Source organism: Brevibacillus centrosporus (genome assembly GCF_003710815.1).
GTDB lineage: Bacteria > Bacillota > Bacilli > Brevibacillales > Brevibacillaceae > Brevibacillus > Brevibacillus centrosporus.
The window spans coordinates 1-57,671 of the sequence record NZ_RHHP01000010.1 but is presented as its reverse complement, the minus strand read 5'-3'; the positions used below and the strand labels follow the sequence as shown (position 1 = coordinate 57,671).

Genomic DNA, 57,671 nt, shown 5'->3' with positions numbered 1-57,671 from the left:
TTGATTTCTACTCTTTGTACGAATACCGTCTTGGGGGACGCTCCTTCTGCGATGGCAGCTTGAATGGCTTCCTCTTTCGCGATCTGAATCGTTTTATCCCGATCTTCTTCATCTACCCAATAAATACGATCGACTGCTCCGCTCACCTGTGCGATACAGGCACCAATCGCACTAACATTTTCAAACTCGGCTGGATGAAGTACATCTGACCATGGATACTTGAACGAAGGGAAAATGCGATCGCTCCCATCCCCCACAAAAACGATAGGGAGAGGTTCGAAGCGAGGCTGAAACCTTTGAATCGCGTGGTAGATCGCATCCAGATTGTTGTCGTCTGCAGTACGATCCTCGCTTATGGTGAGATTCGTAACGTCTGACATTTGCAGACTGACGGGAACACCGGCCATTTTCATGTTACGGCGTTTTTCTTTTGGAAATCCGCGTTCCAATGCCCCGATGCTCGCTTTCGATTGGCAAATATCGACAATTACACAATCGTTTAAACCTGTGAGCAGCGAAGCTCCACGAAAGCTGTTGGAAATGCGTGAACCACAGGTACGAATCGGATATTGCAAGGCAGACTCATAGCCTAAGAGAGAACCATCGTTCTGAGTAAAGTAGATCTTCGCGTGGAGCCCGTTTTGATGCATCAGGTCTTGGAGCCCTTCGACGGAACGCAGAATCGTCTTCGATAAAGCAGCATTGAAAATACTGGAGTTTTCCCGCTCCAAAAAACCGATACTGCCGAGCATATGCGATTTGGTAACGGTACAATCATCCCCCACGATCTCGCGAATCCATTGCTCGACGATATTTTCATGCGCAGGGTTCACAAGTGAAAAGGCGCCTGTGATCGCAAATGAATTGATGCCTTCCTCACGAATCGTTTCCAGAAAGGTTTCCAGATCGTGCCTTGCCGGTTGCAGGGAGGAACGGCCGTCCATCTCATGTCCCCCGTATAACTGAAAAGGAATGACTTCGATCGCTTTTTGAATCAAATCGGATGCTCCGTACAGTGGCGGGATGGTGTTTTTCGCTTGCCCTATGCGGATGGAGCAGACTTTGGAGAGGCGCTCCCCTTTTTCTACTAGATTGGCAAAGTAATCGGTTCCAATAATCACTTCACCTATGCTCGTGCAGCTCTTGTCAGGAGCCGTAATTTCTTTTATGACTTCGGAAAGCCCGGCTAACAAGTCTTTCTGGGTAGGTGACTTAGCCACATGCAGGATCGCTCCATCACGGTTCATGACAATGCCCGTCGTTGTTTTGCTATTGATATCAATCCCAAGCCGCAGCACGATGTATGCCATTCCCCTCATCTGAGATTAGTTGTTCGACCGGTACATAATGGTCCATCAGGCCAAAATTCCAAGGGCCAACCACATCCAGCATTTTCGGATGGCGAACGAGTATGGGACAAGGGATCGCTACCACCCATACCTTCATTTGCAGCTCCAGCTCATCAATCATCACGGGAAGTCCCGAGTCTGCATCCAGGATACAAAGAATATCGGGCACGGTCGTGATGACTCGCTCGCCCTGCTTTGCTAGCAAGTATTCATTGAAAAACTGAACCTCAATTTGCTCGCTGTGATGATAGCCCGTGCCTTCCACGATGGTCTCCCCGCGCAGCATCCCGTCCTTCAAATAGCGCTGGACGTCCACAATTTTTCCTTCGATGAGCTTGAAGGGCTTACCGTAAATGGAGTTTTGCAAAACACGCGACAGATGGAGAAATACACGGTGCACATCCGCTCCGGCGGCCATAATACCTTCTCCCAGCCTTTTGCACAATAAGAATGTGTGTGGAATGACCACTTCTTGCAGCGCTTTGGCTTGCATCGGAAAGGAAGCTGCTGCTACCGCTCCGCCCATGGCAGGCAAAGCATTACGAGCCATTTTCTCCACTTCCAGGGTGGATTCATGGAGAATCCGTACGCACTGACCGTTGTCGGCGCAAAGGATAAAGGGGCTCGCCTGTACGCCAAAAGCATGAAACGTCGTCATCTGCAATTCTGGAAAGGCTCTTCCCATCCCATCACAATCAACGAGTGGAAGGTTCGTTAAGGAAGCAGCCAAAATGGGCGTAATCGCATTGATTCCCCCGATTTCAAAAGGCACAATCACCTTGGCTGTAATCTGCTTCTCGTTTTCCAGAATGCGCAAAGCCGTCGTAAATTCTTGACCGGACAGGAACTTCTCATACCCGACCGTTTGGGAGCCCATCATCGACAGGGTAACCCCCCAATCCTCGTCCTGAAGCTCAAAGGGCGAGAGAAGTCGAACGGGTCCCCGATCCCGTATCTCCTGCTTGGCCATAATTTGGATAATAGAGGGATCCCCTCCGCCGCCGGAACCGAGAAACAAGGCACCACAGGCCAGAGAATCGACGTCCTTTTCCGTTAATATTTGACTCATGTCCACCCTCCCCCCTATGTGCTACACCAAGTGCTTTCGCTTTAGCTTATTTAAACGTCTGTACAACGTCGCAACACTGATTCCGAGATGCTCGGCTGCTTTTCGTTTTCCTTCTGTTGTTTTGCCAAATCGTTGGATCGCTTGAATAATCAGCTGCTCTTCCGTCTTTTCCAAGGAAGAAGCCGCAAAGGGCGGGGCTGGAGCAGCGGTTGCAGCCATGGTTTGCTCTTCTTCCAATACCCGATCACCTCGAATGGACGCAGGCAAGCTGCTGATCGTAACCAAATCCCCGATCTCCAGATTCACAATGTACTCCAGTGTGTTTTCCAGCTCACGGATATTCCCTGGCCATTGATATTCCAGCAAGCATTTCATTGCCGCTGTGGTAAAGCGCTTGGGCTCCTTGCCTAGCCGATCTCCGAACCATTTCATGTAAAACTGAATCAAATCGTACAAATCTTCTTTACGATTCCGCAAAGCCGGGACATAGAGCGGGATGACATGCAGGCGATAGAACAGGTCCTCACGAAATTGTCCGCTGACAATCATCGACTCTAGATCCTTATGAGTAGCAGCGATCAGTCTCGTGTCTACCGGAATACTCTCTGACCCTCCAATGCGCTCAATCCGCCGCTCTTGCAAAACGCGCAGCAGCTTCGCTTGGAGAAAGGGTGGCATATCTCCGATTTCATCCAGAAACAAGGTCCCGTTCAAAGCCAGTTCAAACCTCCCTGGCTTTCCTCCTTTTTTGGCTCCGGTAAAAGCGCCATCCTCATAGCCAAACAGTTCACTTTCCAATAGGGATTCCGGTATTGCCGCACAGTTGATGGCGACAAACGGCCCGTTGCTTCGGTTGCTCGCATGATGAATCGACTGTGCCAGCACTTCTTTTCCCGTGCCGCTCTCACCCCGGATTAATACGGTCGAATCGCTTTTTGCTATTTTTCGCGCCTGCTCCAGTAAGGCGATCATAGCTGGACTGTTTCCCCGAATATCCTCGAATGAATAGCGCGTGGCATATTTTCGGTTTTTTTCGAATTCGGTCTCGATGACTTGCTCCGTGAACTGAAGGATGGCCCCTTCGACCTGACGATTGACGAATAACGGGTGCAAGCGGCAAAGATAAGGAAAGTGCTTGCCGGCAGCGTCCTTGATTTTTACCGGATAATCTCGAAGGGGCTTGCCTCTCCGTACAAAATCCAGAAGCTTCGTCGATTCTACGAGATCCGTCAGCCTCTGATTCAGCAGAACGACCTGTGAACGGCGCCAGATGTGCTCAGCTGTTGGGTTGACGTGTATGACTTGTCCACTCTTCTCAACTACCAAAATAGGCAAGGAGATAAAAGACAGAAGCCCCTCAACTTCCTGTAAAAGCATTTTCCGTTCCTTTTCTGTCTGCTCCGCCATTTTCATCCCCCCTTCGCGCGCGTCCCTGTATGCGTGTTTAGACTATTATAGCCGATCTATTCGCGCTCCCCCAAAAAAACTTGCTTGATCGCCATTCGAAAGCTTGGCTGCCCCAAGCCTTGTGCGGTGCCTTGGCACGAAAGGGTTAAAAAACCTAGTCCAAAAATAAAAAAGAGCTGCACGTTGGTCATACGTACAACTCCTCTTATTCACTCTATGGCTTGCCTACTGCAAGACTTTCGCTTTATTCACAATATGAATGGCGTGACCGAGTACCGCTTCTGCCGCTTCCAACCATACCTCACTCAGTGTCGGGTGGGGATGAATCGTGAGGGCCAAATCCTCTACTCGTGCAGCAAGCTCTAAGGCGAGCACACCTTCTCCAATCAGATTGGAAGCATCCGCGCCTACCAGGTGCAGCCCTAGCAGCAGATGGCTCTGTTCATCCACAATGACTTCTGCAAATCCTTCTTTTTCATCCGTCGCCAAAGCACGCCCGTTGGCACGGTAGGGAAAGGCTGCCGTTTTGACGCGATAGCCTTGCTTCTCCGCCTCTTCCTTTGTCAATCCCACTCCCGCGATTTGCGGCTCCGTAAAAATTACATAAGGGACATACGGGGTGTCAAAGCTGCTTGGCAGCCCGGCAATGACCTCTGCCGCTACCACACCTTGCTTCGACGCTCGATGGGCCAAAGCTGGACCTGGCGTCACATCCCCGATCGCATAAATATGCGCCACGTTCGTACGCCCCGTGCTATCCACATGGATGTACCCTCGCTCGTCTGTCTGTACGCCTGCTTGTGACAGCCCGATCTCCCCTGTATTCGGCACACGCCCAATCGTAACGAGGACTTTTTCCACTGATACCTGCTCCCGTGTGTTCTGATGGGTCAAAATATTAAGGGTAACTTGAGCTTGCTCTACAGATACAGCCTCTACCTTCGTCCCAGTGCGGATCGTGATCCCCAGCTTTTTTGCTTGCTTTAATACCTCTTGGCTGAGACTGGCAACCGTCTGCGGCAAGACCTTGTCTGCCGCTTCCACAATGGTGACTTTTGCGCCCAGCTTGGCAAAAGCCATCCCGAGCTCCATCCCGATATACCCGCCGCCTATAATCCCCAGTGACTGAGGGACTTCCTGCAGATTCAAAGCATCCGTGGAGTCCAATATATGTACCCCATCCGGTTTCACGAATGGCGGCGTGAAAGGTCTGGAGCCTGTCGCGATAATCGCTTGGCGAAACTTGTATGTCTCGAAATCACCGCCGGTCTCGACTCCGATCCGGTCATTGGACAAAAACGTCGCTGAGCCTTTTACTACAGTGACGCCATTTGCTTGGCAAAGATGGTCCACACCATTTTTCAACTGATTTACGACCGATTCTTTCCACGTCTGCCAGGTGGACATCTGAAAAATGACGTCCCCTTTTGGCAGCTGAATTCCCAGCTTCTCCAAACTCGCCAGCTTGTGATATTCCCCTGCGCTGTGAATGAGCGCCTTGGAAGGAATACACCCTCGATTCAGGCACACTCCACCGAGCTGATCCTTTTCAATCAGGACCACTGATTTTCCCAGCTGACCGAGGCGAATGGCAGCAGCATATCCGCCAGGTCCTCCACCGATTACGACAACATCTGTCTCGACTGCAACCTCTCCGACTACCATCTATACCATCTCCACGAACAACAAATTCGGATCCTCCAGCAGCTCTTTGATGCGGTTCGTAAACCGGACTGCCGTAACTCCATCGATTAGGCGATGATCAAAGGACAGAGACAGGTTCATCATCCAGCGAATCACGCCCTCATCTTCGCGAACAACCCAGCGCTTCTCCATTTTGTGTAAAGCCATGATCGCGACTTCCGGGTGATTGATGATCGGAGTCGCTTGCAGGCCGCCGATCGGACCTACGTTGCTGATCGTAAAAGTACCGCCCGTAATCTGATCCAGCGAAAGCTTGCCGTCTCGTGCCAGCCGAGCAAGCTCGCTGATTTCGCGTGCGATCTGGAGGATGGATTTACGATCAGCATCCTTGATCACCGGTACGATCAGCCCGTCTGGTGTATCGGTAGCAATTCCAATATTGTAAAAATGCTTCAAAAGAACTTCATTCGACGCATCGTCTATGGAGGCATTAAACGTCGGGAACTCTTTTAAGGCGATCACTAGCGCTTTCACGAAAAACGGCAGGAACGTCAGCTTGATTTGGCGCTTGTTTGCATGAAGCTGCAAACGCTCGCGCAATTCGCGCAGCTGATCCATTTCGATTTCATCGACGGAGGTGACGTGCGGGATGGTCGTCACGGATTTCACCATATGCTCTGCGATTTTTTTGCGAATCCCTTTCAGTGGCAAGCGTTCTACCCGCATCTGTGATGAGGTCTCAGGCGCAGCGAAGGCAGTGGCCGCTACCTGCTCTTCCGCCTTTCGCACACTGGCCGACTTTGGTTCTGTTTTGGCTGGGACCAGCGAAATATCTGGCGTGCTTGGCTTGCTGCTTCCCTGTTGGAATTGGCGCAGATCTTCTTCCGTTACTCGTCCGATCGGTCCTGTGCCGATGACTCGCTCGATGTCTATTTTCATTTCGCGAGCCAACTGACGCACATACGGCGTTGCCAATGAACGTCGATTCTGAGTCGTTTGACTCGTTTGCGGGAGTGCGGGGCGCTTCTCTGCCGCCTTTTGGATTGGTTTTTCGGTTTCTTGAGCAGGGTCAGCTGGAGCACTCACTGCCGCTTCTCCCGTTCGGATCACTAAAAGAGTCGAGCCTACCTCTACGGTTTCTCCCTCCGCTACTTTAATTTCTTGGATGACTCCGCTAACGGGTGCAGACAGCTCTGCGTTTACTTTATCCGTCTGTACTTCGATTACAGGCTGATCCTGTGACACGGTATCGCCAGGACGGACCAGAATCTTCAGGATTTCACCTTCATGCATGCCTTCCCCCACATCGGGTAGCTTAAACTCTACCATTGCCCTCGCTCCTTCTTTCTAGTACGTAACCGTTTCCAAAATTCCGTTCATGACACGACTTGGCGTTGGCATGTAATCATCCTCGATGCTAAATTGCGGAACGGGTACATCAAAACCGGTTACCCGCTTCACAGGGGCTTTCAGGTAAATCAGTGCTTCATCGTTTATGACTGATATGATTTCGGCACCCACACCCATAGTCTTATGCGCTTCATGGACGACCATCGCACGCCCCGTCTTTTTCACGGAGGAGACGATCGTATCCCGATCCAGAGGGTAAATCGTGCGCAGATCTACCACTTCGCAGCTGATTCCCTGCTCTCTCTCGATCTGTTTCGCTGCGTCATCGGCTACGCGAAGCATCGCTCCCCAGGCGAAAATAGACAGGTCATTTCCTTCACGGACCACCTTTGCCTTGCCGATTGGCTCCCGGTACATTTCCTCTGGTACTTCTTCCTTAAAGGCGCGGTAAAGCTTTGTCGGTTCCAGAAAAATAACGGGATCCGGGTCTTCCATTGCCGCAATGAGCAGGCCTTTCGCGTCGTACGGATTGCTCGGGACTACGACCTTCAAGCCGGGTACGTGTGCGAAAAACGATTCCACGCTCTCTGCATGCAGCTCAGGCCCGCGAATGCCGGCTCCGTACGGTGTACGAACCACCAAAGGTACGTTGTAATGACCGCGCGTCCTGTAGCGCATCCGTGCCGCATGAGAGACGATCTGCTCGAAGCCTGGATAGATAAAGGCGAGGAACTGGATTTCGACTACGGGAATCATTCCATTCATGGCAAGCCCGATTGCCGCACCGATAATGCCCGATTCAGCTAGCGGTGTATCCACGACTCGATTCGGACCATATTTTTGAAGCAGGTTTTCAGTCGCCCGAAATACCCCACCGTTCACTCCAATGTCCTCACCGAGCAGCATGGTGCGAGAATCTTCTGCCATCTTTTGGTCCATCGCTTCTGTTATCGCCTGTATCATTGTCAGTTTTCGCTTCATGCTGGGATCCCTTCCTTTTTTACAGGCTGTGCGAGTTCTTTTTCTTGTTCAGCCGCCATCCAGGTAGGCTCCGCATAGACGTGCTTGAACATATCCTCTGGACGCGATTTCGGGTAGCTCTCCGCTTCAGCCAGTGCAGCATCGATCTTCTCCCCAAAGCTTGCAAGGCGCTCATTTTCCCACGCTTCTGTCCACAGTCCTTGCTTTTCCAAATAGACGCGCAGCCGCTGGATGGGATCGCGTTCACGTCTCCATTCTTCCGATACGTTTTCCTGGTCGCGGTATTTTTTCGGATCGTCTGCAGTCGTATGCGCTCCATAGCGGTATGTCACGGCCTCGATCAATGTCGGCCCTTCCCCGGCTTTGGCACGATCGATCGCCTGCCTAATCGTCATAAAGACTGCAAACACGTCGTTTCCATCCACGCGAACGCCAGGAATGTCATAAGCAGCTGCGCGTTGGGCAATCGTTTTCGACGCAGACTGCTGCGAGAAAGGAACGCTGATGGCATAGCCATTGTTTTGGCACAAGAAGATCGTCGGCGTTTTAAATACCCCAGCGAAGTTGAGTGCCTCATGGAAATCCCCTTCAGATGTCGCTCCGTCTCCAAAATAGGCCAAGCTGACCTTCTTTTCCCCTTTCAGCTTGCTCGCCCACGCTGTACCCACGGCATGGATCATTTGCGTTGCGATCGGCACACATTGCGGCATGATGTTCAAATGGCTAGGGCTGATACTGCCGTCCATATGTCCCATCCAATAAAGGAAAACACGGGCCATCGACTGACCATGCACGATGCTCGCCGCATGATCGCGATACGTTGGGAACAGCCAGTCTCCAGGGCTCAGCGCCATGGCACTGCCTACCTGTGAAGCTTCCTGTCCTTCAAAAGGTGCATAAGTACCCATCCGACCTTGACGCTGCAAGATAATTGATTTACGGTCAAACCTTCGAACGAGCAGCATATTTTCAAACATTTTCACCATCGTAGCTTGATCCAGTTGGCCATCGAGGTTTGTGGCGAGCTCCCCTTCTGGAGTCAATACCTGATATAATGTAGACATTCCAACATCCCTCTCTTTCTGATTCGCTTCGTTACGCTACTGTAGAGCAAATAACGTGCCAATCGAAAAAACGGCATTTTCGGCCACTAACGACGCATAGATGATCATTTTTGCATATGCATCTTTGCTCATGAATGCTCAATTCTGACTATTCCCACGAAAGACAGACTGGGTCCAAGGGGGCGACCATGTTTCGTACAAAGTTTTTTCATTCAAGCGATACCGAGGAGCTCGTCAAACTGATGACAACCGTTCTGCAAAGCTCGCATGATGGCCTTGCAATCTGCGACAGGAATGGCTATGTCCTTCTCTATAATGAAGCGTATTTGCAAATCACGGGTATACCGGCAGAGGTGTTGAATCAATACAGCTATTTCGAGCAAAAGGATTTACATATGGTGCCGGATTCCTCAGCTGTGCGGGCGATGAAGACGAAGCAAATGCACAGCGTTGTCATCGATTACGCAAACGGCCGAAAAGCGATCAATACAGCCACTCCGCTGCTGGATGAAAATCAGGAGCTGCTGTACGTTGTCGGAAACGTTCGCGACATTACGGAGCTTAACCAGCTGCAGCAGGAGCTTGAAGAGACACGTCAGATCAACACTGCCTTTCAGCAAGCTTTGGAACAAATCCGCAACGACATCGACTACGACGGACAGCTCATCTACCGCAGCAATCTCATGCTGCGAATCGTGGCACTTGCGGATCGTTTTGCCACGAACGATTCTCCCATCCTCCTGCTTGGGGAATCAGGTGTGGGAAAGGATGTGCTGGCAAACTACATTCATACGAAAAGCGGAAGAACGGGAGAATTCATCAAGATAAACTGTGGAGCGATCCCGGATCATCTGCTGGAATCTGAGTTGTTCGGGTATGAAAAAGGGGCGTTTACCGGTGCCAGTCATGCAAAAGAAGGTCTTTTTGAATTGGCGCACAGCGGCACCATCTTTCTCGATGAAATAGGTGATCTGCCCTATCCACTGCAGGTAAAGCTGCTTAACGTCCTGCAGGATGGGAAAATCCGGCGTTTGGGGGGAAAAACGTCCCGCGAGGTCAATATGCGAATCATCGCGGCCACCAACAGCGATCTGGAAACCATGGTCGAGCAAAAGCGGTTTCGCCAGGATCTTTTTTACAGGCTGAACGTCCTTTCTATTACCATACCCCCATTACGCGAGCGGCGTGAGGATATACCTGCCCTAATTTTTTACTTTTTGAAGCTGCTGGAGAAGAAATACCAGCAAGACATGCGCGTGGAGTCAGATGCGCTGGAAGCTCTGCTGGAATACGACTGGCCAGGAAATATTCGCGAGCTGAAAAACGTCGTAGAACGCTCCTACCACCTGAGCGAGCAAGGAAAAATATCACTGGAGCAGCTCCCTACCTCCATACGCAAGGTGCAGCATGCTGCGATCCCAGCCGAGCTGTCCACCATGGATCCTTCTCTGTCATTGAAGGAGGCTGTCGATCATTTTGAACGAGAATACATTCACCGCATTTTGCAAGAGACTAAGACCATGCAGGAATGTGCAGACCGTTTAGGCGTAAACATCTCTACGCTCGTACGCAAGAAACGGAGCTTGGGAATTAAATAGAGATTAGAAAACTTGGCTGCGCCAAGCCTTTTGCACCCAAAGGGTACAGGTCTCCGCCTTAGTACCCAAAGGGCACAAGTCTTGCTATCTCACTTCGTTCGAAGTCTCGCTATGTTGCACTTATACTAGATAAGAATCTTATCAATTCTTACTGTACAAAAAAACAGCTCGCATCCCAAAGGATCGAGCTGTTTTTTCCTGTTTTGGACGAAGCGTATTAGAGCGAGTTCACTTGCCCGCTTTCTGGAACGCGTTAAAAGTAAAGCCTTCGTACCCCCTCTCCGCGATACCTGTACATATCTGGCGGTAGTTTCCCACACCTCCGAGGTAGATGGGAAACCCAACCGGCTTATCTTTAATATTCGCGCCCGTATACCAGGATTCGGCCTTGGTAAACAGTGTCGCGCTGGCAACCTCCCAGCAGTGCTTGCTCCATGCTTCTTCTGCATCCTTCACGGCCTCTATACTCTCATAGCCTTGTTCACGAATATATTGAATGCAATCCGCGATCCACTCCACGTGCTGTTCGATGGATACAGGCATATTGCTCAGTACAGACGGGCTTTCCGGTCCGGTGATCATGAACATGTTGGGAAAGCCTGCGTTCCCCTTGGGCCCAAGCGGATTCATATACTTGCTGCCGCTCCTCCTCCGATACTTCCAGTGCCGAAACTCGGCTGCGTCTGTAAGGGAAACCCGCCGTAGATTCTCGCATCGACTGTTTCATCTCATGAAAGCGGTTTTTGGCATTTTGCACGTACGCTTCTTCCAATTCATGATTCTGTGCAGGCGAGCTATATTGCGCTGTTCTTTGAATAACGGTCAGGTGCAAGGCTTCTTCCGCAATCACAGGTATGGACTGGATTCCGCTTGAGCCAGTACCGATCACCCCTACACGCTTACCATGGAAATCTACTTTCTCATGCGGCCAATTTCCGGTGTGGAACCATTGTCCCTCAAAGGTTTCGAGTCCTTTCATTTTGGGAACGTTCGTTGCGGATAAGCAGCCCACAGCCGAAATAAAATAAGTAGCCATGACGGTTACCCCATCATTCGTTTGGATTCTCCACTTGCGCTCATCGTCATCGTAGTGCGCGGCAGTGACTCTTGTACGGAATTGAATATCTCTGCGCAGGTCGAATTTATCCGCAACGAAGTTCAAGTAACGCAAAATTTCCGGTTGTCCCGGATAGCGGGAAGACCAGGTCCATTCCTGATACAGCTCTTCGGAAAACGTATAGTTGTAGTAGATGCTCTCGGAGTCGCATCTCGCACCCGGGTAGCGATTCCAATACCAGACCCCGCCTACGCCTTCTCCTGACTCATAGAAACAAGCGGACAAACCAGCTTCGCGCAGCCTATGCAGCATGTACAGCCCGGAAAACCCCGCTCCGACAATGACAGCATCAAACGCAGGAAGCGGATTAGATTTTGTGTTGTGTTGCGTTGTCATCCAGCCTTCCCCCTCACAACGGAAATTTGAAAGCGCCCTACAGAACATCCCTGTCTCCCTATCGATATTTTCATTTTATTCTTATTTGTAAAGCGGAGAAATTACCTGTTTTCAGGCAGACAGACTCCCTCAAATCAGGGGGTTGCCCCCCCTTTCGCAGGCATAAAAAATAACCGCTTCTAGGGCGGTTATTCGGCAGATTTCATGGCTCACAGGCTAATCGGCGCCAAGGTTTTGCCTGTTTCCAGCAAGCTTTTCAGGTTGCTGAGAATGGCTGGCCATCCGTTGTTCAATCCCTCAAATGTGTCATCTCGGTCTACGATGTCTACGGATACGAGCTTCTCATGCTTCAATGTCAGCTTGACCGCAGAGTCCATCTGCTTCAGCTCAAAGGTCACTACAGTCGGCTCTTCCCGAACAGCTGTGTCTGCTGTATACGTCCAGGTAAACGACAACACCCGATGCGGCTCACACGTAAGGATCTTTCCATAATCAGAGACTTTTCCATCTCGGGAATAGGTGATTTCAGAACCGACCTTCCAGTCAGACTGAATTTTGCTTCCAAAGAAATACTTCTCCGTAAAGTCACTATTCGTCAGTGCTTCCCAGAGTTTCTCCGGTGTCGTCGCGATGTAGGTCACATAAACGAAGGTCGAATTATCCATGCGTGTCCTCCTCAAGCTTTCTTTTCAGTTCCACCAAAGCATCGATTCGCTGCCGCTCGTATTTCCCAATCCAACGGTCGTAGATTTCTGCGATGGGAGCGGCATTCAAGTAATGCCGTTTGTGCCTGCCTTGCCATTCCACTACGACAAGATGTGCCTCCTCCAAAATGACGAGATGCTTCGTGACCGATTGCCGCGTCATATCGAGATGATCGCACAGCTCACTGAGTGTTTGCCCGTTATTCTGATAGAGCAAGTCCAGAAGCTGCCTTCTTGTCGCATCCGCTAACGCTTTGAATACCTTGTCCATGTCTTGATTATACGCAACCAAATAGCTGCATGTCAATTCTCCTTCTGCCATGCAGACACAAAAAAAAGAACCCCACGTTCATTCTTGGAGTTCTCCAGCCTTTTCATCTTAATGACCCGAACCAGCGTGATCTACGTGCATGACGTGGCGGCGATTCAGGAATACAAAAACCACAGACAAGAGGACAAAGCACGCCCCTACAATAAACGGAACATGAGGGTTGAACCACTCTGCCAGCTTACCTGCCATCACAGGAGCAATCGCACCGCCGATAAATCGCAAGAAGCTATACGCAGCCGAAGCAGTCGAACGCTCGACTGGTGCTGCATTCATCACAGCGGTCGTAATCAGCGTATTGTTATTCCCCAGCAAAGCGCCGGAGAAAATGACTGACACAATCACGACAGCTGGTGTATTCGTCCATATTCCCATGGCGAGAAGGGTTAAGCCAAAAAGGCCGAGCATGACGGACATGGATTTGACTGTCCCAAACTTTCGCTGCAGGATGGGCGCCATGAAGACCGACGTGACGGCAAGCAAGACTCCCCATCCTAAAAAGACGTAACCCAGCCCATGCTCATCCAGTCCCATCACGAAAGGAGCGTACGCCATGAGAGTAAAAAACCCGATGTTGTATAAGCAAGCCGTCAACCCAAGCACGACGAGGGAACGATGCTTCATCGCACGGAATGGATCGCTCAACGAGGTCTTCTTTTTCGGAGCATTGGTTGTCACAGCTTCAGCCGGCATGAGGAAAATAAGGGCGATAAAAGCAATTACCATCAACGAAGCTACTCCAAAAAATGGACCTCTCCACGAGATCGCTCCCAGCTCTCCTCCCAGCAGTGGACCGACAGAAATACCAAGTCCGATTGCAGCTTCATACAGGATGATCGCCTTTGTCACACCTGATCGGGACAAAGAGACAATCGCCGTCAATGCGGTGGCTACGAAGAGTGCATTCCCAAGTCCCCATCCTCCACGCAATCCACCCAGTACCCAAATATGATTGGATACACCTCCGAGAAAGGAAAAAAGCGCGATGATGACAATCCCAGTAAGCAGCGTCTTTTTCACACCGATCCGGGAAGCAATCATCCCTGTGAACAGCATAGCTATCGCCATGACGGCATTATAGCTGGTAAAAAGCATACTGACTTCACTCGGGGTTGCATGCATCTTTTCCGCAATAGCCGGCAGAATCGGGTCAACCAGCCCAATGCCCATGAAGGCAATAATACCCGCAAAAAATACCGCCCAGACGGATCGAGGCTGCTGCAGTAGTCCAGCCTCGTACGCATCCGCACTGTTTGCCTTGGCTGCAGCATTTCCTGAACGTGACATCCTTATCTTCACTCCTGATTTGCCATCATGGCTGTGTATTTTGTTTTGGCGATTTCTACGCGCTCCTGCAAATCTACGAGTTCTAACCGGAACTGCCTGATCTTCTCCAGCTTTAGATCAATCATGCGAAGCTGTTTCTCCAGCGTTTCCTCCAGCTCGGCTACTTTTTCCAGCTTCTTCTGAATATCCTCTGTTTGCTTGGCTTCCACACGCTGGCTGTTGACACTATCGCTCATCTGGATAAACTCTACAAGCTCCGGCAATGAAAAGCCCAGCACATCCCGTGCGCTGATGATCTTCTTTAGCAGCTCAATATGCCGATCTGTATACATGCGATAGCCTCCGTCACTTCTCTCCGGTGGAAACAGCAAGCCGATTTCCTCATAGTAACGGATGGTGCGCTTCGTCAAGCCGCACTCTTTTGCAACTTCTTCGATTTTATAAAAGCTCATGACATCTCCCCTCAAGTCCTCCTGATTTATGAAATTAAATTATCACGCAAGTAACGTTTACGTCAACGTCAATATTTTGCGACATCACTTGCACGCAAGCTGGTGGGATCCATTTGTTGTCAAAAAACAAGGAGATGGGCGATGTTACTCGAATGGTTACATGGGAATGAAGTTTTCCCAAAGCCTGAGTTTTAGCGAGATTCCACGAAAATGAATGCGAGGTGCTACATGTTCGCTGGAATCATCAAGGACAAGCGAATTTTAATCGTATACCAAGCCTTTCCTACAGCACAAACCCGTGAGTCAGGGCTGTGGGCCGCAACTTTTCGTATAACAAAAAAATACCCTCGAGTTATCCCCGAGGGCCGTTGATAGAATTTCTTGTTACAACCTTGATGAATCGATCTGTAATTCACTCCAGTCAAAGGTAACAGGAAAGAATCCATCATTTTCCTTTCCCCCAACCTTCTGCTTCATAATGAACGTTACCATTGCTCGTTGTTGAAAATGCGTAATACGAATATTGTTCCCACCGGACCACCTTAGCAGTATCTCCTTTTAATCCAGTTACTTGTGGGATATCTTGGTAACTACCGGTAATAACGGTTGGATCAGCGTAGCTCTTATTTCCACAAGGGTTCGACAGCTACACGCATGATATCCGGAACGCGAATTTTTTCTTTCGTATTCTTATCAACAGCGACAAAAGTCACTTCTGCTTCCAACACCTCTGCCTCACGTTGATTCGTGATGGTCTGCTTCAGCACGAAGCTCGTATTTCCGACGTGGTGAACGCTGGTTTGAATGCGAAGCTGATCACCTAGAAAGCTTTCCTTTTTGTAGGAAGCGTTCAGATTCGCCATAAAAGAGCTGAAACCCAGGTTCGAAAAGGCTTCATACCACGGCATGCGTGCCTGCTCCAAAAATTCCAGGTACTTCACGTTGTTCACATGTCCTGCTTGGATGACGTCAGGTTGTACGTCCAGCTCATAAACAGTAGATTGCATGCGTTTCCCTCTCTTTCCTTATCGGGTTGGGATTTTGCTAGAGTCGGAAATAGACATCCCCATTCCCAGCCGCTGTCGCTTTCTGATCAATTGTAAGTCCATTTTTGTCTACGTGCAGTGCTACATCGAGCAGCCATCTGGTGAAGCTGGCCAGCTCCATATCCTTCATTTCCTCCAGAGAAAAAAAGCCTGCTTGGTCGACTTCCACTTCATCTGGTCGAGGTTCGCCTTCCACATAAGCCATTTCGAATGCAATGTATACATTATGAATGCTGCGTGGCTGGTCGCGGACCGCAACAATGCTTTTCACTTCTGCCTGTATGCCTGTCTCTTCCAAAACCTCACGCACGATTGTTTGTTCAATCGGCTCCAGCTGTTCAATATACCCACCCGGATTCGTCCACTTTCCTTTTCCCGGTTCCTGCGCTCTGCGTACGAGGAGCATTTTTTCGTCCTTAAACACGAGGGCTCCGACCCCAATACTGTAGTTTCCCCAGTGAACATTGCCACAAGCTGTGCAGACGCGACGTTCGACCCCATCTACTTCGCGGGTCTCCATCGGGTGTCCACATGACATACAGAAGTTAACAGCCATCTCTCTCATCCATCCCTTTTTCTTTCTATGATAAGAAAATGATAGCAGATCGTTCCCTAAGAAAGGAATGCCTGAACTGCCCGGGAAGCTAACAAAGAAAAAACCGATCCTCACCTGACAGCAGTGAAGGATCGGTTTTGATGCTTCGGAATGCTACTTTCCGACAGTAGCCGCGACTTGTTCTTCCGCTTTACGCTTTGGGGCTTTTTCGGAGTTTTTCTTTTGGCTCATCTCAAAAGCTGCCAAAATGGCTTCGCTGCGCTTCATTCCGGACTGAAGCAATTCTTCCAGCGTGAGAATGATTTGCTTGTAGTCTTTTGGAATGACTTTGACGAACTTTGTTACTGTCTGCTCCCATTGGTCGAGCAATCTTTGGGCATGCTTGCTGCCAGTATACGCGACATGCTTTTCCAGAAGCTGTTTCACTTCCTTCCTTTCGCGTTCCTCCTGCAGCTGTTCAAGCAGTACCATTTCCTGATTGCAGGAAGCGGCGAACACTTCTTTGTTTTCTACCAAAACATATGCCGTACCGCCTGACATCCCGGCTGCAAAGTTTTTCCCGACCTGGCCAAGCACGACGACACGTCCGCCTGTCATGTATTCCAAGCCATGATCGCCGACTCCTTCGACTACAGCTGTCATGCCGCTATTGCGTACGCAGAAGCGCTCTCCTGCCATACCGCCGATATAGGCTTCACCGGATGTCGCACCGTAGAACGCCACGTTCCCGATGATGATGTTCTTTTCGGGAGCAAAGGTCACTTTTTGCGAAGGGAACACTGCAATTTTCCCGCCGGACAATCCTTTGCCTACATAGTCGTTCGCATCGCCTTCCAGCTTCATCGTGATACCACGTGGGACAAAGGCACCAAAGCTTTGACCAGCAGACCCTTGGAAATTCAGCAGAATGGTATCCTCAGGCAAACCATGCTCGCCATAGCGTCTCGTCACTTCACTGCCCAGAATGGTTCCCACTACGCGATTTGTGTTGTTGATCGGCAGCTTGACTTCCACTTGGCGCTGCTTGGTCAGCGCTGGTTTGGTCAGATCAAGCAGATGCTTGCGGTCCATCGTGGCATCCAGCTTGTGATCTTGTGCACGCTGATGGAATCTGCCTGTATCGCCCTGTACCTCTGGCTGGAACAGAAGCAGAGACAAATCAATGTGCTTCGCTTTCCAGTGTTCTTTCGCTTTGTCGTTCATCGTCAGGAGATTGCTGCGGCCGATCATGTCCTCGAAAGAACGGAAGCCCAGCTGAGCCATGATTTCACGTACTTCACGGGCTACGAAGCGCATGAAGTTTACCGCATGCTGCGGATCTCCCTTGAATTTTTTGCGCAGATCCGGATTTTGGGTAGCAACTCCTACCGGGCAGGTATCCAAATGGCACACCCGCGCCATGACACAACCGATGGAAACAAGTGGTGCAGTCGCAAAGCCAAACTCCTCCGCACCGAGCAATGCCGCGATGACAACGTCACGACCTGTCATCATTTTGCCATCTGTCTCTACTACGACACGATCGCGAAGCTGGTTTAAGAGCAGCGTTTGATGGGTTTCGGCAAGTCCCAGCTCCCACGGCAATCCTGCGTGCTTGATACTGCTTTTAGGCGATGCACCCGTCCCGCCATCGTGTCCGCTGATGACGATCACATCCGCCAGACCTTTGGCAACACCTGCAGCAATTGTACCTACCCCTGCTTTGGAAACGAGCTTCACGCTGATCCGTGCTTTTGGATTCGCATTTTTCAAGTCGAAGATCAACTGTGCCAAATCTTCAATGGAATAGATATCGTGATGCGGCGGTGGAGAGATCAGCCCGACGCCCGGTGTAGATTTCCGTACTTCCGCGATCCACGGATAAACCTTGTTCCCTGGGAGCTGGCCGCCTTCACCTGGTTTCGCCCCTTGCGCCATTTTAATTTGAATCTCGCTGGCATTGACCAGATAGTGGCTGGATACGCCGAATCGCCCGGAAGCTACCTGTTTGATCGCACTGCGGCGCAGGTCGCCATTTTCGTCTGTAAGATAGCGCTGTGGATCCTCTCCGCCTTCCCCGCTGTTGCTTTTTGCACCCAGACGGTTCATTGCAATCGCCAGTGACTCATGCGCTTCCTTGCTGAGGGAACCGTAGGACATTGCCCCTGTTTTAAAGCGGTGAACGATGGAATCTACAGACTCTACTTCGTTTAAAGGCACAGGCTTTCTGTCCGATTTAAAATCTAACAGATGGCGCAGGAACGCAAATTGCTGTTCATTTGCCAGTTCCGAATACAGTTTGTATTGCTCATAGCTGCCTTCACGAACAGCCTTTTGCAGAGCGTGCACCGTCTTTGGATTAAAGAGGTGAAACTCGCCGTCACGACGGAATTGGAAATCGCTTCCTGCCTCCAACGTTTCCTCCGCATGCTCAGGCAAAAAGGCTTTTGCATGACGGATCAACGCTTCTTTTGCAATAATCTCCAGCGTGATTCCTCCGATTTTGGAGGCTGTACGTGTGAAGTATCGATCGATGACAGTCTGGTCAACGCCGACTGCTTCGAAAATTTGTGCACCACGGTAGCTTTGGACGGTGGAAATTCCCATTTTGGACATGACCTTCACGACGCCCTCAATGGCCGTTTGTAGGTAGATCCCCACTGCTTCTTCCGCAGTTACATCAGAGACCTTCTGCGCTTCGACCAGCTCAACCAAAGAATCAATGGCCACATACGGATTGATCGCATCTACACCATAACCGATCAGCATTGCAAACTGATGGACGTCACGCGGTTCTCCGGATTCGATGATCAAGCTTACTTGCGTCCGGGTACCTTGACTTACCAAGTGATGATGAAGGCCGCTGCCTGCCAGCAATGAGGGAATGGCAGCTAGCTCTGCGTTCATCCCACGGTCAGACAATACCAACAAGGTGTTACCCTCAGCCATCGCTTGCTGGGCAGAAGCAAACAACTCATCTAGAGCCTTCTCCAGCTCTTCCGCGCCACCGTTGGCCGGGAACAGAATCGGCAATCTCTTCGCTTGAAACTCTGCATGTGGATTGCTTACCAGCTGTGCCAGCTCTGCGTTCGACAACAGCGGGGAACGGAGGCGAATACGCCGGCTGTTGCTCTCATCTGGTGCCAGCAGATTTCCCTCTGCACCCAGATAGGATAAAGTAGAAGTGACACATGCCTCACGAAGCGCATCGATTGGTGGATTGGTTACCTGTGCAAAAGATTGCTTGAAGTAGTTGTACAGCAGCTGTGGGCGATCAGACAGGACAGCCAATGGTGTATCGATCCCCATCGAGCCGATCGGATCCTTTTTCTCGGCAACCATCGGCGTCAGAACTTTGGACAGCTCTTCCTGTGTATATCCAAAAGCTTTTTGAAGTGCCAGCAATGCCTCTTTCGTCAGATTGGCTGGAGAAACAGCTTTTGGCAGGTTTGCAAGCGATACCAGATTTTTGCTGACCCATTCTTCATAAGGCTGCTCGCTGGCAATCTTCTGCTTGATCTCTTCATCGGAGACAATTCTACCTTCCTCCAGATCGACGAGAAGCATTTTGCCTGGACTCAGACGTCCTTTTTGCACGATCTTTTCATCTGGAATTTCGAGAACCCCTACCTCCGATGAGAAAATAATAGTATCATCAGAGGTAATATAGTAACGAGCAGGACGCAGACCGTTGCGATCCAGAATCGCCCCGATTTGTTTTCCATCGGTAAAGGAAATCGCTGTTGGACCGTCCCATGGTTCCATCAAGCAGCTGTGATATTCATAGAACGCTTTTTTCGCAGCGTCGATATTTTTGTCTTGGTCCCATGGCTCAGGGATCAGCATCATGGCCACGTGCGGCAACGACCGACCGGCCAGGGAGAAAAATTCCACACAGTTATCGAGGATCGCAGAGTCACTGCCTTCTAGATCGATTACAGGCACGACTTTGTTCAGATCTTCTCCAAACGCTTCTGACTGGAACATTTGTTCACGCGCACGCATCCAGTTGATGTTTCCTTGGAGCGTATTGATCTCACCATTGTGGATCAAATAACGATTGGGATGAGCACGCTCCCATGTCGGAAACGTGTTTGTGCTAAAGCGGGAATGCACGACAGAAAATGGGGACGCGTAGCTTTCGTCTTGCAAATCACTATAAAACTGATCCAGTTGCTCTGGAGTCACTAAGCCTTTATAAACAATGGTTCGGCTGGACATGGAAGCTGCATAGAAGCCTTCTTTCGCGATCCGCTCCATCTGTTTTCTGATCATATACAATTTTCTTTCAAATGCGAGCTGTTCTTTGACCTGCGAGCTCGCGCTGATAAATACTTGGCGGACAAACGGCTGACTCGCCTTCGCTGTCTTTCCGATTTTAGTCGAATCGGTTGGAACCGTTCTCCATCCGAGCAGCTTTTGACCTTCTTTGATAATGATCTCTTCCAATTGTTTTTCGTACGTCTGGCGGAGAGTCTCGTCCATTGGGAGAAATAGCATGCCCACACCGTACTTGCCTTGGGCAGGAAGCTTGAAGCCTAGCTCTTCACATGACTTTTTGAAGAAGCTATGCGGAATGCCCGTCAAAATACCGGCGCCGTCGCCTGTTTCCGGATCGCTTCCCTGTCCACCGCGATGCTCCAAGTGACAGAGAATTTCCAATCCTTTTTTCACCATCTCGTGATTCGCCTTGTTTTTCAAGTTGGCGATAAAGCCGATCCCACAAGCGTCATGTTCGTACATCGGGTCATAAAGTCCCTGTCGTTCAGGCATTCCACGCATTGTCATAATCTCCACTCCTTACTCTCTCTGGTAAGACTTATTTTAGATTGAGCAAATTATTTAAACAATATATAATAATTGGTGAATTGATCTCATATTGAGATAAGTCGCGTGTAAGGAGATAAAAAATGGATTTCAGACAGATACAATACTTCATTGAGGTCGCCAAACGGGAGCATTATACGGAGGCAGCCCATTCCCTTCACGTCGCCCAATCCGCACTTAGCAGGCACATGGCCATTCTGGAAAAGGAACTGGGCGTGTCTTTGTTTATCCGAGAAGGACGAAATGTCAAACTGACGAATATCGGCAAGATTTTTCTCCAGCATGCAGAGCTGTCATTGGCTGAGATCGAGAAAGCCAAGAAAAAGATCAAGGAAATCCTCGATCCCGAGCGCGGTTCAATCCGTGTAGGATTTACCAGCAGTCTCGCAGCGAACCCGCTTCCAGCCGTAATTTCCGCTTTCCGCGCGCGCTATCCGGACATCGGCTTTCAGCTGCGACAAGGTGCCTATCTTCCCCTGATCGATTCGGTCATCAAGGGAGAGCTTGACATCGCGTTTCTCGGCCCGGTTCCCACTCAGGAAAAAAACGTGCAGAGCCACATCTTTTTTGCAGAAGAGATCGTTGCCCTGCTGCCAGCGAAGCACCCCCTTGCCAAACATCAAACGTTGCGTTTGAGCGAGCTGATGCAGGATACATTTGTTTTGTTCCCACCGGGGTATATTTTGCGCAGCATTGTCGTCAATGCCTGTGCTCAAATGGGGTTCGAGCCCAAAGTCGCATTTGAAGGGGAAGACATCGACGCCATCAAAGGGCTCGTGGCCGCTGGACTTGGAGTGACACTGTTACCTGAACTGACCTTGGCCGATAATGTCCCGCGTGAGACTGTCAAGCTGCGAATCAATGAACCAGTCGTGACGAGAACCGTAGGCATCATCATCCCGAAAAACCGGGAGCTGCCTCCTTCGGAAAAGCTGTTTTACAACTTCCTGAAGGAGTTCTTTGACAGATTGGGACGCTATGGTGGATGAGAAATGACAAAAAGAAACTGACGCCTTTGAGCGTCAGTTTCTTTTTGTCAGGATATTCTTATATTCGCCTACGTCAATGAAGTGACATACAGCTCCGCATACTCTTTCTTTAGCAGATGCTTTTGGATTTTGCCTGTTGTCGTCATGGGAAAGGCTTTGACGGTCACTACTTTTTTCGGTACCTTGAAGCCGCCCAATTGAGTCCTGCACAGCTGGATGATTTCTTCCTCTGGCACTGCCTCATCGTCCTTGGAGATGACAAAAGCCGTCAGCGCCTCCGTCCAATGCACGTGAGGCAAACCGACCACCGCGACGTTGAGCACTCGCGGATGCTGGAAGATGACCTTTTCCACCTCGATCGACGCCACGTTTACGCCGCCTGTTTTAATCATGTCTTTCTTTCGGTCTGCGAACCACAGGATGTTATCTTCATCAAAATATCCCTCGTCCCCACTATGAAACCATCCGTTTGCAAAAGCGTGTTCCGTGTTCTGTGGATCATTCAAATAGCCCTCCATCGTTTGCGGGCTGCGGTAGACGATTTCACCGACTTGCCCTGTCGGCAATAGATCCCCACATTCATTCATGATCCCAACCTCGACATTCGCAGCCGGTGTTCCCACCGCACCAGATTTGGTCAATTGATGCTCAGGCCGGAATACGGTAGCGACCGGAGCCATTTCTGTCTGACCGAACAACAAAGCAAAATCGCATTGGAAAACATCATGTGCTCGCTGCAAATCTTGGTTGGGCATAGGTGCCATCGCATAAATGCACAGCCTTAGCGTAGTCAAATCAAAGCTTTCCCTCTCCGGGTGATCGAGCAAAGCACGGTACATCATCGGGAGGCCGAAGATTTGGGTGACTCCCTCCCGCTCGATGAGCTGCATGACAGCAACGGGGTCGAACTTCTTAACAATCACGGTCGTTCCCCCAGCGATCATGACTGGTGTTGTAACCGCATTCAATTGTGCTGTATGAAACAGAGGCAGCATAGCGATCGAGACATCGTTCCCCGTAAACTTCAAATCAAAAGCGGTGCCCAACGTATTTAAGTAAACCGCGATGTGACTGCTCATGACCCCTTTCGGATGGGAGGTCGTTCCACTGGTGTACAAGCATTGCATGAGGTCGCGATCTTCCACCTGGCATACAACCTCTGTGTCGTTCTGAGCCTGCCATACTTGTTCCCACTTGTGGCAGCGGATCGCTCCTGGTTGCTCGGGATCCGACTCAGAGCCAATCAGGATGAGATCTGTGACAGCAAGGCCCTCCCCTACCGCAGGCCATTTATCCAGAAACATCTCTTCCAATACGACTGCTTTTGCGCCAGAGTCCTGTAAAATGTAGGAGACCTCATCCGGATGCAGCGCCAAATTAATCGGAATGATCGTGATCCCCGCTTTGGCGCAGGCAAAATAAACAAGCACAAATTCGATGGAATTGCTCGCCAAAATCGCCAAACGGTCGCCATGCCGGAGGCCCAATGCGAGCAAGCCCCTCGCGACTTGATTGACCCACGCATTGCACTCTTTGTAGCTGATTCTGCGATCGCCTTCAATTACTGCCGTTTTATAAGGAAACCGCGCCGCGCTTCGCTTCAAAATATCGCCCACATTTACACGGTGAATCAAATTGTACGCAATCGACATGGCCATCCCTCCTTATGTTTATTTTTAAAATTCAGACAATATTCCCGTCAGTTGTCTCGTTTTCGCTATGCTGCATCCGATATTGCTGCTTGAGAATACTTTTATTGATTTTTCCGCTTCCTGTCTTGGGGAGTTCCGAGACGAAGAGGACCTTTCGCGGTCGTTTGTATCCAGCGAGTCCGCGATGCAGCACGCAAAACGCTTCGATATCGGCAATAGCGACATTCGCTTCTTCCCGGGGGACGATAATTGCGGTAACCTGCTCCACCCATCTTTCGTGCGGCGTTCCAATGACGGCAACTTCAGCAACGGAAGGATGCTCCGCCAGAATGTTTTCCACTTCCTTCGGGTAAACATTTTCGCCGCCGGTAATAATGAGATCATCGAAGCGGTCGGTATAGTACAGGTACCCGTTTTCATCCCAGCGGACGATGTCCCCTGTCTTCAACCACCCGTCCTCAAATCGCTCGCGATTCAACTCGTCCCGCTTCCAGTAGCCAGGAGTCACGACGTCACCTCGCAAATACATCACCCCTGCTTCCTCGTCACCAGGTGCGATCAGTCTCTCTCCGTCAGCAGAGACGATTTTGGTTTCCACGACCTGTGCCATTGGTTTACCCATAGATCCTGGAATGCGCCGTTCTCCCGCTTGATAGGTTATCATCAAACCGGATAGCTCTGTTTGCCCATAGATTTCCAGCAAATTCACGCCAACTACCTCTTCAAAATACTCGCAAATTACACTGGGTGTGGGAGACCCCCCAAAGAAGCACAATCGGTAATGATTCATCTGGCGCTGCTCCTGCGGGTTTGCTTTGAAAAAGTTCACGACATCGATCAGCATGGTTGAAATCAATCCTGACCATGTAGGCTGAAGCTCGCGGCTTTGGCTAATCCAGTTTTTTGGCGACCAGCGCGATAGCAGGGTGACCGTCCCACCTGTAAAAAGTGTAGGAAGTGTCGTACACTGCAATCCCCCTACATGAAACATCGGAAGGGTAGCCAATATATGATCACGTGAAGTCAGCTTCCATGCATCCACAACCATCTCGATCGATGCAGAGTTCGTTCGATGGGTCTGCCTGACTCCTTTCGGTTTGCCAGTCGTCCCGCTCGTGTACATCAGCATCGCGTCTTCTGAATCCCGGCAGGGCAAGACCGACACCTTCTGCTCCAGACTTGTTTTATAGATCTCGGATAAGCACGTATGACGATTGCCTTCCTCCAGCTCCCCAGCAAGCAGCAGCCGGATGTGCTCGTGATCTGTCAAGATGTCTTGTAATTTTTCAAGGTCTTCCCTGGTCAAAGCAAGCCATTTGATCTCAGCGTCCGCGATCACAAACGCAAGCTCTTCTTGGCGGAATCGATAGTTGATGGGGACAGCCACGCCCCCAAGCATCCATGCGGCATAAAAAAGAATGAGGTAATCAGGGCAATTGGCTAGATAGATACCTACTTTGTCACCTTTGGCAAATCCATTTTGACGAAAATACGCTGCGAGGGCTCTGGCCCTCTGGTCAAACTGTTCATAAGTGATTTCTTTCTCGTCCATTCGAATAGCGACCTGCTGAGGATTCTCTCGAACGGATCTTTCCAGATAGGATGCGAGATTCATTTCGTCCTCCTCACTTTCGGGCAACATTTTCGCGCTTTACGTTTCTCGCTCTTAATAAGGGACAAACGTCAGTCCTCTACCAAGTGAGTTGCCGCCATCTATCACAATAAATTCGCCAGTCATATACTCTGCTGCCGGGCAGGACAAATAGGTCACCAGCCACCCCAGCTCCTGCAGTTTTCCTGTCCGCCCGAGAGGTACGTCCTCGGTGACTTGCTCTATAAAATGGGGGCCCGCCGAGCTTGCCATTTCCTCTTTCATCCCTTCTGTCACAAATAGACCAGGGCCAATCGAGTTGATACGAATGTTGTATTTCGCCCATTCTAGGGCCAATGTCCGCATCATCCCGTACACCCCATTTCTTGCGGCTACAGAATGCGCAATCCCCGGAGCACCTCGATGCAGAAAGCTGACCAGGATATTGGTTATTGCTCCTCCCGTCCCTTGCTTGATCATCTGCTTAGCCACTGCCTGGGTGACGTAAAAGGTTCCATTCAAATTGTTGTGTATAACAGCATTCCACCCGTTCGGTGTCAGTTCCTCTGATTTTTTCGGAAATTGCCCGCCTGCGTTGTTGACGAGAATATCCACTTTGCCAAAGGATTCTACCGTAAAATTTACCAGCTGCTGGACTTGCTCCGGTACTCTTATGTCTATGGAAATCGCGCGAGTCTCAATCCCCTCCTTTACAAATTCATTCCTGGTTTCTTCCAAAACTTCATTCCTGCGCCCGGCGATAACAACTTTCGCCCCGCTTTCACCGAGGGTTTTTGCAATCTGCTTTCCGATGCCTGTACCTCCCCCGGTTACGATGGCTACTTGATTCGCCAAGAGATTCTCCGAAAAGATCTGCATGATCTCTTCCCCTGCCTTCTACCGGATGGACCGGAATTTATTTATCCTAGAACGTCTTTACTCCCAACAGCTCTCTGGCAATGATCAATCTTCTTACTTCCGACGTGCCTGCACCGATCTCATATAGCTTCGAATCACGCAAATACCGATTCACCGGATAATCGAGCATATAGCCGTAGCCCCCGTGAATTTGCACCGCCTCCAGCGCTACCTTTGTCGCTGTCTCCGCTGTAAAAAGAATAGCAGCCGCAGCCTTCAGCGTTATTTTTTGATTCTCGGCTGCCAGTCGCGCAGCATCGTAAGTAAGCAAGCGAGCTGCTTCCAGTGCGGTGTACATATCTGCAATTTTTGCTTGAATGAGTTGGAAATGGGAGATCGGCTTCCCGAACTGGCTGCGCTCCTGGGCGTATTTGACTGCTTCGCGAAACGCTCCTTCTCCGATTCCCAGTGCCAGTGCTGAGACGATCACACGCTCGATATCCAAGCCGGACATCATCACCTTTACGCCCTTGTTCACTTCTCCAAGCACATTTTCGGCTGGAACCTCGCATTCATCAAAGATCAGCTCTCCTGTTTCCGAGCCGCGATTCCCCATTTTTTCCAATCGCTTGGATACCGAAAAGCCTGGAAAACCCTTTTCTACGAGAAAAGCTGTGATCCCATGCGCTCCTTTCTCTTTGTCTGTCTTCGCATAGACGAGGATAACGTCAGCAACAGGCCCATTCGTGATAAACGTTTTGCTGCCCTGTAAAATGTACCGGTCCCCTACTTTTCGTGCCGTCGTCCTCATCCCGACCGCATCCGATCCCGAGCCTGGTTCAGTCAGCCCTAAAGCCCCGATCAGCTTTCCGGTGCAAAGGCCAGGCAGGTACTTTTTCCTTTGCTCTTCGGTTGCATTGTGGTACAGATTGTGCGTGCATAAATTCGCGTGTGCTGCGTAGGACACCGCAATCGCTGCGCTGTATTTCGCGATTTCCTCCGTCACCATCGCTTGCTCCACTGGTCCCAATCCTGCACCACCGTATTCCTCTGGGACAGTCAGCCCCAGCACGCCAAGCTCTCCCAGCTTGTTCCACATGTCCTTTGGCCACTCATCTTTGCGATCCATTTCTTCGGCTATCGGTTCGATTTCTCTTTTCACAAAGCTGCTTATCGTCTTCCTCAGCAAATCAAATTCCTGGGGAAAATCCATATACGCCACCACCTGTTTGGGTAGACTGCTGTCAGGCTATTTTCACCCGACTTGATTATGCAAGGACCGTACCAGACCGAATCTTTTTACTGATTCGCTAGCCTTATCACAGAACGGACAGCGATTAATTGGTTATCTTTCGTGCATTCGTCCCGTTTCATAGACAGATGTGCATTTTTTAAACAATTTGTTTGGAGGGATAAGAAGTTAACATAATAAACATTCCGTAACCTTTTTTTCGAAACAGCTCGTCCCTTTCCTGAATCCTCCACTAGGTACACTCATGAAAACAACAAAAAAGCACATGGTTTCCTGTGAAAATCCATGTACTCTTCTCTTCACTCGCGAAAGATATGTCATTTGTAGTTATTCAAAGATCGATACACTTTTGCCCATCGTGTTTACGCCTGTATAGGTGCGCGGATCAAATTCCTCCACACACATCACCTCAGACACCATGAGTGGCTGCTCCGAAATGAGATCCTTGATTTGCAGATCGCTGTAAAATTCGTACGCATACCGATGGAGAAACCGGATACGCCAGATTTTCTGCCCTTGCAAAGAAGCGAAAAACTGCTGAAGGTGTGTACATAGATCTTCCCGTGACTCAACGATTTGCTGACAGGTCAGACATATATATTCCACGTTCCATTCCTCCAGACTGATGATAGTAAAAACAGAAGCCCCTCTAGAATGTATTCCATGAAGGATCCCGAGGCAAAAACCGAAATAGAATGATTCTTATTTATTTTAATCCTATAATTCATACCGGTCAAGTATGTTTAATGAGTTCCGCTGCCTTTATTCCCATTTGTCCAAGCCCAATTTTGAATAATAGGCAAGCATCTGACCATATCTTTGTTTATGAAAGAAGCGAGTAGCTGAGGAAACCATACGATCGTGAAAGGAGGCAGCGGAAAATGGGAAAATCGAAATCAGATCGCCCTGTGCCCGAGCCGATGAGAAGTGATGGGGCTGGCTGGGTCGATCAAGGTCCTCGAAATATTGCACGCGATCTGCAAAACCCAGATATGCTCGTTCCTCCCATTACAGACAATGGCTTGCTCCCAAATTTGAAGTTTTCTTTTTCTGACGCTGTCATGACATTAAACCATGGCGGATGGTCTCGTGAAGTGACCGTTCGTGAGCTCCCCATTGCAACCACGTTGGCTGGTGTCAACATGAGCCTGACCCCAGGAGGCGTCCGGGAGCTTCACTGGCATCAACAGGCAGAATGGTCGTACATGCTATTGGGACGTGCGCGGATAACGTCCGTTGATCAGGATGGACGCAATTTTATCGCGGACATCGGACCTGGTGATCTGTGGTATTTTCCGCCGGGAATCCCCCACTCCATCCAAGGTCTTGAGGAAGGCTGTGAATTTTTACTTGTTTTCGACGACGGAAATTTTTCCGATTTAAATACGTTGTCGATCTCGGATTGGTTCGCGCATACCCCTCGTGACGTGCTTTCGGACAATTTCGGTGTACCTGAGAATGCTTTCGTCCATATCCCGCCCAAGCAGGTGTACATTTTTCAGGGAGAGGTCCCCGGCTCGATCCGAGAAGAGGAGGTGGAATCCCCCTATGGAACCGTTCCTTTGAGCTTTACCCATCGTCTGCTCGCCCAAAAACCAATCGTGACCCCGGGAGGTAGTGTGCGGATTGTTGATTCGCGCAACTTTCCCATCTCCAAGACGATTGCGGCAGCACTGGTCGAAATCAAGCCAGGTGCCATGCGGGAGCTGCATTGGCATCCCAATAATGACGAATGGCAATATTACTTGACTGGGCAAGGACGCATGACGGTATTTACGGGAGAAGGTACAGCCCGTACCTTTGACTACCGTGCAGGTGACGTCGGCTATGTCCCTTTTGCAACGGGTCATTACATACAAAACACGGGGAGTACGACACTCTGGTTTCTGGAGATGTTCAAAAGCGATCGGTTTGTCGACGTATCGTTGAATCAATGGATGGCACTTACCCCGCATGACCTCGTCAGTGCCAATTTGAATGTCGGCCCTGAATTGATAGATGCTTTGCGAAAGGAAAAATGGCCCGTCGTGAAATACCCTGGCTATTAACTATTGTGAGCTTTAAACAAGAAGAGCACGCCATAAATGCGCGCTCTTTTTTCGTTTACCCTTTTCCAATCACTTTGCTTGCTCTCCATCCTTCAATCTGCTCTGGCAAAAAGCCCATCTCCAGCAAAATTTCCTCCGTATGCTCGCCCAGAAGCGGTGGATGCTTGTGAACCTGTGCAGGTGTATCGGAAAGCTTCACGGGAAAGCCGGGCATTTTCAAATCTTTTACGATCGGATGCTCTACTTCGAGCACCATCTCGCGTGCAAGCACCTGAGGGTGATTCAAGACTTGATCTACGGTATGAATCGGGCCTGCGGGAACACCTGCTTGATCAAGCTTGTGAATGATTTCCTGTCTGTCCATTTCAGCGATGCGTGCAGAAATAATGGCAGCCAGCAAGTCACGATGGGCGACTCGGTCGTCATTGGTCTGAAACCGTGGATCTTCTCGCAAATCTTCCCACCCCAAAGCACGGCAGGCTCGCTCCCACAGGCTGTTGTTTGCGATCGCTAGAATGATATCCCCATCTTTTGCCGGAAAAGCTTGGTACGGAACGATGGAAGGATGGGCAGAACCTAGTCGGCCAGAAGCACGGCCTGTGGCAAAGTAGCTCGTCGCAAGGTAATTGAGGAGAACGACCTGACCATCCAAGAGACTGACATCGATGAACTGCCCTTTGCCGGTTCTTTCGCGGGCTATGAGGGCAGACAAAATCCCATAGACGGCAAACATCCCTGCATTCATATCGACAAGGGAGGTCCCTACCTTGACAGGTCCACGGCCTTCCTCTCCAGTTATGCTCATCAGGCCACCGTACCCCTGGAGCAGCAAGTCGTAGCCTGCTCGATTCTTCTCGGGGCCAGTACGTCCAAATCCAGATACGGAGCAATAAATCAGCTTGGGATTAATCTGTCTTATTTGTTCATAGCCCAGCCCCATCTGATCCAGAGCGCCCGTGCGGAAATTTTCTACCAGTATATCTGCTGTCTTGGCTAGCTCATAGATGATCTCTCTTCCTTCCTCCGTTTTGAGATCCACTGTTATGCTTCTCTTGTTTCGATTGGACGCAAGGTAATAGCTGCTGATGCCATCCCAAGTAGGCGGAGTAAACCGACGCGTCTCATCTCCTACGTCAGGCTGCTCCACTTTGATAATGTCTGCGCCCATGTCACCGAGCAGCATCGTGCAAAACGGTCCCGCCAATGTTCTCGACAAATCTAGTACACGGATATGATCTAACGCCTGCAAAGGGGACCCTCCCTTCAATCACTCGGTAGTTTCTGCATCGCCGTTCTCCACTAGCTGAACTTGGGCGGTCGTTTTTCGGCGATCGCTCGTACTCCCTCCTGATAATCCTCAAGCTCGGTTACCAGACCCATTGCAGATGAAATCATATCTAGAGATGTGCGCAGATCCGTCGACATGCCTTGGTAGACGGCTCGCTTCATAAAACGCATCGTTTCTTGCGGACCGCTCGCCAATCGCCGCACATACGCATCAACGAATGCATCAAGCTCCTCATCCGGCACGACATGCGTGATCAATCCTATCTGTTTTGCTTCCTCCGCCGTATAGGTATCACCGGTCCAAAGAATTTCCAGCGCCCGATCGACTCCTACCAGTCGAGTTAAAAAGTATGCTCCTCCATCTCCCGGAACGATACCCGCTTTGATGTAACCCTCCGCAACTCTTACACGTTGTGCGGCGATCCGAATATCGCACATCAGAGCCATATCCAAGCCAGCCCCCGTGGCAACACCGTTCATCTTGGCGATCACAGGCTTATCGATTTCCTGCAGCAAGAGCGGAATTCGTTGCACACGCTTCCACAGGCTCTTTTTGCGAGCGAGACCAGTTGATGACAGATCTTCTGCCTCGGTATTGTTGTGTAAAAACCCATCCCTGCGGACCATGGATTTGATATCTCCTCCACTGCAAAAGGATCTTCCATTTCCTGTAAGGACTACCACCCTGACAGAATCATCGTCACGAACAGACTCCAGTGCTTTGATCCATAGATCGATCATTTCCGTACTGAATGCATTCAGAGCTTCCGGTCGATTGAGCGTGATGGTAGCAATTCCCTGGTTTACTGTATAGAGCAGATCGGTCATCTTCCCGTCCCCTTTCCCATTTGCGGAAAATCGATTTGTTGGGTAACAACTATCCTTGCCGACTGACTACTGGTTCGGTTAGAAACGGCCATAGTTCGTTATCTGCGAGCTGCATGAGCTGTTCCGCCAGCTTTTCTGCCCATAGGGTCTCATTCCCCCATTCTTCCCGCCAGGAAAGGACGCGACGTGTGCTTTGATGCAAAATGTGCTCATGGGTAAATCCGATAGCCCCGTGCACCTGATGCGCGATGGGCGCAACGGTTCCTGCAGCTTCGTTGATACGGATCTTTGCCATGGCGATGGCTTTCGAAGCCGGAGTATGCTCATTCGCCGCTATTGCGCTTTGGGCAGCTATGTCGGCAGCCGTTACCTCCCCTGCCATAGCTGCCAGATGCTGCTGAATGGCTTGAAAGCGATGCAGCGGCTTGCCAAATTGGGTGCGCTCTGATGTATAGGCAGCGGTCAGCTCCAGAATGCGCTCCAAGGCTCCTGCCATCATGACCGAACGGCAAAGTGCGCCTGTGTAAAGCAGCCACTCCTTTACCTGTTTGGCCTCTATGGAGAATACCCGACTCTCGGCAACGGCTGCGTGGTTCAAAATCACAGTGTCTCTCGCTTCTCCCGCCATATTCTGTCCGTTGATAATCAACGCATCATCGGAGCTTACGATGGCAAGAGAGCTGCGGGAATTCTCCTCCCCGATAACCAGCATCTGCTTCGTGTACCTGGCCCACGGCACATTCACGGCTTTACCTGTTATCTGCCAGCCATCCTGCGTGCGGATGAATTGGATCGGTTCCACCTCGTTACACAAAATGGTGAGTGGGTCCGTAGAGACGGGCATTTCCAAATCGGCCAACAGCCAATTGCTCATATACGTTTCCGCTAGTGGAATCGGCGCTGCGTATTTGCCAGCCAGCCGCAGAATGTGGTACGCATCTGTAAAACTGCCCCCTGTTCCATCGAGTGACTCGGGAACAGCAACAGTCGTCATGCCTGACTCAGCCAAAATCCCCCACAGCTCAGCTGCCCAGTGTCCGTTTTCTGCTTCATTAACGAGCTCCTTCGTACACACATCTTTCATGATTTTCGTCGTGGAGTGAATCAAGATCTTCGTGACGTCGTTCACTATGCGATCACCCCTTTCGCCACGATTCCACGCAAAATTTCGGTCGTCCCTCCACGCAGTGTGAACCCAGGTGCATGCAAGACTGCCTGAGCCATCAGCTGATCCAATCGGTTTGCAGCATTCGTCGAAGGTGTAGTCGGGATGAGCAGCCTTGCGATTTCAGCCACCTGCTGCTCGAATTTGGTCCCCATGTCCTTGACGAGGGCAGCAGCAATATCTGGACTCTCTCCCTTTTCCAAAAGGTGTGCGATACCGATCGACATCTGCCGCAGCGTACACAAACGAGAAACAAGCTTGCTTCCCTGAGCAATCAAATGCTTGTCACCTTTCTTGCGCAATTGGTTTATCAGCTCTTCCAGTAGCGGATAGGTGCTCAGAAATCGCTCAGGACCACTGCGTTCATATGCCAGCTCCGTCATTCCCTGCTTCCATCCGTTGCCCTCCACACCGATCAGCCTGTTCTCGGGAATGAAGACATCTTCAAAAAACACTTCGTTAAAATGATGCTCGCCTGTCATGAGCAGGATCGGCCGAATGGTTACACCAGGCGCGGTCAAGTCAACCAAGAGCTGGCTCATCCCCTCGTGACGCTTTTCGGGATGGTAAGGGGACGTGCGGCACAGGGTGATCATGTAATGGGCATGATGAGCACCACTCGTCCACGTCTTACTCCCGTTCAAAATCCATCCGCCATCTACTTTTTCCGCTCTCGTATGTACGGCTGCCAGATCGGACCCGGCGTTTGGCTCACTTAATCCAATAGCAAAATAGCATTCCCCGCGTGCAATTCGCGGCAGGAACTCCCTGCATTGTTCATCTGTAGCGTAACGGAGCAGAAGTGGTCCCGTCTGCCGATCGGCAATCCAATGGCCCGCTACGGGAGCACCAGCTGCCAAAAGCTCCTCAATGACCATATACCGCTCAATGGCTGAACGCTCATGACCACCGTATTTTAGAGGCCAAGTCATTCCGATCCAACCCCGCTCCCCCAATTTACGGCTGAAATCCGCAGAGAACCCGCTCAACCATGTATCGCACTTGGGGACAAAAGCTCCGTGCTCTTTCTCCTGCTGAAGAAAATCCCGTATCTGTGTCCGAAGGTGTCCTGTCTGTTCCGAGATTTCTCCAATCGGCAATTGCAGACTGTTCATAGCTAACCTCCTCGACCAAGCTGTATAGATGGGAAACATCAACGTACCGTTTATCGGTACGAAATACCTATAATTGAAATGATACACGAGAAAAAAGCTCAATTCAACATAATAGACTGAATTAAACAAAAATTTAACCCCTTCGTTTCTCATGCAAAAAAGCTACGTAATCCACTCATTGGCTGCAATGGAGTGAGCTACATAGCTTGCAAAGGTACTCAATATTCTTTGGTATGGGAAAACTTGAACTCATCTGAGATCTGTCTGGCTGTTTGCGTGATTGCCTGAATGAACTCTTGAAATCGTTCATCCGTGACTCGAATCATAGGGGCAGAAATCGAGATACCTGCGATCGTCTCCCCCCCTCGATTAAAGATGGGGGCACTGACTGAGCAGACACCCACAACACGTTCCTCATTGCTGCTGGCATAGCCTCTTTGCCGAACCTCTGCCAGTTCATCTGCAAGTTTTTCCTTATCAACCACCGTAGCGCTTGTTATCGGCTGCAAAGTTGTTTGCTGCAAATACATCGCTAGCTTTTCAGGCGGCAAATAGGCTAGCAATAGCTTGGCAGATGCACCCGCATAGAGCGGTGAAGTTTGTCCAATGTACGATATCGTCATCAGATCGTGCTTCCCCTCTTCAAAAGCGATGCATTTTCGTTCGTTATTTTCAATGATATTCAGATAGACACTCTCACCAAAACGATCCCGGACCGCCTTGAGATAGGGTTTGGTCACGGTAAGCAGATGCGAATGCTCCTCCACCAGCTTGCCCAAATAATAAAGCTCATTTCCGAGGCGGTATGTTTTTCGCTTCTCGTCTTTTTCCAAAAATCCAAAGTTCACCAATGTATGTAAAATCCTTTGCAGACTGGATTTGGATAAGCCAAGCTTATGGTGAAACTCCGCCAAGGAAATTTCCTTCTCCTCCTTGGAAAAGCATCGCAGGATATGGATGGTACGACTTATCGTCTGCATAGATTGATCTGCGCTCACCGCTATCACTTCCCATACTCAATAGTGAGTCCATGGTATCATTTTTCAAGGAAATGATAAACCCGTCTTCCAAACATTCAGAATGCGTTTACTCTTTGTGCAAGGCGCGCTTCAAGGCTTGATTGTACTCCTGTTTTGCTCGTTTGCTGACCGACGCATTCGGTACCGAGTGCTCGAAGCCGTGGAAGCAGCCTGGATAGAGATGAAACTCGACAGGCACCTTGGCCTGAGTCAGCTTTAACACGTATTCAATCGTCTCGTCACGAAACGGATCCAAATCTCCTATGCATGTATACGTAGGGGGAAGCCGTGAAAAATCGGTTGCACGAGCCGGAGCCGCATAAGGAGATACTTCTCCGCCAGCCAGCTCTCCCAGATACATTTCCCAGCCTTGTCGGTTAAACTTCGCATTCCATACGCGATGATCCGTGATCTCATTACTAGAAACGGTGATATGACGGTCGTCGATCATGGGATACAGCGGCATCTGAAAAGCGATGGCTGGGCCGTTTCGATCTCTCGCCAACAAGGAGACAGCGGCAGTCAAGCCTCCTCCTGCACTGGCTCCTACCACAGCTATGCGAGCTGGATCGACTCCCATTTCCACTGCGTTCGCTGCGAACCAAAGCAATGCCGAGTAGCAGTCCTCCAGTGGAATCGGATAGGGATGCTCCGGTGCCAGACGGTAATCGACAGAGACTACCACGCTGGAGAGTCCTCTATGGAAAGGGCTGGGTTCTGCGGTCCACCTACGAACATCTCATCCATCGCTTTTCTCATGGGTTCGAGATTCTCCCGATCGAAGTTCAATTCAGGCATTACTGACAGCATCGTACGCAGCTCTGGATGCACTCTCTCTTCCATAGCTATTCCTCCTCTACGATTGGAAACGCATTCATTTTAATTGTGATCGAATCATCACAATTAAAATATACTAAGCTATGGTATAATAGTCAACGAAATATTCAGGCTATTTTTCTTTGTTGACGCAGGAGGATATTTTCATGCAGCTGTTGATTCAATCTGGCGACCTTGGTCCAAAATGGTTTCATGTCGCCTTGAGAGCTCTCGTTTTGATGGCGGAGCAAAAGAGCATGGTAAAAAGCAATCAGCTCGCGGAGGCAATTGGCGAAGATCCGACGTTTGTCCGAAAAATACTGGCGAAGCTGGCAAAGGAAGAACTGGTAAAGACATTTGGCGGAAGATACGGCGGGTATGTATTGGAAAAGGATCCTCACTCCATCACGGTCCTGCATGTGTATCAGGCGCTTAGCTCTTCCGATATGATCCCCCATTGGTCGGTTCCATCTACGGGCTCCGAGCTATTTATTTCCTTGATCATTTCAAAGGCGGAGGAAAGATTTCAATCGACCTTGGCTGATTATACGATAGCAGATATTCTGCTCCATAAAACGGAGCCCCGCCATCCGACTAAACCTGAAAAATAGCTTGTTCCTCAGACCTAAGTAAAAAAGCCTACTTTCTCCTTTTTCGGAAAGAAGAGAGTAGGCTCATCACCACAGGCACAGTTAGAGGAACTTGTCGTTACCCGGGATGAACCATCCCCACCCCACCTATTCCTCGCTTCTATCCCCTGAGCCCCTCTTGGTTGTTCTCGTGACCGTAAGCTTTCGAATCAGCCCCAGAATGATCCCCAAACCTGTAAACAAATACAGGATAGTAAATATTTTGCCCAGATCCGTTTTAGGTGCCAGGTCCCCGTAACCGACAGTCGTCAAAGTCGTCACGCTGAAATATATGGCATCCACCCAACGAAATCCTTCGACAGTTGCGTAAAAGATCGTGCCTGACAACAAAGTAGTCAGGGTCAAAACGAGAAGACCCTGAAATTCCTTGTCTTTCATCGAGTGAAAAAACGACGTAATAAGATGCTTCAGCGTTATGAGGAACGAAATCATGGACATTCCCCTTTCCTATGTAATTTCGCCGCGCCTTATCGCCACCAAGAAAGCGATCACGCTCATTTTTTGATTTCTTTAGCTTTCCCTTCTCATTTTGGATAAATCAGGAAACGATGGGCGCGTGGCGTGTGCACCCAATCCACAAAAAAAGAGGTGCTGCTCGCACCTCTTTTACGATTTAACTCCTCTTTTTCGCAGAAATAGAATCAGAAATATGACGATTCCTCCGCCGATGACCGCATATGCCACCGTCGAATACATGTCCATGAAAGTCAAAATCTCTTCCCAGGACTGCCCCAGAAATGCCCCGAGCATCACGAGTGCGACATTCCATATCAAGGTTCCCAAGGTCGTGAACAGCAAAAATAGCCACACGTTCATTTTCGTCATCCCCGCAGGAACGGAAATCAGGCTTCTGACCAAGGGCACCATTCTGCACAGGAAAATCGTCCAGTACCCATATTTATCGAACCACACATTCGCTCGTGCGATATCCTCTCGCTTCAAGCGCAGGATATGACCCCAACGGTCGACAAGCACTTCTATTTTTTCCAATTCTAAATAATAGCCGATCCCGTATAGCACGATTGCCCCCATCACAGATCCCATCGTAGCTGAAATAATGACGCCCGGAATCGATAACGTCGTGTACGTCGTCATGAATCCACTGAAGGTAAGAATCACTTCAGAAGGAATCGGCGGAAACACATTTTCCAAAGCCATCAGTAAAAAAATGCCAATATAGCTGAACTGCTCTAAAAAAGCAGTAATCCACGTTTGCATGGTATCCCTCTCATCCCTAGATTGATCTGGTGGTGAGTGACAGTCAGAGCACCCTATCAAGTATTACGTATCTCCTTTCAGTATAGATACCCTCGAGCCATTTGTACAATTCGAAACCAAGAAAGGAGATTCTCTCTATAATTGGCTGATTATTGTGATAATATGGAGGTTGTAGGATTCTATCTGGCAGCCAAAAGGAGACGTGGACGATGACCAAAACGACGGAACTCTTTCCAATCGCAGCAATTCGAGAACAGTTTCCCGCCTTGCAGCGGACTTACAATGGTAAACAAGCCGTTTATTTTGACGGCCCTGGAGGTTCGCAAGTCGTAAAAAGCTCGATGGATGCCATTTATGCCTATATGCAAAACGGCGGGGCCAACCTGCATGGTTCCTTCCCGAGCAGTCGTGAAACCGAACAAACCATAGCAAGTGCGAAGGAAGCCGTAGCTGCCCTCTTTGGAGCGAAAGCGGAGGAAGTCGCATTTGGAGCGAACATGACGACGCTGACCTTTGCGATTGCACGCGCGCTGGGCAAGCACTGGCAAGAGGGCGATGAAATTATCGTATCCGAGCTGGACCATCGCGCGAACGTCGATCCGTGGCTGACGATCGCCGCAGACCGCGGGATGACCGTGCGCTGGCTCCCTGTGGACCCAGACACCCTTACCTTGCGTGTAGATGAGCTGGATTCTTTGTTGAATCCGCGAACACGTCTGGTAGCCGTTGGTCTTGCTTCCAATGCTGTCGGTACGATCAATCCCGTTGCTGCGATTTCCGAAAAAGCTCATGCTCTCGGTATTCCCGTCGCCGTCGATGCTGTCCACGCCGTCCCGCATCTTGCCATCGACCGAGACGCTTTGGGTGCTGATATTCTTCTTTGCTCCGCCTATAAGTTTTTTGGTCCGCACGTCGGAATTGCCGTCATACGCCAAGAGCTGTTTGAACAGCTGCAGCCATACAAACTCCAACCCGCTCCCACCTACATACCGGATAAACTGGAAACAGGCACGCAAAATCACGAGGGGATCGCGGGAATAAGGCCCGCTATCGAATTTATTGCGGGATTGGGGAACGGAGATAGCCTGGCTGCGCAAATCCAATCCGGCTATGAACGAATCGAAGTCTATGAAAACGAGCTGGCAGAAAAGCTGAGACATGCGCTGTCCCTTATTCCTACTGTCACCTTGTTCCAGGCTGCCCCTGATGTCCCCAAGACGCCAACACTCGCCTTCCGTGTAGAGGGCTGGTCCCCGCAAGCCTTCTGCGAGAGAATGTGCGAGGACTACGGGATCTTCATCGCAGACGGAGATTTCTACGCAATGACACTCGCGGACAAGCTGGGGATAAATGAAAGTGGTGGCTGGATTCGTGCAGGGCTGGCACCGTATAATACCTTGGAGGAAGTGGACCGTTTCATTCAAGGCATCAAAGAACTGACCCAAAGCTGATCAGCTGACATAGCATTGCCCAAACATGACAAGTAAAAATATCCCCTCGTGGTTGTATTGTGTGGCAACCTTCGAGGGGATTTTCTATGTGTCAACTCTTTCGCGCGAATGATACAGGCTACGAGAATCCGCCAGCAGTATCCCTCGGACTAAGTGGCGCCTCACCAGTCGATAATAATGCACCCCATCGAGAGTTCCTCTAGCGTTTCCCATGTCTATTCGTTGGAGTGCCTATCGCTTGTCTCTCTGACTTTCTTATTCTATGTAGCGGGAGTACTGTTCTTTTGCCAGCTCCAGCAATCCGATTTTTTCCAGCCGTTCTACTGGAGCTAGGAAAGTGACCGTAACGACACCCGGGTGACGGCCAATCTGGATTGCCCCTGTAATGGTAGCCCGATTCAATACCTCAGGAACAGTCATTTCCAACAAATCAGCTGCACGCTGCAGCCCGTTCTCCGTCGCTACGTTCAGATTGGCACCCGTACCGATGACCGATAGGGGCAGAGACTCTTCCAGTTTGTCCAGCTCCCATGTTTTGGCGTAATGCAGCGCTTTTGCCTTTTCCTCCGCTGTAAACGGCTTCGCCAAATAGGGGAGATCTTCTTCTACTGGCAACAATACAGGACCGTCTATGGAAAGCCCGGGTATGACATGGACTTGCAAGGTAACAATGCCGGAAACATCCGTCGTGTGACCAGCAATTTCCCCATCCCCCTGCATCGCATGCATGTCCCCGAGATAAACTCCGCCGCCAGGTACTTTTACAGGGCAAATCAGGATGGCATTCTCGCGCACACGGTTGATATCCATATGGCCATCCGTCTTGTGCTGATCGAGCTGCTCTTGGGTCAAGGCATACTCATGCGGCGCACCAACGAGAAAAGCACCAAAGTCTCCCGCATTATGCGAGTCGGGAATCGCATGGGAAGGAGTTGTCCCCAGCTGGCCGAGAAATGGACGTACGCGGGCAACAACACCGACGAGATCATGCGGAGCAAAGGTGACAATCGGGTTTTGCTGAGATTGCTCAGGTGTATTCATATAGTAACGACCATCTTGGGCGATTTTTTCTGCGGCCTTCTGCGGCAGAGTAACTCCAAGCTCTTTGGTTTCATTAAATCCAATCGTGTAACCATTGGTAAACGTAAAGGGAGTGGTTTCCGCCCCGCAGTTTACGCAGCGGATGGCCTCTGGTCCGATACCCTCAATTTTTGTCTCCGGATACAGCGTACCGCAGCCAGGACATTTTGCGGCAACAAACGGGTCTCCCAAAAATCGCCCCTCCATCGTCCGCTCATTACCGGATGCAGTAACCATGGAGGTCACTTGAATGGACTTAATGCGGATCGCGATCGCGTCACCGACATTTGCTCCTTCTACATAAACAGGCTGTGTCACCTCATGCCCGCCTCGAAGTGCAGGCGTAATCATGGGTCCCCAGCAGCCCGGGGTCGTATTGGCTACGATAAATCCCCCATCGCGAACCGGTCCGAGCATAGCTTTTTCAGGATCTAGGATGCCATTCACAAAAGAATTCACGTACACGGTTTGTTGCGCTTTTGCCTTTTCCATTACGATCTCTCCTCGCTCAGTAAAATGTCCACAAGATTATTATCGCTCTAACAATTCCAGGAAGGCACAAAAAGTCCGCTTCGCACGAAGAGAAACTAGCGAACCAAACGGACTCTTCCTGCTCTTAATTCAGTGAGCGGTTCAAAGGGGAACGTGAGGCTGGCAGCTGTTTAAAGGCCGCAAGCGTTTGATCGTATTCTGTTTGAAGCTCGTTCACAATCTCTGCTACGGTTTGAATAGATTTCGTACGGCCGACTCCATGACCTGCCGACCAGATGTTTTTCCAAGCTTTCCTGCCGGTCTTTACAAATTCGGCGTATGATCCCAACTGTTCTGGATCCAGTCCTTCGCTCACAATGCTCGGCTTTAAATAGTTTGCCGGAATGCCGCTGAAAGTGGGCGTATAGATGATGTCTTCAATGCTTGCATCAATTAACATCTGTTTGTAATCGTCCCCCGCGTTGCTCTCCACGGATGCGATAAATCGCGTTCCCATAAATACGAGATCCGCATCGATCGTGCGGGCAGCCAAAATTTCCTGTCCACATGCGATCCCTCCTGCCAAGACGGCTATCCCATCCCAAAACTCACGGATCGCACTTAAGAAAGCAAAGCTGTTGAGCGTTCCGGCATGACCGCCTGCTCCGCCGCACACAAGGATCAATCCGTCCACACCTGATTTCACTGCTTTTTTTGCATGATAGATGTTCGTGACATCAGAGAAGACGATTCCCCCATAAGCGTGCACAATCTCTACGACAGGGGCAGGATCTCCCAAGGCTGTAAAGACAAACGGAGGCTGATACTTTTTGATGAGCTCGAGCTCTTCTTCCAATCGTTCGTTTAAATGGCGTATGACAATATTGATGGCCCAAGGAGCAATCTTGCGGTCCGGCTCCGCTGCTCGGCTGCGCGCCAGCTCTTCCGTAATGGTAGACATCCAGGCTCGCAGGTCATCCACCGTCCGAGCATTTAAGGACGGGAAAGAGCCGATGACCCCAGATTTGCACGCAGAGATCACTAGCTGCGGATTCGAAACCAAAAACATAGGAGCTGTAATGACAGGCAGCACGAGATGCTCGGAAATCCATTCTGGCAAACGATTTTTCATAGCGTGTTCGCTCCTTTCTCATTCGACAACTGAATTTGGCTGTTTCATTTGCAGCCCAGTCTCGTTTCCTCAATACGATCTGGGCAGGCCAAGGACATGCTCGGCTACATAGGAGAGGATCAAATTTGTCGAGATCGGAGCGACTTGGTACAGCCGCGTTTCCCGGAATTTGCGTTCGATGTCGTATTCTTCAGCAAAGCCAAAGCCCCCATGCGTCTGAATGGTCGCATTGGCTGCCTCCCAGGATGCATCTGCTGCGAGCAGCTTGGCCATGTTCGCTTCTTTCCCGCATGGAAGACCTGCATCAAACAGCTCGGCTGCTCGAAAACGCATCAGATTAGCCGCCTCGAGGTGGATATAGGATTGTGCGATTGGAAATTGAATCCCTTGATTCTGACCTATGGGCCGCTTGAACACCACTCGCTGGTTCGCGTACTGAGTAGCACGATCGACAAACCAGTAGCCGTCGCCGAGACATTCTGATGCGATCAGAATTCGCTCCACATTCATTCCATCCAAAATGTAGGAAAACCCTTTTCCTTCTTCGCCGATCAAATTATCCACCGACACTTCCAGGTTTTCAATAAACAGCTCTGTCGTCGCGTGATTCATCATAGTGCGAATGGGGCGGATCGTGATTCCGTTCCCGACAGCTTCCCGCAGATCGACCAAAAGGACAGACAAGCCCTCTGTTCGCTTTTTCACCTGGTCAAGTGGCGTCGTACGCACAAGCAGAATCATCAGGTCCGAATATTCCGTTCGGGAAATAAACACCTTTTGACCGTTTACAATATACTTGTCACCTTTTCTGACCGCCATCGTCTTCAGCTGTGTCGTATCAGACCCCGTGTTCGGTTCTGTTACGCCGAACGCTTGCAGGCGAAGCGAGCCATCAGCGATTTTCGGCAAGTACTTGCGCTTTTGTTCCTCTGAGCCATGCCGCAACAGAGTTCCCATGGTATACATCTGTGCATGACAAGCACCCGCATTTCCCCCGGAGCGATTGATTTCCTCCATGATTATGGAAGCTTCCGTCACGGAGAGACCCGAGCCACCATACTCTTCTGGAATTAAGGCGCCCAAGAATCCCGTCTGCGACAGCTCGTTCACGAAGTCTTCCGGATACGCTCTTCTCTCATCCAGCTCACGCCAATAGGCATCGGGGTACTTTTTGCAAATTGAGCGAACGCTCTGTCGCAATTCTTGATGAAAGGCAGTATTGATCATAGCTTCAACCCTCCCATCTACTTCGCATTATTTTCCGACAAAACGGGGTGCGCGCTTTTCCACGAAAGCCAAGACACCTTCCAGCCGATCTTCTGTATCCACACATCGGTTGTAGTACTCCAGTTCCTTTTCCCTGGCGAGATCATCCTCCATGCCAAACAAGTTGTCCACGGCTTGCTTGCAGTACTGGACAGACAGGGGCGCATTACGGGTTAGACTTTCTGCCAAATCCAGCGTGACCTCTCTCAAATCTTCCGGTGCTGTCAGTCGGTTGATCAGCCCGGCACGATCAGCTTCCTCCGCCTGAATCATACGTCCTGTGCATATCCATTCCTTTGCTTTATGTAAGCCGATTCGTTTTGCCAAGAGCCGAGTCGCTCCACCTCCCGGCATAATCCCGCGCGTCACCTCTGGGAGCCCGAATACTGCACGTGTCGTTGCCACGAGAAAATCGCAGTTTAGTACAAGCTCAAACCCGCCTGCCAGTGCGTATCCATCCACAGCTGCAAGAACCGGCTGCGGTGTATCGGCAATCGCGTAGAACATCTGCTCGAACAAGCGATGCTGCTCTCGCCATGCTGCTTCTGACATACCATTGCGCTCCTTCAGGTCAGCTCCTGAGCAAAATGCCTGTTCGCTCGATGACTGCAGGATGACAGCGCGTGCATCGGATTGAGCAATTTGCTGAAATGCTTGCAGCAGGTCTTGTGCCATTTGCGTGTGAAAGGCATTACGAGATTGTGGTCGATTCAGCTCAACTACAGCGATGCTTCCCTCAAAACCTATGCGTCTACTCTCAACAAAAGACATGTCCTTCCCCCTTGTTGTCGTGCAAACTCGGATTACTCCTTTTTGAAAAACCTGCACCTACCAGTCAACATGCGGAAAACCTTAATTGTCTATATTTTAACACAATACAGACTATTTCTCCTACTTTCCTGCTGCTCGCAACTCGCTAGGACAGCTGTCAGCAAAAGGGAACGGTAAATAGCGCCTTCCTTCTTCAGAAGACGCTCTTTCGCTTATTTGCTACTGTGCCGTATGGTAGGAAATGACTCCCTCTCGTTCCCGAGCCTGCACTTTACCCACTGACTCCAGGTAGAGAATACGGGTGAGTGTCATTAAAAACTCTGCGCTATGGCGCATCGACATTTTTTCAAATCCGTATACCGCTTGGGCAAGCTCCCCTGCCGTACTTCCCGCGTCTGGTATCGCAGCTAAAATCTGCTGCATTCTTTGTTCATGGCCGGCACGCAGCTCGTGAATACGCGCCGGTACATTCCGAATCAGACTCCCGTGCCCTGGCAGTCCGATGCTCACCGGCAGCTTGGCTATCTTCTCCAGAGACTCAAAATAAACCGCCAAAGGGTTGCCATCTTGCTCCGTCCAGATCGGAATAAGCGGTGAAATCTCGTTTAACACATGATCGCCAATCAGCATGACTCCGTTGGATTTATTCAGAAAGCAAAAGTGATCAGGCGAATGCCCAGGCGTCCAAATCGCTTCAAACGCTTGATCCCCCAGTTGGATTTCCTGCTGATCCTCCAGAAGCTCGTCCGGTTCAAAATAATCGGCGTCCAGCTGCTCCAGCATGGCCTTCTCACTGACCGATGGGCCTCCATGCTTTGTGAAAAAGGGGTACGTGCTCGTTGCATCCCCTTCGTGTGCTTTTCGGCGGGCACGAAGCTTCTTCATTTCCTCATAGCCTTGTCTCGCTATCACTAATGGTGCATGATACGTCTCCCGCAGCCATTTTGCCAATCCGATATGATCAGTGTGCGAATGCGTCAGAAGGATTTTTTCTACCTTGGTCCCTTCTGGCAGTGCCTCCTTCCAGATCCCGATCGCCTGCTCTGCATAGCTGCCCGTATCTACAATGGTCACACCGTTCTTGCCTTCGATCACATAACTGTTTACTTGCCGCATGCCAAAGGGAAACTGTATCGACAGCAGATGAATTCCTTCTGCAACCTGTACCAGCATCGTTTTTCTCCTTCTCTCTCTTTATTGTTTTTTAATCTTACCATATTTTTCTACGGATCATGGGAAGCCAGTTACCTACGCCATCCGAACAGGTTTATCCTGCAATGGCATTGCCTTTTGGATCCCGAAAAAACTGACCAGGCATGAAATCTATGTAACCTCCCTATTTGCTGTTTTTCTTGCTATCATCACGGATACCTACCTGGACCTTAAACATAATCTGTACGGTTACTTTCACGTTGGTCCGGATTATGAAGTGCTTCTCGTTTTGTTTGGTCTCTATCCGGCGTATAGCTTTATTTACCTAAACCTTTTTCCTATTACCAAAGGCCTGTATGCAAAGGCCGTCTACCTACTGCTTCATTGGCTCTTCTGTCTTTTCTATGAATGGCTAAGCATACAGCCATTTGGTTTTTTTTACTACAACGGTTGGAAGCTCTGGTATTCTGCCCTTGTTTACCCGTTTCTGCTTGTCACCCTTTTCGGCCACCTACTCTTTTTTAGAAAGCTTTGCTCCCCTCGCAAGTAGCCATACATCTCTTCTTTTCTGCACACAAAAGAGCCCCAAAACCTCGAGGCTCCTTTTCTTGCTAGGAAATCTACGTTCTCCTTATAGATCCAGCTTGTTTTTCTCCAGAAAATTCGTTGCGAAATGACCGGCAACAAAATCAGGGTGCTCCAGCAGCTTCTCATGGAATGGCACTGTTGTATGCACACCTTCGATCACAAACTCATCAAGGGCACGACGCATGCGGGAAATCGCCTCGTTGCGGTCTGTTCCCCAGACAATCAGCTTCGCCACCATGGAATCATAAAACGGCGAGATTTCATAGCCGGGGTAGACAGCACTATCTACACGTACGCCATAGCCTCCTGGCGGCAGGTAGTTAACCACTTTTCCAGGCGAGGGCATGAAATTTTTCGCAGGATTCTCCGCATTGATGCGGCACTCGATCGCCCAACCATTGATTTTGACATCTTCCTGGGTAAACGACAACGGATTGCCTGCAGCAACCGAAATTTGCTCCTTGATCAGGTCAATCCCCGTAATCATTTCCGTCACGGGATGCTCGACCTGAATGCGTGTGTTCATTTCCATGAAATAGAATTGACCATGCTTGTCGAGCAAAAATTCTACGGTCCCTGCCCCGTGATAGTTCACAGCTTTTGCCGCTGCCACAGCAGCTTGCCCCATTTTCTCGCGCAGCTCTTGATCGAGTGCTGGGGATGGCGCTTCCTCTACCAGCTTTTGATGACGACGCTGAATCGAGCAATCACGTTCGCCCAGATAGACGGCATTCCCATGCTTGTCACCCATGATTTGGATCTCGACATGGCGCGGCTCTTCCACATATTTCTCGAGATAAACACCCGCGTTGCCAAAAGCGGACTCTGCTTCTTTCTGTGCTTGGTGGATCGCTTTGCTAAGCTCCTGCTCGTCATAGGCGAGACGCATACCACGACCGCCTCCGCCTGCTGTTGCTTTCACGATGACAGGATAACCGATAGTGGCTGCAACGGAGAGCGCCTCTTCGATGTCATCAATCAGACCTTCCGTCCCTGGAACGAGTGGTACGTTTGCCAGACTCATTGTCGCCTTCGCTTCGGACTTGTCCCCCATTTTCGTAATGGACTCTGGATCCGGTCCGATAAACGTAATGGAGCAGTCCTGGCACAGCTGTGCGAACGACGCATTCTCTGCCAGGAAGCCATATCCGGGGTGGATCGCTTCTGCTTTCGTCAAAAGCGCAATGCTCATGATGCGCGGCATGTTCAGATAGCTGTCCTTGGAGGCAGTCGGTCCAATGCAGTACGCTTCGTCAGCTAGCTGGACGTGCAAGGCTTCGCGATCTGCCTCCGAATACACAGCGACAGTGGCAATTCCCAATTCTCGGCAAGCGCGAATGATTCTGACAGCGATCTCACCGCGATTGGCTACTAAGACTTTTGTAAACATATACGCTCTCCTCCTAGCCTTGTTTGACAGTCAGCAAAGCTTTTCCGTAATCGATGAGCTGACCATCCTCTGCGAGCAGTTCTACGACTTCTCCATCGAAAGGAGAGACAATATCCTGGGAAAGCTGCAGGGCGTCTACCGTGCAACGCCCTACCACGTCTCCAGACTGAACCTTCTGACCTGCTGCAACCGATGTGCTGAAAATACCTACTCCAGTAGAAGTGATCGTATGGATCATTTCCTGTACCACTGGTGCTTGTTCCGCAGCCTCGGCTGTCACCGCTGCTTCCTGATAGCCGGTTTCGACTTCGGCTACCTGAGCAACTGGCTCCATCGCTGCCGCTACGACAACGGGTGCTGCTTTTTTGATCACGATGGAGGTCGAGCCCTTTTCCCACTCCAGCTCCTCGATGGACGATTGATCCACCAATTTGATTAACTCGCGAATGTCGTGCAGTTTCATCTCTATCGATCCCTTCTACAATGGGATGTTCCCATGCTTTTTATAAGGACGTTCTTCCTTTTTATCCCGCAGCATTTCCAGCGCTTGTGCGACTTTCATTCGCGTCTCGCGTGGATCGATGACATCGTCGACCATTCCCAGACTCGCAGCCACGTATGGATTGGCAAACTTCTCGCGGTACTCAGCGATTTTTTCCGCGCGCGTCGCAGCCGGGTCTTCGCTTTGCTCGATCTCTTTGGCAAAGATGATGTTGGCCGCACCTTCAGGACCCATTACGGCGATCTCCGCATTCGGCCATGCATAGACTACATCTGCCCCGATGGACTTGGAGTTCAGCGCCACATAGGCTCCGCCATACGCTTTTCGCAGGATAACCGTAATTTTAGGTACGGTCGCTTCCGAGTAGGCGTAAAGAATCTTCGCACCGTGGCGAATAATGCCTCCATGCTCTTGGTTGATCCCCGGGAAGAAGCCGGATACATCCTCAAAAGTGAGCAGCGGAATGTTGAAGCAATCGCAAAAGCGGATAAAACGAGCCAGCTTGTCGGAGGAGTGGATATCGAGCCCCCCCGCCATGACTTTTGGCTGGTTCGCGATAATCCCTACGCTGTGACCATCGATGCGTGCAAGTCCGATCACGATGTTGCGGGCGAAGTTGGGCTGTACTTCCATGAAGTCGCCAAAGTCGACGATTTGCTCGATCACTTTGCGCACGTCGTATACTTTCGTGCTTTCGGCAGGGACGAGCTCCAGCAGTTCCTCCTGCCAGTTTTTCCCTTCCTCCGCATCGCGTACGGGCGCTTTGTCCCTGTTATTTTGCGGCAGAAAGCTTAGCAGGCGACGTACCTGCTCCAGCACTTCTTGCTCCGATTCCGCTGTAAAATGGGCGTTTCCGCTCACAGTGGAGTGCACTTTTGCCCCGCCGAGATCCTCGGAGGAAATCTTCTCCCCTGTTACGGTCTCAATAACCTTAGGACCCGTGATGAACATCTGACTGGTCTTTTCCACCATGAAAACGAAGTCCGTGATCGCGGGAGAATAGACGGCTCCGCCTGCGCATGGTCCGAGGATGACAGAGATTTGCGGGATCACACCGGAATAGATCGAGTTGCGATAAAAAATGGTTCCATAGCCATCAAGTGAGCTGACGCCTTCCTGAATGCGAGCTCCTCCGGAATCGTTCAAGCCGATAAATGGGGCGCCGTTCTTCGCTGCCAAATCCATCACCTTGGCGATCTTCATGGCGTGCATCTCACCGAGTGCCCCGCCAAATACCGTGAAATCCTGTGCGAATAAATAGACAGGACGACCGTTTATTTTTCCATAACCGGTAACGACACCCTCACCAGGCGCCTCCATTTTATCCAAGCCAAAGTGAGACGCACGATGCTCTACAAACGGATTTAGCTCCATGAACGTATCGGGATCGAGCAACAGATCGATCCGCTCCCTGGCCGTCAGCTTGCCGCGGTTGTGCTGCGCATCGATCCGGGCATCGCCGCCGCCTAGCTGGACTTTAAATTTTCGCTCCATTAGCTCGTCAATTTTTTCATGCATGCTGCTCATGGTCCGACCTCTCCTTCTGTTCCATCACTGTCTCGTTTTTTCAAATATCGCCACTAGTTGTTGCACCGCGCTCGTCGCAGTCAGCTGTCCGCTGGCTACGGCGTTTTCGATCTGCGGCAGCATGCTGGCTACTTCCGGATTGCTGTAAAAGGTGGAGCGCAAATAATCCTGCGTCATACTGTGCATCCAATCCAGGGATTGCGCCCTCCGGCGGGCATCGAAGCCTCCCGTTCGAGTCGTCTGATCACGAAACTGACCGATGACGTTCCATATTTCTTCGATCCCTTCGCCTGTCAGCGCAGAGCACATGTATGCTTTTGTTTCCCAACCGGTTGTCGCCGGCTGTAGGTAATGCAAGACCCGATTGTACTCGCCGCGTGCGACGAGTGCCCTTGTTTTGTTCTCTCCGTCTGCTTTGTTGATCAAAAGAGCATCCGCGATTTCGATCACGCCCTTTTTGATCCCTTGCAGCTCGTCTCCAGCTCCTGTCAGCATGAGCAGCAAAAAGAAATCGACCATGGACCGAACCGTCGTCTCACTTTGCCCTACGCCAACTGTCTCTATCAAGATTACATCGTACCCTGCCGCTTCACAGATCAGCATCGTTTCTCGCGTTTTTCGGTTGACCCCGCCGAGCGTGCCCCCCGTAGCAGAAGGGCGAATGAATGCATTCGGATTGCGCGACAGCAGCTCCATCCTCGTCTTGTCACCGAGAATGCTTCCACGTGTAACCGTGCTGCTAGGGTCTACTGCTAGAACAGCCACTCGATGTCCTCTCTCGCAAAGCATCGTACCAAAGGCTTCAATAAATGTGCTTTTCCCCGCTCCCGGCACACCCGTAATTCCGATCCGAATGGAATGTCCCGTATGCGGCAAAAGCTGCTTGATGACTTCCTGGGCCATGTTCATATGGAGGGCAGAATTGCTCTCTGCAAGTGTGATGGCCTGCGCAAGAATCGTGCGGTTGTTTTCCCGCACCCCCTGTACGTACTGTTCAACCGTTAAGCGAGGGAGACGGACAGACGATGTAAAATGCAAGGAAGTCCTGTCGTTCCTAGCCTCACTCATAGGCTCGAAGCCTCCAGGCGACGAACGATTTCTTGCAGAACATTTTGCGCAGCAACAGGAATGACGGTCCCTGGTCCGAAGATAGCAGCGGCACCATTTTCCCTTAGAAACGCATAGTCCTGTGCGGGAATGACCCCGCCAATCACCACGACGATGTCTTCACGCCCCAGCTTTTTCAGCTCTTCTACCAGCTGCGGCAGCAACGTTTTATGTCCGGCAGCAAGCGAGCTGAACCCGATGACGTGTACATCGTTTTCTACGGCCTGCTTCGCTGTTTCCTCGGGTGTCTGAAATAGCGGTCCGATATCGACGTCAAACCCTAGATCGGCAAAAGCGGTTGCAATGACTTTCGCTCCCCGGTCGTGACCATCCTGACCCATTTTCGCGATCATGATGCGTGGACGGCGGCCCTCCCATTGCTCGAATTCGTCCGCCATTTTTCGTACCGCTGCCACTTCTTCTGCATCGGCATATTCTGAGCTGTAAACACCGCTAATGGAACGGATAACCGCTTTATGACGACCCACGACTTTTTCATACGCATCGGATATTTCCCCGAGGGATGCGCGTGCCCGAGCCGCTTCAATCGCCAGCTCCAGGAGGTTGCCTTCCCCTGTCTCTGCGCACGCAGTAATTGCCTGCAAAGCTGCTTGCACTCTTTGCTCATCGCGATTTTCTCGCAGTTCACGCAGGCGCTTGATCTGCGCTTCACGTACAGCGGTATTATCGACCTCGAGAATTTCCAGCGGATCTTCTTTGTCCAACCGATATTTATTCACGCCGATAATAGCCTCTTTGCCAGAATCGATATGCGCCTGACGACGTGCAGCTGCCTCTTCGATTTTCATTTTCGGCAGACCGGTCTCAATCGCTTTTGCCATGCCGCCAAGAGCCTCGACTTCTTCAATATGCGCCCAAGCTTTTTCCACAAGCTGCGCGGTCAATGCCTCGACATAGTAGGAGCCTGCCCATGGATCCACGACTTTGCAGATTTCCGTCTCGTCTTGTAAAAACAGCTGTGTATTGCGTGCGATCCGCGCAGAGAAATCCGTCGGCAGCGCGATCGCTTCATCCAGCGCATTGGTGTGCAAAGACTGTGTATGCCCAAGAGCTGCAGCCATCGCTTCTATGCACGTACGAACGACGTTGTTGAACGGATCTTGCTCCGTCAAGCTCCAGCCCGAGGTCTGGGAGTGTGTGCGCAGCGCCATCGACTTTTCCGATTTCGGATTAAACTGCTTGATGAGGTTTGCCCAGATCAGACGTCCCGCTCTCATTTTGGCAATTTCCATGAAGTAGTTCATGCCAATCGCCCAAAAGAAAGACAGCCGCGGTGCAAACGCATCGATGTCAATCCCTGCTTTCAAGCCGGTACGGACGTACTCCAGTCCGTCTGCCAGCGTGTAGGCCAGCTCGATATCTGCCGTCGCACCTGCTTCCTGCATATGGTAACCGGAAATACTGATGCTATTAAATTTCGGCATGTGCTTGGAGGTGTAAGCAAAGATATCGGAAATGATTTTCATGGATGCTTCCGGCGGATAGATGTACGTATTGCGCACCATGTACTCTTTTAAAATGTCGTTCTGGATGGTTCCTGTCAGCTGAGCTTGCGATACACCCTGCTCCTCTGCAGCTACGATATAAAACGCCATAATCGGCAATACCGCACCGTTCATCGTCATGGATACCGACATCTTATCCAGCGGAATGCCGTCAAACAAAATCTTCATGTCTAAAATGGAATCGACTGCTACACCGGCTTTTCCTACATCCCCGACAACTCGCGGATGATCGGAGTCATAGCCGCGGTGAGTCGCCAGGTCAAACGCGATGGAAAGACCTTTTTGACCCGCGGCGAGATTTCGGCGATAAAAAGCGTTGCTCTCCTCTGCCGTAGAAAAACCTGCGTACTGACGCACTGTCCAAGGCTGCGTCACGTACATCGTCGGATAAGGGCCACGGAAAAACGGAGGCAAACCCGGCATATACCCCAGATGCTCCATGCCCTCCAGATCTTCTTTAGAGTAGAGGGGCTTCACAGGGATTTGCTCAAGTGTCTGCCAGAGGAGCTCATCCATTGATTGCTGCGTATCCGGCATCGATGAGTTCGCGCCTACACTTTTATTTGTCCGAAACGAAACTTTTGAAAAATCAGGTCTCTTCTTCATGCCATCACCCCTATACGCTGCAGAAGATCGCGAAGTACTTGGTAGCAATTCGTACGGACGTGGATGCAATCATCCAACCCCACATCCTTATAGACAGCGAGCTGTTCTGCTGCTGGAAGACCCGCCAAAAGAACAGTCATCTCCGGCTGGCCCGCTTTGATCCCTTTCACGATTGTCGGAACGATCTCGGGATAGCTCTCATCATCCGAGCAAATGACCGTGATCGCTGCACCAGAAGCATTTGCGGCTTCCACTGCTTCTTCAGCAAAAGTAAACTGCTGCTGGCGTAGGACATCAAAGCCGCCTACCGTGAAAAATTCCGCGGCGAAATCGGCACGACCTTTATGCTTCGATACCGGTCCCATATTGGCGAGAAAGACTTTTGGCTTGCCGCCTGTCTTTGCGGCATATTGTTCTGTCTGGAAGCGCAGCTGCTCAAAAGATTCAGCAATGCGCTGTTGCGGCAGAGCTTTTACCGAAATCGCTCCTGTACCGGATGGAAGCAGTGCTTTCGTCAGTTCGCCCAAGGTCGCCCCGGCCTGCACAGCTTTTATCGACGCATCCAGCAGATCTTGCTGGTCAAAGGAAAGCGCCTGGAGTATCGCCTCCATCGCAGTACGGTCCTGTTTTTGAAGATAAGCCTGATGCTCCGCTATCCTTTTTGCCGGATGACACTGGAGTTTTTCAGGTTGTTCCGGACGCTCTTGTGCATTTGCGTACATATTCGTCCCTACGATACGAGACTTGCGTGAAGCAACATTTTCAGCCTTTTTGCTCGCGACTGCTGCGATTTGCTCCTGTGGCATACCTGCTGCGAGTGCTTTCTCCATGCCCCCATGCTCTTCTACCTGCAGGAAAAGCTCCCATGCTTTTGCAGCAAGCTCGTCTGTCAGCCACTCGATATACCAAGAGCCGCCTGCGGGATCGGCCACCTTTGCCAAATGGGCTTCCTGCTCCAAAATGATTTGCGTATTTCTAGCAATGCGCCGTGAAAACTCGGTGGCAGGACGGATAGCTTCATCGTAAGCAGACACATGAAGACTGTCTACACCGCCAACTACCGCTGAAAACGCTTCCGTTGTCGCGCGCAAAAGGTTTACATGGGGATCAAGTACGGTTTTCGTCCAGGCAGAGGTTCTCGCGTGAATGTTCATTTTTTGCGCGGCTTCCGAACCACCGTACGACTCGATGATAGAGGCCCAGAGCATGCGAGCCGCTCTGATTTTTGCGATCTCCATAAAGACATTCGAACCGATAGAAAAAGCGAACTGGATGCGTGGTGCTATTTCTTCAAGCGAGAGTCCTCTATCCAGCAAAGCTTGCACGTACTCCACTCCGGTAGCCAAAGCGTACCCCAGCTCCTGGACAGCACTTCCTCCAGCATTGTGGTAGGGGTGCGCCTGCACGAGAATGGTTTTTACTTGAGGTGCATGCTTGATCGCCCAACGAGTCGCATGAGCCATTCCGTCATACAGGATGGTCAGGGGGACAGATAGAATTCCTTCGCTTGCGAGCGTTGCCATTGGATCCGCACCCACACAGGCATGAAGTTTGTTCGCATCTTGACCTTTTGCCTTCATATGAGCAATCAGCAAGCTGAGCAGTGGCAATCCAAAAGCGCCGGCGTTCACGTAAAGCGGGACTTTCTCCAGGTCGATTTCTGCAAATGCCTGGTCCAGATCCTCGCGACTAAAAATGGAAAGCCCTTGGTTTCCGACTTTACTATTTACGCCATCTTCTGGATCAAGTCCAGCCATCGTAGCCTGATCCAAGACCAGATTCAGCATCGTTTGACCGCGTGCAAGATCGTGACGAGCAATCTGATTGAACTCTTCTGCGGTAGCAGCCAGGATCTCTTGCGACACTTCCCAAGCACGCGCTGCAAAGGCTCCCGCCGCTTTTGTGCCTCGCAAGTATGGCGCAACACCCGGTTGGACATGAATATGCTTGAGTTTTTCGATATCTTCCTGTCGATAGATTGGCTGAAGAGTAATTCCCTCGTAGGTTTTGGTCAACAGCTTGGCGTCAAAAGAAGCGCCTTTCAGCGTCTTTTCTGCCGCCTCCCGCCATTGCTCGTACGTCGGGACGGAAAATTCTTTAAACATCGTCTCTCTATTCACGTCTTTTGACCTCCCCGATCGGTGAAAGCCTCACCGTTTATTTTGCCGTCTTGACGAGGAACAGGGGCTGCCCGAGATCAACCAGCTGTCCGTTATCCACCAGGACCTGCACAATTTCCCCATTGACCTCTGCTTCGATTTCATTGAAGAGCTTCATGGCTTCTACAATACATACGATAGTAGATTTCTCAACCTGACTGCCAACTGATACATAAGGGGCAGCATCAATTGCTGGGGAGGCATAAAAAGTGCCTACCATCGGCGAAGTCACTTTATGCACGTTTTCTGTGCGATCCTCTGCGAGCTTTAGAGCCTTTTGAACCTCTGCTGTCGGACGTACCGTTTCGATAACCGGCTTTGCTGCTTCAGCTTGGGGGGGCGCAGCAGCTTTGACAGGTGCGAGCACTACCTTCGTCGCGGGCTGTGTCTGTACAACCACTCCATTCGAGCGTCTTTTAATGGACAAGCGTGCATCCTCTTCTTTGATCTCGATGGATTCTACATCCGTTTGCTCCAATAATTTCACGAGTTCTCTCACTTCATAGATCGTCAGCACAACCATTCCTCCTGTTTCTCCGTCAACGAGTCGGCTCACGAACCTCAAACCGACTAGTTGGTTTGATGACACTGAGCAAGACCGACCAGTTGGTCTTTGCTACAGTATAGCAAGTTTCAGAATAATAGTACAGACCAACCGGTTGGTCTGACGGAACTATTTTTAATCTCGTTGCAATGCTTTGTACAACGAGAGCAGGTTTGGAGCGACCACAGCCCCATCCCGCTATCTTCTCGCAGCGCGATTTTTGACACAGTCGCTTTTTTCTCCTATAGCTGTTCCTAAAAAGGCTTAAACGGCATCTCCGACGATGTCAAAAAGAATCGATTGAAATCAGGGTTTGCCATCGCATCCTGTTTCAGTACGGAGTGCAGTACCATATCTGCATAAATATCGGCAATTTGCTCAATCGAGTATGTACCCGACTTTTGGTACCATTTATAAATCCAGTTTACCATCCCGAAAATAGCCATCGATACGATGGGAACAGGCAGCTCGGGACGAAATTCCCCAGAGTCGATACCGTCTTGTACCACCGTGAACATGATTTTTTTGTAACGATCCCGCTTGATCTCGATGTCTCTGAAATATTCGGGGGCCAAGAATAAGCTTTCCTGATAGAAGATGGTCACTTGTGATCGATACAGATCGATCATCATGACGAAGGACTTCACGATCGCCTGCAACCGCTCTGTCGGTGTTTCCCACTGCTCGTAAGCTTCCTCCGCCTTTTCCAGTACGTAAGAGATAAACTGATCGTGAATGATGTAAAGAAGCTCATCCTTCGACTTAAAGTTGTGATAAAAACCACCTTTGGACGTTCCGCTTTCTTTGACAATTTGGTCCACAGTCACCCGGTGGTAGCCATTTGCTTCAAACAAGCGCATGGACGTTTCAATAATTCGTTCTCTGATTGATTTTTCGCTCATTATCTTCACCCGTAGTCATTATAGCACAAGATCTGGTATCGTCACTCCTGTTGCGATGCAAGTTCGCGATGAAATGAAAAAAACGTTGCGTAAAAAAACAAGAGCCCTACTGCTTTGGAGCCCTTGTTTGGCGTTTGCATGATCACTATCCGTTTAACTACTGACTGACGATCCTTGCTTGGCTGCTGATTGCTTTTCTTTTGTTAGGAAGGCGCCGCCGAGCAAAAAGGCACCGCTAATATAAAAGACCGCAACTAGCCCACCCCAGCTGCCAATGACGCCAAAAAACAGTGGCGCAATGAGCTGCGAGAGTCGATTGGAAGCAAGCCGCAGCCCCAGCACTTCACCCGTGCGCGTTTTCGGTGAAGCGTTGTATGTCGTGGTCAAGGATAAAGGCTGCCCACATCCCAATCCTACCCCCATGATGGCGCTCAACACGAGCAGCCACCACTCATTACTGACAAACGGAATGAAAATGAACGAGATCCCCGCCGTTAAGATGGAAAACAGCAAAACCTTTTCCCTGCCTGCCTTTTCCGCTAGCTTGGCTAAAAAGAACCGGACTGGAACCATCGCAAGTCCCTGAATGGCAACAATCCACCCGATATTCGAGTCTGAGATCCCCAAATGACTCGCATACAAAGGGAAGTACGCCACATAAATATCACGAGAATACAGGACGAGCGCACTTGTCGCGAGTGCTTTGCGCAGCAGCGGAATCCGCAATAAAGTAAAGGAGCTGCCCGATTCTTCTGCTGCCATCTGCTTCTTCTGCCCCACCACTTTTGGTATCAGCAAGGAAAAACAAATCGGCACAACGCTGATGATCACCGATACGATAAATACGGACGCATACGATACATGCTCCGACAAGTATCCACCGACCACTGGACCAATAAAGCTTGCGAGTGCGACGACTGTGCTAAAAATGCTGAAGTAGTGGTCGCGATTTTCTTTTGTCGCCGCTTTTCCCAAGACATTTTGCATACATACATTGATGAAAACATGGGATATCCCTACGATCGCCTGGGAGACAAAGAGTGAAGGCAATGTCGGAAATAGAAAAGGAAGCGTCAGTCCAATCGCACAGCCGATGTTGGACAAGAAGAGCGGAATGCGGTCCCCAAAGTAATCCGCAATTTTTCCCGCATGGATGGCAAACAACAACGGAAAAAACGCAAAAGTCGCGGCCAAAATCCCGATAAGAAACGTATCTGCCCCCAAGTGAGACGCATACAACGTCATGATCGGTCTCGTGGCGAAAATCATGATCTGGAATCCAAAGGTAATCATTAGCACATTACGTAAAATCATTCCTGTTCCCCCGGCTCTACTCTCTCGTTACACCTGTTCATTGTAGTAAAATTTCGATAGAAAAAGGTATTCCGAAAATTTATCACAGTCATTTAAAAAGCAAATGTGATGGAAAGCTTTTTAATAGGTTGTTATGTACCAATGTAAGACGCTTTTGCAGCAATGTGAAATAGCGGTTTTACATGAGTGGTGATAACTTGTGGTTATGAGAGGGCAAACAAAAAAACACCCCGTAACAGGGTGCTCGCTGCTTGCTAAATCATTTCTAATAAAATTTTCGCCATGAGGGCAGAAGACAGGATGACCGGCAGACCTGTCAGATCACTTGCCAGCTGACGTGCTTCTTCCGTGTACCCCATGCAGTCCAGAAGGAGTATATCGACGTGATCCCTCAATGGCGCTACCGCTTGTTGGTATGTGTCTGCATCTAGCTTGAACGGGGAAGACTCCTGTACATAGCAGCAGCGTAGTGGAAATCCCACGGCTCTCCATTTCCCTGATCTTCTCCTGTAGAATAGGCCGCTTTTTTGTGTGCGCTTACAATCGGCTCAAACCAAAAAAGAGAAAGCCGTCCTCTCCAAATGAACTGCACCCCGTCAAG

49 protein-coding genes and 1 pseudogene (1 of these 50 running past the window's edge) are annotated in these 57,671 nt (G+C 50.3%); 5 read left to right on the top strand and 45 right to left on the bottom strand.

The window, feature by feature from the left end; translation table 11 throughout:
* The 8 genes in view from EDM55_RS10635 to pdhA are tightly spaced (at most 56 nt apart) and all read right to left on the bottom strand, a layout consistent with a single transcriptional unit that may run on beyond the window.
* Positions 1–1,310 carry the 5' portion of a hydantoinase/oxoprolinase N-terminal domain-containing protein gene (locus EDM55_RS10635; protein ID WP_170184306.1) on the bottom strand. 82 nt of this gene lie to the left of the window's left edge, so only the first 1,310 of its 1,392 coding nucleotides appear in the window; the start codon lies at positions 1,308–1,310; its stop codon lies off the left edge, out of view.
* Positions 1,279–2,418: an S-methyl thiohydantoin desulfurase family protein gene (locus EDM55_RS10630; protein ID WP_092269917.1), complete on the bottom strand. Its 1,140-nt coding sequence runs from the start codon at positions 2,416–2,418 to the stop codon at positions 1,279–1,281. Before EDM55_RS10630 ends, EDM55_RS10635 begins: the two co-directional genes overlap by 32 nt.
* A 21-nt stretch (positions 2,419–2,439) precedes the next feature.
* Entirely contained in the window at positions 2,440–3,825 is a 1,386-nt protein-coding gene (locus EDM55_RS10625) for a sigma-54 interaction domain-containing protein (RefSeq protein ID WP_122960315.1), read from the bottom strand.
* Between the two features lie 56 nt (positions 3,826–3,881).
* Positions 3,882–4,016, bottom strand: coding sequence for a hypothetical protein (locus EDM55_RS30910; protein ID WP_259676079.1), 135 nt, complete (start codon positions 4,014–4,016; stop codon positions 3,882–3,884).
* A 34-nt stretch (positions 4,017–4,050) separates the two neighbouring features.
* Positions 4,051–5,490 carry a dihydrolipoyl dehydrogenase gene (gene lpdA / locus EDM55_RS10620; protein ID WP_122960314.1) on the bottom strand — a complete coding sequence of 480 codons (1,440 nt, stop codon included), beginning with the start codon at positions 5,488–5,490 and terminating at the stop codon, positions 4,051–4,053.
* On the bottom strand, positions 5,491–6,798 hold the full coding sequence (locus EDM55_RS10615) for a dihydrolipoamide acetyltransferase family protein (RefSeq protein WP_122960313.1): 1,308 nt from the start codon (positions 6,796–6,798) through the stop codon (positions 5,491–5,493). It lies immediately after the preceding gene.
* Between the two features lie 18 nt (positions 6,799–6,816).
* Positions 6,817–7,800 carry an alpha-ketoacid dehydrogenase subunit beta gene (locus EDM55_RS10610; RefSeq protein WP_122960312.1) on the bottom strand — a complete coding sequence of 328 codons (984 nt, stop codon included), beginning with the start codon at positions 7,798–7,800 and terminating at the stop codon, positions 6,817–6,819.
* Positions 7,797–8,864, bottom strand: a complete 1,068-nt coding sequence (pdhA, locus tag EDM55_RS10605; protein ID WP_122960311.1) for a pyruvate dehydrogenase (acetyl-transferring) E1 component subunit alpha — start codon at positions 8,862–8,864, stop codon at positions 7,797–7,799. The genes EDM55_RS10610 and pdhA overlap by 4 nt, the downstream gene beginning before the upstream one ends.
* A 188-nt stretch (positions 8,865–9,052) precedes the next feature.
* Here pdhA and EDM55_RS10600 point away from each other — a divergent pair, with 188 nt between their 5' ends.
* Positions 9,053–10,462: a sigma-54 interaction domain-containing protein gene (locus EDM55_RS10600; RefSeq protein ID WP_122960310.1), complete on the top strand. Its 1,410-nt coding sequence runs from the start codon at positions 9,053–9,055 to the stop codon at positions 10,460–10,462.
* A 228-nt stretch (positions 10,463–10,690) separates the two neighbouring features.
* Here the strand turns inward: EDM55_RS10600 and EDM55_RS30905 are convergent, their stop codons facing one another.
* The 9 genes from EDM55_RS30905 to gltB all read right to left on the bottom strand — a co-directional run bounded on the left by EDM55_RS30905 (position 10,691) and on the right by gltB (position 21,055).
* Positions 10,691–10,918, bottom strand: coding sequence for a hypothetical protein (locus EDM55_RS30905; protein WP_246070806.1), 228 nt, complete (start codon positions 10,916–10,918; stop codon positions 10,691–10,693).
* Between the two features lie 25 nt (positions 10,919–10,943).
* Positions 10,944–11,915, bottom strand: coding sequence for a flavin-containing monooxygenase (locus tag EDM55_RS10595; RefSeq protein ID WP_246070807.1), 972 nt, complete (start codon positions 11,913–11,915; stop codon positions 10,944–10,946).
* A gap of 209 nt (positions 11,916–12,124) precedes the next feature.
* Complete coding sequence (locus EDM55_RS10590; protein WP_122960309.1) at positions 12,125–12,580, bottom strand: SRPBCC family protein; 456 nt, start codon at positions 12,578–12,580, stop codon at positions 12,125–12,127.
* A complete protein-coding gene (locus EDM55_RS10585; protein WP_246070808.1) occupies positions 12,573–12,926 on the bottom strand; it encodes an ArsR/SmtB family transcription factor in 354 nt (117 codons plus the stop codon). The genes EDM55_RS10590 and EDM55_RS10585 overlap by 8 nt, the downstream gene beginning before the upstream one ends.
* A gap of 72 nt (positions 12,927–12,998) precedes the next feature.
* On the bottom strand, positions 12,999–14,234 hold the full coding sequence (locus EDM55_RS10580; protein WP_092269940.1) for an MFS transporter: 1,236 nt from the start codon (positions 14,232–14,234) through the stop codon (positions 12,999–13,001).
* Positions 14,235–14,242: 8 nt separating this feature from the next.
* Positions 14,243–14,686, bottom strand: coding sequence for a helix-turn-helix domain-containing protein (locus EDM55_RS10575; protein ID WP_092269943.1), 444 nt, complete (start codon positions 14,684–14,686; stop codon positions 14,243–14,245).
* Between the two features lie 623 nt (positions 14,687–15,309).
* The gene (locus EDM55_RS10570) at positions 15,310–15,693 is read right to left on the bottom strand and encodes an acyl-CoA thioesterase (RefSeq protein WP_122960308.1); all 384 of its coding nucleotides are present in this window, start codon (positions 15,691–15,693) and stop codon (positions 15,310–15,312) included.
* A gap of 37 nt (positions 15,694–15,730) precedes the next feature.
* A complete protein-coding gene (locus tag EDM55_RS10565; RefSeq protein ID WP_311133298.1) occupies positions 15,731–16,270 on the bottom strand; it encodes an NUDIX domain-containing protein in 540 nt (179 codons plus the stop codon).
* A gap of 171 nt (positions 16,271–16,441) precedes the next feature.
* The gene (gltB, locus tag EDM55_RS10560; RefSeq protein WP_122960307.1) at positions 16,442–21,055 is read right to left on the bottom strand and encodes a glutamate synthase large subunit; all 4,614 of its coding nucleotides are present in this window, start codon (positions 21,053–21,055) and stop codon (positions 16,442–16,444) included.
* A 122-nt stretch (positions 21,056–21,177) separates the two neighbouring features.
* Between gltB and gltC the strand changes: the two genes are divergently transcribed.
* Positions 21,178–22,083, top strand: a complete 906-nt coding sequence (gene gltC / locus EDM55_RS10555; protein WP_122960306.1) for a glutamate biosynthesis transcriptional regulator GltC — start codon at positions 21,178–21,180, stop codon at positions 22,081–22,083.
* A 68-nt stretch (positions 22,084–22,151) separates the two neighbouring features.
* Here gltC and EDM55_RS10550 read toward each other — a convergent pair whose 3' ends face one another.
* The 5 genes from EDM55_RS10550 to EDM55_RS10530 form a co-directional block, all read right to left on the bottom strand.
* A complete protein-coding gene (locus EDM55_RS10550; protein WP_218033679.1) occupies positions 22,152–23,735 on the bottom strand; it encodes a long-chain-fatty-acid--CoA ligase in 1,584 nt (527 codons plus the stop codon).
* A 31-nt stretch (positions 23,736–23,766) separates the two neighbouring features.
* Positions 23,767–25,350, bottom strand: a complete 1,584-nt coding sequence (locus tag EDM55_RS10545; protein WP_170184307.1) for a class I adenylate-forming enzyme family protein — start codon at positions 25,348–25,350, stop codon at positions 23,767–23,769.
* A gap of 51 nt (positions 25,351–25,401) precedes the next feature.
* Entirely contained in the window at positions 25,402–26,205 is an 804-nt protein-coding gene (locus EDM55_RS10540) for an SDR family oxidoreductase (RefSeq protein WP_122960303.1), read from the bottom strand.
* Positions 26,206–26,251: 46 nt separating this feature from the next.
* Complete coding sequence (locus EDM55_RS10535; protein WP_122960302.1) at positions 26,252–27,397, bottom strand: acyl-CoA dehydrogenase family protein; 1,146 nt, start codon at positions 27,395–27,397, stop codon at positions 26,252–26,254.
* A 366-nt stretch (positions 27,398–27,763) separates the two neighbouring features.
* Entirely contained in the window at positions 27,764–28,042 is a 279-nt protein-coding gene (locus tag EDM55_RS10530) for a hypothetical protein (RefSeq protein WP_246070809.1), read from the bottom strand.
* 275 nt (positions 28,043–28,317) lie between these two features.
* On the opposite strand from EDM55_RS10530, the gene EDM55_RS10525 reads away from it, so the two are divergent.
* Complete coding sequence (locus tag EDM55_RS10525; protein WP_122960300.1) at positions 28,318–29,484, top strand: oxalate decarboxylase family bicupin; 1,167 nt, start codon at positions 28,318–28,320, stop codon at positions 29,482–29,484.
* A 55-nt stretch (positions 29,485–29,539) separates the two neighbouring features.
* On the opposite strand, the gene EDM55_RS10520 is transcribed toward EDM55_RS10525, so the two are convergent.
* The 6 genes and pseudogenes from EDM55_RS10520 to EDM55_RS10495 form a co-directional block, all read right to left on the bottom strand.
* Entirely contained in the window at positions 29,540–30,733 is a 1,194-nt protein-coding gene (locus EDM55_RS10520; protein WP_122960299.1) for a CaiB/BaiF CoA transferase family protein, read from the bottom strand.
* A gap of 50 nt (positions 30,734–30,783) precedes the next feature.
* On the bottom strand, positions 30,784–31,599 hold the full coding sequence (locus tag EDM55_RS10515; protein ID WP_122960298.1) for an enoyl-CoA hydratase/isomerase family protein: 816 nt from the start codon (positions 31,597–31,599) through the stop codon (positions 30,784–30,786).
* A 49-nt stretch (positions 31,600–31,648) separates the two neighbouring features.
* Positions 31,649–32,728 (bottom strand): acyl-CoA dehydrogenase family protein, encoded by a 1,080-nt coding sequence (locus EDM55_RS10510; RefSeq protein WP_122960297.1) that lies wholly within the window; start codon positions 32,726–32,728, stop codon positions 31,649–31,651.
* A complete protein-coding gene (locus EDM55_RS10505) occupies positions 32,728–33,879 on the bottom strand; it encodes an acyl-CoA dehydrogenase family protein (RefSeq protein WP_122960296.1) in 1,152 nt (383 codons plus the stop codon). Before EDM55_RS10505 ends, EDM55_RS10510 begins: the two co-directional genes overlap by 1 nt.
* 218 nt (positions 33,880–34,097) lie before the next feature.
* A complete protein-coding gene (locus EDM55_RS10500) occupies positions 34,098–34,877 on the bottom strand; it encodes an IclR family transcriptional regulator (RefSeq protein ID WP_092269991.1) in 780 nt (259 codons plus the stop codon).
* A gap of 88 nt (positions 34,878–34,965) precedes the next feature.
* Positions 34,966–35,741, bottom strand: a pseudogene (locus EDM55_RS10495) (alpha/beta hydrolase).
* A gap of 140 nt (positions 35,742–35,881) precedes the next feature.
* On the opposite strand from EDM55_RS10495, the gene EDM55_RS10490 reads away from it, so the two are divergent.
* Complete coding sequence (locus EDM55_RS10490; protein WP_122960294.1) at positions 35,882–36,325, top strand: RrF2 family transcriptional regulator; 444 nt, start codon at positions 35,882–35,884, stop codon at positions 36,323–36,325.
* Between the two features lie 126 nt (positions 36,326–36,451).
* On the opposite strand, the gene EDM55_RS10485 is transcribed toward EDM55_RS10490, so the two are convergent.
* Positions 36,452–36,796 (bottom strand): potassium channel family protein, encoded by a 345-nt coding sequence (locus tag EDM55_RS10485; RefSeq protein WP_092270001.1) that lies wholly within the window; start codon positions 36,794–36,796, stop codon positions 36,452–36,454.
* Between the two features lie 174 nt (positions 36,797–36,970).
* The gene (locus EDM55_RS10480; protein WP_122960293.1) at positions 36,971–37,582 is read right to left on the bottom strand and encodes a DedA family protein; all 612 of its coding nucleotides are present in this window, start codon (positions 37,580–37,582) and stop codon (positions 36,971–36,973) included.
* Positions 37,583–37,791: 209 nt separating this feature from the next.
* Here EDM55_RS10480 and EDM55_RS10475 point away from each other — a divergent pair, with 209 nt between their 5' ends.
* Positions 37,792–39,033, top strand: coding sequence for a cysteine desulfurase-like protein (locus tag EDM55_RS10475; RefSeq protein WP_122960292.1), 1,242 nt, complete (start codon positions 37,792–37,794; stop codon positions 39,031–39,033).
* A gap of 255 nt (positions 39,034–39,288) precedes the next feature.
* Here the strand turns inward: EDM55_RS10475 and EDM55_RS10470 are convergent, their stop codons facing one another.
* The 15 genes from EDM55_RS10470 to EDM55_RS10400 all read right to left on the bottom strand — a co-directional run bounded on the left by EDM55_RS10470 (position 39,289) and on the right by EDM55_RS10400 (position 57,552).
* Entirely contained in the window at positions 39,289–40,605 is a 1,317-nt protein-coding gene (locus EDM55_RS10470; protein WP_122960291.1) for an acetamidase/formamidase family protein, read from the bottom strand.
* A 124-nt stretch (positions 40,606–40,729) separates the two neighbouring features.
* Positions 40,730–41,716: an NAD(P)H-dependent flavin oxidoreductase gene (locus EDM55_RS10465; protein WP_092270013.1), complete on the bottom strand. Its 987-nt coding sequence runs from the start codon at positions 41,714–41,716 to the stop codon at positions 40,730–40,732.
* A 69-nt stretch (positions 41,717–41,785) separates the two neighbouring features.
* Positions 41,786–42,943: an acyl-CoA dehydrogenase family protein gene (locus EDM55_RS10460; RefSeq protein ID WP_122960290.1), complete on the bottom strand. Its 1,158-nt coding sequence runs from the start codon at positions 42,941–42,943 to the stop codon at positions 41,786–41,788.
* Positions 42,944–42,970: 27 nt separating this feature from the next.
* On the bottom strand, positions 42,971–43,753 hold the full coding sequence (locus EDM55_RS10455) for an enoyl-CoA hydratase/isomerase family protein (RefSeq protein WP_122960289.1): 783 nt from the start codon (positions 43,751–43,753) through the stop codon (positions 42,971–42,973).
* Between the two features lie 219 nt (positions 43,754–43,972).
* Positions 43,973–44,926 carry an MBL fold metallo-hydrolase gene (locus tag EDM55_RS10450; RefSeq protein WP_122960288.1) on the bottom strand — a complete coding sequence of 318 codons (954 nt, stop codon included), beginning with the start codon at positions 44,924–44,926 and terminating at the stop codon, positions 43,973–43,975.
* Positions 44,927–45,536: 610 nt separating this feature from the next.
* Positions 45,537–46,883 (bottom strand): acetyl-CoA carboxylase biotin carboxylase subunit, encoded by a 1,347-nt coding sequence (accC, locus tag EDM55_RS10445; protein WP_122960287.1) that lies wholly within the window; start codon positions 46,881–46,883, stop codon positions 45,537–45,539.
* 13 nt (positions 46,884–46,896) lie between these two features.
* Positions 46,897–47,346, bottom strand: coding sequence for an acetyl-CoA carboxylase biotin carboxyl carrier protein (locus EDM55_RS10440; protein ID WP_122960286.1), 450 nt, complete (start codon positions 47,344–47,346; stop codon positions 46,897–46,899).
* Between the two features lie 15 nt (positions 47,347–47,361).
* On the bottom strand, positions 47,362–48,912 hold the full coding sequence (locus tag EDM55_RS10435) for an acyl-CoA carboxylase subunit beta (protein ID WP_122960285.1): 1,551 nt from the start codon (positions 48,910–48,912) through the stop codon (positions 47,362–47,364).
* A 24-nt stretch (positions 48,913–48,936) separates the two neighbouring features.
* Positions 48,937–49,980, bottom strand: a complete 1,044-nt coding sequence (meaB, locus tag EDM55_RS10430; protein WP_122960284.1) for a methylmalonyl Co-A mutase-associated GTPase MeaB — start codon at positions 49,978–49,980, stop codon at positions 48,937–48,939.
* Positions 49,977–52,151 (bottom strand): methylmalonyl-CoA mutase, encoded by a 2,175-nt coding sequence (gene scpA / locus EDM55_RS10425; RefSeq protein WP_122960283.1) that lies wholly within the window; start codon positions 52,149–52,151, stop codon positions 49,977–49,979. Before scpA ends, meaB begins: the two co-directional genes overlap by 4 nt.
* Entirely contained in the window at positions 52,148–54,271 is a 2,124-nt protein-coding gene (locus tag EDM55_RS10420; protein ID WP_122960282.1) for a methylmalonyl-CoA mutase family protein, read from the bottom strand. Before EDM55_RS10420 ends, scpA begins: the two co-directional genes overlap by 4 nt.
* A gap of 37 nt (positions 54,272–54,308) precedes the next feature.
* On the bottom strand, positions 54,309–54,827 hold the full coding sequence (gene accB, locus EDM55_RS10415; protein WP_122960281.1) for an acetyl-CoA carboxylase biotin carboxyl carrier protein: 519 nt from the start codon (positions 54,825–54,827) through the stop codon (positions 54,309–54,311).
* A 281-nt stretch (positions 54,828–55,108) separates the two neighbouring features.
* Positions 55,109–55,756 carry a TetR/AcrR family transcriptional regulator gene (locus EDM55_RS10410; protein WP_174769250.1) on the bottom strand — a complete coding sequence of 216 codons (648 nt, stop codon included), beginning with the start codon at positions 55,754–55,756 and terminating at the stop codon, positions 55,109–55,111.
* A gap of 153 nt (positions 55,757–55,909) precedes the next feature.
* Positions 55,910–57,070, bottom strand: a complete 1,161-nt coding sequence (locus tag EDM55_RS10405; protein ID WP_092270054.1) for an MFS transporter — start codon at positions 57,068–57,070, stop codon at positions 55,910–55,912.
* A gap of 254 nt (positions 57,071–57,324) precedes the next feature.
* Positions 57,325–57,552 (bottom strand): AroM family protein, encoded by a 228-nt coding sequence (locus EDM55_RS10400; protein ID WP_092270057.1) that lies wholly within the window; start codon positions 57,550–57,552, stop codon positions 57,325–57,327.
* Positions 57,553–57,671 lie beyond the last annotated feature (119 nt).

Excerpts from the sequence above, each read along its gene's own strand:
- accC (WP_122960287.1), bottom strand. The coding sequence starts at position 46,883 with ATGTTTACAAAAGTCTTAGTAGCCAATCGCGGTGAGATCGCTGTCAGA.
- EDM55_RS10455 (WP_122960289.1), bottom strand. The coding sequence starts at position 43,753 with ATGTCTTTTGTTGAGAGTAGACGCATAGGTTTTGAGGGAAGCATCGCT.
- EDM55_RS10535 (WP_122960302.1), bottom strand. The coding sequence starts at position 27,397 with ATGGATTTTCCCCAGGAATTTGATTTGCTGAGGAAGACGATAAGCAGC.
- EDM55_RS10630 (WP_092269917.1), bottom strand. The coding sequence starts at position 2,418 with ATGAGTCAAATATTAACGGAAAAGGACGTCGATTCTCTGGCCTGTGGT.
- EDM55_RS10480 (WP_122960293.1), bottom strand. The coding sequence starts at position 37,582 with ATGCAAACGTGGATTACTGCTTTTTTAGAGCAGTTCAGCTATATTGGC.
- EDM55_RS10610 (WP_122960312.1), bottom strand. The coding sequence starts at position 7,800 with ATGAAGCGAAAACTGACAATGATACAGGCGATAACAGAAGCGATGGAC.
- EDM55_RS10470 (WP_122960291.1), bottom strand. The coding sequence starts at position 40,605 with ATGGAAAAGGCAAAAGCGCAACAAACCGTGTACGTGAATTCTTTTGTG.
- EDM55_RS10405 (WP_092270054.1), bottom strand. The coding sequence starts at position 57,070 with ATGATTTTACGTAATGTGCTAATGATTACCTTTGGATTCCAGATCATG.
- scpA (WP_122960283.1), bottom strand. The coding sequence starts at position 52,151 with ATGAAGAAGAGACCTGATTTTTCAAAAGTTTCGTTTCGGACAAATAAA.
- EDM55_RS10600 (WP_122960310.1), top strand. The coding sequence starts at position 9,053 with ATGTTTCGTACAAAGTTTTTTCATTCAAGCGATACCGAGGAGCTCGTC.
- EDM55_RS10575 (WP_092269943.1), bottom strand. The coding sequence starts at position 14,686 with ATGAGCTTTTATAAAATCGAAGAAGTTGCAAAAGAGTGCGGCTTGACG.
- pdhA (WP_122960311.1), bottom strand. The coding sequence starts at position 8,864 with ATGTCTACATTATATCAGGTATTGACTCCAGAAGGGGAGCTCGCCACA.
- EDM55_RS10550 (WP_218033679.1), bottom strand. The coding sequence starts at position 23,735 with ATGTCGATTGCGTACAATTTGATTCACCGTGTAAATGTGGGCGATATT.
- EDM55_RS10565 (WP_311133298.1), bottom strand. The coding sequence starts at position 16,270 with ATGTCATGTGGACACCCGATGGAGACCCGCGAAGTAGATGGGGTCGAA.
- EDM55_RS10525 (WP_122960300.1), top strand. The coding sequence starts at position 28,318 with ATGGGAAAATCGAAATCAGATCGCCCTGTGCCCGAGCCGATGAGAAGT.
- EDM55_RS10485 (WP_092270001.1), bottom strand. The coding sequence starts at position 36,796 with ATGATTTCGTTCCTCATAACGCTGAAGCATCTTATTACGTCGTTTTTT.
- EDM55_RS30910 (WP_259676079.1), bottom strand. The coding sequence starts at position 4,016 with ATGACCAACGTGCAGCTCTTTTTTATTTTTGGACTAGGTTTTTTAACC.
- EDM55_RS10460 (WP_122960290.1), bottom strand. The coding sequence starts at position 42,943 with ATGATCAATACTGCCTTTCATCAAGAATTGCGACAGAGCGTTCGCTCA.
- gltB (WP_122960307.1), bottom strand. The coding sequence starts at position 21,055 with ATGACAATGCGTGGAATGCCTGAACGACAGGGACTTTATGACCCGATG.
- EDM55_RS10475 (WP_122960292.1), top strand. The coding sequence starts at position 37,792 with ATGACCAAAACGACGGAACTCTTTCCAATCGCAGCAATTCGAGAACAG.
- EDM55_RS10595 (WP_246070807.1), bottom strand. The coding sequence starts at position 11,915 with ATGACAACGCAACACAACACAAAATCTAATCCGCTTCCTGCGTTTGAT.
- lpdA (WP_122960314.1), bottom strand. The coding sequence starts at position 5,490 with ATGGTAGTCGGAGAGGTTGCAGTCGAGACAGATGTTGTCGTAATCGGT.
- EDM55_RS10590 (WP_122960309.1), bottom strand. The coding sequence starts at position 12,580 with ATGGATAATTCGACCTTCGTTTATGTGACCTACATCGCGACGACACCG.
- EDM55_RS10625 (WP_122960315.1), bottom strand. The coding sequence starts at position 3,825 with ATGGCGGAGCAGACAGAAAAGGAACGGAAAATGCTTTTACAGGAAGTT.
- meaB (WP_122960284.1), bottom strand. The coding sequence starts at position 49,980 with ATGAGTGAGGCTAGGAACGACAGGACTTCCTTGCATTTTACATCGTCT.
- EDM55_RS10570 (WP_122960308.1), bottom strand. The coding sequence starts at position 15,693 with ATGCAATCTACTGTTTATGAGCTGGACGTACAACCTGACGTCATCCAA.
- EDM55_RS10490 (WP_122960294.1), top strand. The coding sequence starts at position 35,882 with ATGCAGCTGTTGATTCAATCTGGCGACCTTGGTCCAAAATGGTTTCAT.
- EDM55_RS10505 (WP_122960296.1), bottom strand. The coding sequence starts at position 33,879 with ATGAACAGTCTGCAATTGCCGATTGGAGAAATCTCGGAACAGACAGGA.
- EDM55_RS10465 (WP_092270013.1), bottom strand. The coding sequence starts at position 41,716 with ATGAAAAATCGTTTGCCAGAATGGATTTCCGAGCATCTCGTGCTGCCT.
- EDM55_RS10580 (WP_092269940.1), bottom strand. The coding sequence starts at position 14,234 with ATGTCACGTTCAGGAAATGCTGCAGCCAAGGCAAACAGTGCGGATGCG.
- gltC (WP_122960306.1), top strand. The coding sequence starts at position 21,178 with ATGGATTTCAGACAGATACAATACTTCATTGAGGTCGCCAAACGGGAG.
- EDM55_RS10440 (WP_122960286.1), bottom strand. The coding sequence starts at position 47,346 with ATGAAACTGCACGACATTCGCGAGTTAATCAAATTGGTGGATCAATCG.
- EDM55_RS10615 (WP_122960313.1), bottom strand. The coding sequence starts at position 6,798 with ATGGTAGAGTTTAAGCTACCCGATGTGGGGGAAGGCATGCATGAAGGT.
- EDM55_RS10540 (WP_122960303.1), bottom strand. The coding sequence starts at position 26,205 with ATGCAGATCTTTTCGGAGAATCTCTTGGCGAATCAAGTAGCCATCGTA.
- EDM55_RS10515 (WP_122960298.1), bottom strand. The coding sequence starts at position 31,599 with ATGACCGATCTGCTCTATACAGTAAACCAGGGAATTGCTACCATCACG.
- EDM55_RS10435 (WP_122960285.1), bottom strand. The coding sequence starts at position 48,912 with ATGAGCAGCATGCATGAAAAAATTGACGAGCTAATGGAGCGAAAATTT.
- EDM55_RS10450 (WP_122960288.1), bottom strand. The coding sequence starts at position 44,926 with ATGCTGGTACAGGTTGCAGAAGGAATTCATCTGCTGTCGATACAGTTT.
- EDM55_RS10410 (WP_174769250.1), bottom strand. The coding sequence starts at position 55,756 with ATGAGCGAAAAATCAATCAGAGAACGAATTATTGAAACGTCCATGCGC.
- EDM55_RS10545 (WP_170184307.1), bottom strand. The coding sequence starts at position 25,350 with ATGAATCTCGCATCCTATCTGGAAAGATCCGTTCGAGAGAATCCTCAG.